General features: G+C 63.3%; 47 protein-coding genes and 1 pseudogene (2 of these 48 only partly in view). 17 read left to right on the forward strand and 31 right to left on the reverse strand.

The genetic code is table 11. From position 1 onward, the window contains the following. The 3 genes from P3T21_RS01225 to P3T21_RS01235 all read left to right on the forward strand — a co-directional run. Positions 1 to 375, forward strand: partial view of a CvpA family protein gene (locus tag P3T21_RS01225; protein ID WP_429254107.1) — the 3' portion only. Its footprint begins 120 nt before the window's first position; 375 of the gene's 495 nt are visible here — the last part of the coding sequence; its start codon lies beyond the left edge, outside the window; the stop codon is at positions 373 to 375. Between the two features lie 108 nt (positions 376 to 483). Then, positions 484 to 2031, forward strand: coding sequence for an amidophosphoribosyltransferase (gene purF, locus P3T21_RS01230; protein ID WP_429254108.1), 1548 nt, complete (start codon positions 484 to 486; stop codon positions 2029 to 2031). A gap of 281 nt (positions 2032 to 2312) precedes the next feature. Then, the gene (locus P3T21_RS01235) at positions 2313 to 3503 is read left to right on the forward strand and encodes an O-succinylhomoserine sulfhydrylase (RefSeq protein WP_429254109.1); all 1191 of its coding nucleotides are present in this window, start codon (positions 2313 to 2315) and stop codon (positions 3501 to 3503) included. A 134-nt stretch (positions 3504 to 3637) separates the two neighbouring features. On the opposite strand, the gene P3T21_RS01240 is transcribed toward P3T21_RS01235, so the two are convergent. Continuing rightward, a complete protein-coding gene (locus P3T21_RS01240; protein WP_429254110.1) occupies positions 3638 to 4429 on the reverse strand; it encodes a helix-turn-helix domain-containing protein in 792 nt (263 codons plus the stop codon). Positions 4430 to 4442: 13 nt separating this feature from the next. Continuing rightward, on the reverse strand, positions 4443 to 4784 hold the full coding sequence (locus P3T21_RS01245; protein WP_429254111.1) for an FKBP-type peptidyl-prolyl cis-trans isomerase: 342 nt from the start codon (positions 4782 to 4784) through the stop codon (positions 4443 to 4445). A 181-nt stretch (positions 4785 to 4965) separates the two neighbouring features. Here P3T21_RS01245 and P3T21_RS01250 point away from each other — a divergent pair, with 181 nt between their 5' ends. Together P3T21_RS01250 and P3T21_RS01255 are read left to right on the forward strand one after the other, a co-directional pair. Beyond that, positions 4966 to 5745, forward strand: coding sequence for a sensor histidine kinase (locus P3T21_RS01250; protein WP_429254112.1), 780 nt, complete (start codon positions 4966 to 4968; stop codon positions 5743 to 5745). Between the two features lie 88 nt (positions 5746 to 5833). Then, positions 5834 to 7180 (forward strand): hemolysin family protein, encoded by a 1347-nt coding sequence (locus P3T21_RS01255; protein ID WP_429254113.1) that lies wholly within the window; start codon positions 5834 to 5836, stop codon positions 7178 to 7180. A gap of 60 nt (positions 7181 to 7240) precedes the next feature. Here P3T21_RS01255 and P3T21_RS01260 read toward each other — a convergent pair whose 3' ends face one another. The 4 genes from P3T21_RS01260 to P3T21_RS01275 all read right to left on the reverse strand — a co-directional run bounded on the left by P3T21_RS01260 (position 7241) and on the right by P3T21_RS01275 (position 14483). Continuing rightward, positions 7241 to 8038: an ROK family protein gene (locus P3T21_RS01260; protein ID WP_429254114.1), complete on the reverse strand. Its 798-nt coding sequence runs from the start codon at positions 8036 to 8038 to the stop codon at positions 7241 to 7243. A gap of 39 nt (positions 8039 to 8077) precedes the next feature. Next, positions 8078 to 9664, reverse strand: coding sequence for a glucose-6-phosphate dehydrogenase (gene zwf, locus P3T21_RS01265; protein ID WP_429254506.1), 1587 nt, complete (start codon positions 9662 to 9664; stop codon positions 8078 to 8080). 72 nt (positions 9665 to 9736) lie between these two features. Next, positions 9737 to 12481, reverse strand: coding sequence for an MGH1-like glycoside hydrolase domain-containing protein (locus tag P3T21_RS01270; protein ID WP_429254115.1), 2745 nt, complete (start codon positions 12479 to 12481; stop codon positions 9737 to 9739). 67 nt (positions 12482 to 12548) lie between these two features. Beyond that, on the reverse strand, positions 12549 to 14483 hold the full coding sequence (locus tag P3T21_RS01275) for an amylo-alpha-1,6-glucosidase (protein ID WP_429254116.1): 1935 nt from the start codon (positions 14481 to 14483) through the stop codon (positions 12549 to 12551). Positions 14484 to 14782: 299 nt separating this feature from the next. Between P3T21_RS01275 and P3T21_RS01280 the strand changes: the two genes are divergently transcribed. Together P3T21_RS01280 and P3T21_RS01285 are read left to right on the forward strand one after the other, a co-directional pair. Then, positions 14783 to 15124, forward strand: coding sequence for a hypothetical protein (locus tag P3T21_RS01280; RefSeq protein ID WP_429254117.1), 342 nt, complete (start codon positions 14783 to 14785; stop codon positions 15122 to 15124). Between the two features lie 75 nt (positions 15125 to 15199). Further along, positions 15200 to 17347, forward strand: coding sequence for a phosphocholine-specific phospholipase C (locus P3T21_RS01285; RefSeq protein WP_429254118.1), 2148 nt, complete (start codon positions 15200 to 15202; stop codon positions 17345 to 17347). Positions 17348 to 17439: 92 nt separating this feature from the next. On the opposite strand, the gene P3T21_RS01290 is transcribed toward P3T21_RS01285, so the two are convergent. From P3T21_RS01290 to P3T21_RS01300, 3 genes are all read right to left on the reverse strand, one after another. Then, positions 17440 to 17970, reverse strand: a complete 531-nt coding sequence (locus P3T21_RS01290) for a DUF3455 domain-containing protein (RefSeq protein WP_429254119.1) — start codon at positions 17968 to 17970, stop codon at positions 17440 to 17442. A gap of 84 nt (positions 17971 to 18054) precedes the next feature. Further along, positions 18055 to 18534, reverse strand: coding sequence for a nuclear transport factor 2 family protein (locus P3T21_RS01295; RefSeq protein ID WP_429254120.1), 480 nt, complete (start codon positions 18532 to 18534; stop codon positions 18055 to 18057). 193 nt (positions 18535 to 18727) lie between these two features. Then, positions 18728 to 19234, reverse strand: coding sequence for a hypothetical protein (locus tag P3T21_RS01300; RefSeq protein ID WP_429254121.1), 507 nt, complete (start codon positions 19232 to 19234; stop codon positions 18728 to 18730). A gap of 192 nt (positions 19235 to 19426) precedes the next feature. Between P3T21_RS01300 and P3T21_RS01305 the strand changes: the two genes are divergently transcribed. After that, positions 19427 to 20767, forward strand: a complete 1341-nt coding sequence (locus P3T21_RS01305) for a DUF2325 domain-containing protein (RefSeq protein WP_429254122.1) — start codon at positions 19427 to 19429, stop codon at positions 20765 to 20767. Positions 20768 to 20796: 29 nt separating this feature from the next. Here P3T21_RS01305 and P3T21_RS01310 read toward each other — a convergent pair whose 3' ends face one another. The 12 genes from P3T21_RS01310 to P3T21_RS01365 form a co-directional block, all read right to left on the reverse strand. After that, a complete protein-coding gene (locus tag P3T21_RS01310) occupies positions 20797 to 21120 on the reverse strand; it encodes a winged helix-turn-helix domain-containing protein (protein WP_429254507.1) in 324 nt (107 codons plus the stop codon). A gap of 111 nt (positions 21121 to 21231) precedes the next feature. After that, positions 21232 to 21726: a nitrogen fixation protein NifQ gene (locus tag P3T21_RS01315; RefSeq protein WP_429254123.1), complete on the reverse strand. Its 495-nt coding sequence runs from the start codon at positions 21724 to 21726 to the stop codon at positions 21232 to 21234. Between the two features lie 156 nt (positions 21727 to 21882). After that, a complete protein-coding gene (locus P3T21_RS01320) occupies positions 21883 to 22374 on the reverse strand; it encodes a molybdopterin-dependent oxidoreductase (protein ID WP_429254124.1) in 492 nt (163 codons plus the stop codon). A 248-nt stretch (positions 22375 to 22622) separates the two neighbouring features. Next, complete coding sequence (locus P3T21_RS01325) at positions 22623 to 23051, reverse strand: TOBE domain-containing protein (RefSeq protein ID WP_429254125.1); 429 nt, start codon at positions 23049 to 23051, stop codon at positions 22623 to 22625. A gap of 86 nt (positions 23052 to 23137) precedes the next feature. After that, the gene (treY, locus tag P3T21_RS01330) at positions 23138 to 26002 is read right to left on the reverse strand and encodes a malto-oligosyltrehalose synthase (RefSeq protein ID WP_429254126.1); all 2865 of its coding nucleotides are present in this window, start codon (positions 26000 to 26002) and stop codon (positions 23138 to 23140) included. Beyond that, a complete protein-coding gene (gene malQ, locus P3T21_RS01335) occupies positions 25999 to 28194 on the reverse strand; it encodes a 4-alpha-glucanotransferase (RefSeq protein WP_429254127.1) in 2196 nt (731 codons plus the stop codon). Before malQ ends, treY begins: the two co-directional genes overlap by 4 nt. Beyond that, positions 28191 to 30089, reverse strand: a complete 1899-nt coding sequence (gene treZ, locus P3T21_RS01340; protein ID WP_429254128.1) for a malto-oligosyltrehalose trehalohydrolase — start codon at positions 30087 to 30089, stop codon at positions 28191 to 28193. Before treZ ends, malQ begins: the two co-directional genes overlap by 4 nt. A 101-nt stretch (positions 30090 to 30190) precedes the next feature. After that, positions 30191 to 32392, reverse strand: coding sequence for a glycogen debranching protein GlgX (glgX, locus tag P3T21_RS01345; protein WP_429254129.1), 2202 nt, complete (start codon positions 32390 to 32392; stop codon positions 30191 to 30193). 93 nt (positions 32393 to 32485) lie between these two features. After that, positions 32486 to 34696, reverse strand: coding sequence for a 1,4-alpha-glucan branching protein GlgB (gene glgB / locus P3T21_RS01350; protein WP_429254130.1), 2211 nt, complete (start codon positions 34694 to 34696; stop codon positions 32486 to 32488). Next, positions 34689 to 38147 carry a maltose alpha-D-glucosyltransferase gene (gene treS / locus P3T21_RS01355; RefSeq protein WP_429254131.1) on the reverse strand — a complete coding sequence of 1153 codons (3459 nt, stop codon included), beginning with the start codon at positions 38145 to 38147 and terminating at the stop codon, positions 34689 to 34691. Before treS ends, glgB begins: the two co-directional genes overlap by 8 nt. Beyond that, the gene (locus P3T21_RS01360) at positions 38144 to 41578 is read right to left on the reverse strand and encodes a maltotransferase domain-containing protein (protein ID WP_429254132.1); all 3435 of its coding nucleotides are present in this window, start codon (positions 41576 to 41578) and stop codon (positions 38144 to 38146) included. Before P3T21_RS01360 ends, treS begins: the two co-directional genes overlap by 4 nt. A 366-nt stretch (positions 41579 to 41944) precedes the next feature. Next, positions 41945 to 42607: a DUF1345 domain-containing protein gene (locus P3T21_RS01365; protein WP_429254133.1), complete on the reverse strand. Its 663-nt coding sequence runs from the start codon at positions 42605 to 42607 to the stop codon at positions 41945 to 41947. Between the two features lie 321 nt (positions 42608 to 42928). Here P3T21_RS01365 and P3T21_RS01370 point away from each other — a divergent pair, with 321 nt between their 5' ends. The 4 genes from P3T21_RS01370 (at position 42929) to P3T21_RS01385 (ending at position 47622) form a co-directional block, all read left to right on the forward strand. Further along, a complete protein-coding gene (locus tag P3T21_RS01370) occupies positions 42929 to 43513 on the forward strand; it encodes a sugar dehydrogenase complex small subunit (RefSeq protein WP_429254134.1) in 585 nt (194 codons plus the stop codon). Positions 43514 to 43707: 194 nt separating this feature from the next. After that, the gene (locus P3T21_RS01375) at positions 43708 to 45309 is read left to right on the forward strand and encodes a GMC family oxidoreductase (RefSeq protein ID WP_429254135.1); all 1602 of its coding nucleotides are present in this window, start codon (positions 43708 to 43710) and stop codon (positions 45307 to 45309) included. Between the two features lie 24 nt (positions 45310 to 45333). Beyond that, complete coding sequence (locus P3T21_RS01380; RefSeq protein WP_429254136.1) at positions 45334 to 46755, forward strand: c-type cytochrome; 1422 nt, start codon at positions 45334 to 45336, stop codon at positions 46753 to 46755. Positions 46756 to 46884: 129 nt separating this feature from the next. Further along, positions 46885 to 47622: a metallophosphoesterase gene (locus tag P3T21_RS01385; protein ID WP_429254137.1), complete on the forward strand. Its 738-nt coding sequence runs from the start codon at positions 46885 to 46887 to the stop codon at positions 47620 to 47622. Positions 47623 to 47713: 91 nt separating this feature from the next. On the opposite strand, the gene P3T21_RS01390 is transcribed toward P3T21_RS01385, so the two are convergent. Further along, positions 47714 to 48415 (reverse strand): RES family NAD+ phosphorylase, encoded by a 702-nt coding sequence (locus P3T21_RS01390; RefSeq protein ID WP_429254138.1) that lies wholly within the window; start codon positions 48413 to 48415, stop codon positions 47714 to 47716. Continuing rightward, on the reverse strand, positions 48412 to 48849 hold the full coding sequence (locus P3T21_RS01395; RefSeq protein WP_429254139.1) for an MbcA/ParS/Xre antitoxin family protein: 438 nt from the start codon (positions 48847 to 48849) through the stop codon (positions 48412 to 48414). The genes P3T21_RS01390 and P3T21_RS01395 overlap by 4 nt, the downstream gene beginning before the upstream one ends. A gap of 197 nt (positions 48850 to 49046) precedes the next feature. On the opposite strand from P3T21_RS01395, the gene P3T21_RS01400 reads away from it, so the two are divergent. After that, entirely contained in the window at positions 49047 to 49502 is a 456-nt protein-coding gene (locus P3T21_RS01400; protein WP_429254140.1) for a hypothetical protein, read from the forward strand. A gap of 211 nt (positions 49503 to 49713) precedes the next feature. Here the strand turns inward: P3T21_RS01400 and P3T21_RS01405 are convergent, their stop codons facing one another. Further along, complete coding sequence (locus P3T21_RS01405; protein WP_429254141.1) at positions 49714 to 50565, reverse strand: LysR family transcriptional regulator; 852 nt, start codon at positions 50563 to 50565, stop codon at positions 49714 to 49716. Positions 50566 to 50666: 101 nt separating this feature from the next. On the opposite strand from P3T21_RS01405, the gene P3T21_RS01410 reads away from it, so the two are divergent. Then, positions 50667 to 51050 (forward strand): tautomerase family protein, encoded by a 384-nt coding sequence (locus P3T21_RS01410; RefSeq protein ID WP_429254142.1) that lies wholly within the window; start codon positions 50667 to 50669, stop codon positions 51048 to 51050. A gap of 43 nt (positions 51051 to 51093) precedes the next feature. On the opposite strand, the gene P3T21_RS01415 is transcribed toward P3T21_RS01410, so the two are convergent. Beyond that, complete coding sequence (locus P3T21_RS01415; RefSeq protein ID WP_429254143.1) at positions 51094 to 51753, reverse strand: transglycosylase SLT domain-containing protein; 660 nt, start codon at positions 51751 to 51753, stop codon at positions 51094 to 51096. Positions 51754 to 51815: 62 nt separating this feature from the next. Continuing rightward, positions 51816 to 51944 (reverse strand): hypothetical protein, encoded by a 129-nt coding sequence (locus tag P3T21_RS01420; RefSeq protein WP_429254144.1) that lies wholly within the window; start codon positions 51942 to 51944, stop codon positions 51816 to 51818. Between the two features lie 25 nt (positions 51945 to 51969). Between P3T21_RS01420 and P3T21_RS01425 the strand changes: the two genes are divergently transcribed. Beyond that, positions 51970 to 52809, forward strand: coding sequence for a TOBE domain-containing protein (locus tag P3T21_RS01425; protein ID WP_429254145.1), 840 nt, complete (start codon positions 51970 to 51972; stop codon positions 52807 to 52809). A 12-nt stretch (positions 52810 to 52821) separates the two neighbouring features. Here P3T21_RS01425 and P3T21_RS01430 read toward each other — a convergent pair whose 3' ends face one another. The 4 genes from P3T21_RS01430 to P3T21_RS01445 all read right to left on the reverse strand — a co-directional run bounded on the left by P3T21_RS01430 (position 52822) and on the right by P3T21_RS01445 (position 55842). Next, entirely contained in the window at positions 52822 to 53523 is a 702-nt protein-coding gene (locus P3T21_RS01430) for an ATP-binding cassette domain-containing protein (RefSeq protein WP_429254146.1), read from the reverse strand. Between the two features lies 1 nt (position 53524). Then, complete coding sequence (modB, locus tag P3T21_RS01435) at positions 53525 to 54199, reverse strand: molybdate ABC transporter permease subunit (protein WP_429254147.1); 675 nt, start codon at positions 54197 to 54199, stop codon at positions 53525 to 53527. A 40-nt stretch (positions 54200 to 54239) separates the two neighbouring features. Further along, positions 54240 to 55016 (reverse strand): molybdate ABC transporter substrate-binding protein, encoded by a 777-nt coding sequence (gene modA, locus P3T21_RS01440; RefSeq protein ID WP_429254148.1) that lies wholly within the window; start codon positions 55014 to 55016, stop codon positions 54240 to 54242. Positions 55017 to 55143: 127 nt separating this feature from the next. Further along, on the reverse strand, positions 55144 to 55842 hold the full coding sequence (locus P3T21_RS01445) for a phosphatase PAP2 family protein (protein ID WP_429254149.1): 699 nt from the start codon (positions 55840 to 55842) through the stop codon (positions 55144 to 55146). A gap of 296 nt (positions 55843 to 56138) precedes the next feature. On the opposite strand from P3T21_RS01445, the gene P3T21_RS01450 reads away from it, so the two are divergent. Together P3T21_RS01450 and P3T21_RS01455 are read left to right on the forward strand one after the other, a co-directional pair. Further along, positions 56139 to 57305, forward strand: coding sequence for an extracellular catalytic domain type 1 short-chain-length polyhydroxyalkanoate depolymerase (locus P3T21_RS01450; RefSeq protein ID WP_429254150.1), 1167 nt, complete (start codon positions 56139 to 56141; stop codon positions 57303 to 57305). A 107-nt stretch (positions 57306 to 57412) separates the two neighbouring features. Continuing rightward, a complete protein-coding gene (locus P3T21_RS01455; RefSeq protein ID WP_429254151.1) occupies positions 57413 to 57589 on the forward strand; it encodes a DUF3563 family protein in 177 nt (58 codons plus the stop codon). A gap of 68 nt (positions 57590 to 57657) precedes the next feature. Here the strand turns inward: P3T21_RS01455 and P3T21_RS01460 are convergent. Further along, positions 57658 to 57671, reverse strand: a pseudogene (locus P3T21_RS01460) (FAD-binding domain-containing protein) (its annotated part continues 370 nt past the right edge of the window); the annotation flags it as partial.

Raw genomic sequence — 57671 nt, forward strand, 5'->3', positions numbered from 1 at the left:
ATTGCATGCCGCTTTGTCGGCTATGTCGTGCCGTATATCCCGGCCACGTGGCCGGGCGGCCCGCTGACCCAGTGGCTGATCGCCTTCGCGGTGATCGTGATCGGCGTCGTGCTGGTGGCGAGTGTGGCGAATGCGCTGCTCAGCCGGCTGGTGCAGGCGACGGGCCTCTCCGGCGTCGATCGCTCGCTGGGTTTGATGTTCGGCCTCGTGCGCGGGGTCATTCTGGTGCTGATTCTGGTCGCGCTCGCGGGACTGACCGAACTGCCCCAGCAACAATTCTGGCAACACGCCTTGCTGCGGCCCTACGCCGAGAAAGGTGTACAGGAACTGAAACCGCTGCTTCCTGAGACGCTCGCTGCCTACGTCCGTGTGTGACGCTCAAGGCGAATGTCGAAGAAAGCCTGCAGCACTCCGGTGTAGTCCGACTGCTTTCCCGGCGTCGGTCGCCGCCGTCACGAATTTTGTACCTTTGAAGGACATGCCATGTGCGGCATCGTAGGCGTAGTTTCTCAATCCCCGGTCAATCAGCTGATCTATGACAGCCTGCTGCTCCTGCAGCATCGCGGTCAGGACGCCGCCGGCATCGCGACGGCGAACGGCAGCAACTTCCACATGCACAAGGCCAACGGCATGGTCCGCGACGTGTTCCGCACGCGCAACATGCGCAGCCTGCCGGGCAACACCGGCATCGGCCAGGTGCGTTACCCGACGGCCGGTTCCGCGTCGAGCGAAGAGGAAGCCCAGCCGTTCTACGTGAACGCGCCGTTCGGCATCATCCTTGCCCACAACGGCAATCTGACCAACTGGCAGCAGCTGAAAGACGAGATGTTCCGCGTCGATCGCCGCCACATCAATACGAACTCCGACACCGAAGTCATGCTGAACGTGCTTGCGCACGAACTGCAACTGTCGAGTTCCGGTCTGCAACTTGATCCGGCAGCGCTCTTCAAGGCGGTGTCGGGCGTGCATCGCCGGGTGCGCGGCTCGTACGCGATCGTTTCGCTGATCGCCGGCTACGGGCTGCTGGCATTCCGCGACCCGTTCGGTATTCGTCCGCTGTGTCTCGGCAAGCAGGAAACGCCGGAAGGCGTCGAGTGGATCCTGGCGTCGGAATCGGTGGCCATTGAAGGTATCGGCTTCGAGTTCGTGCGTGACGTCGAGCCAGGCGAAGCGATTTTCATCGACCTCGAAGGCAATCTTCACGCACAGCAATGCGCGACGAACCCGAGCCTGAACCCGTGCATTTTCGAACTCGTGTATCTGGCCCGTCCGGACTCGGTGCTCGATGGCGTGCCGGTCTACAACGTGCGTCTGCGCATGGGCGACTATCTCGCGGAGAAGGTCAAACGCGAACTGCCTGACGTTCCGATCGACGTCGTGATGCCGATTCCCGATTCGTCGCGTCCGGCAGCGATGCAGGTCGCGAAGAAACTGGGCGTCGAGTATCGCGAAGGCTTCTTCAAGAACCGTTACGTTGGCCGCACGTTCATCATGCCGGGCCAGGCCGTGCGCAAGAAGTCGGTGCGCCAGAAGCTCAACGCGATGGGCATCGAGTTCAAGGGCAAGAACGTGCTGATCGTCGACGATTCGATCGTGCGCGGCACCACCTCGCATGAAATCGTGCAGATGGCGCGCGATGCGGGCGCGAACAAGGTGATCTTCGCTTCGGCGGCGCCGCCGGTGAAGTTCCCGAACGTGTACGGCATCGACATGCCGACGCGCGGCGAACTCGTCGCCCACGGCCGCACGGACGACGAAGTCGCGCGCATGATTGGCGCCGACCATCTCGTTTATCAGGACGTTGACGCGCTGAAGCAGGCGGTCCGCGATATCAACCCGGCGCTGAAGGAGTTCGAGGCTTCGTGCTTCGACGGCAACTACATCACCGGCGATATCACGACCGAGTACCTCGATCGCATCGAACGGGCCCGTCTCGCGCCGTCGGCGCAATCGGACCGCGATGCGGCAAGCGAAGCGATCGACGGCGGCACGGCGCGCTCGCAACTGCATCTGCAACTGTCGGTCGAGTAAGGGTTGCATGCGTGGCGCGATTGCCGGATTCACGGTGCGCGCCGCGCGTGTTAGCATGATGGCTTGCGTCGATTTGAACTCAGCTTGCGGACGCGGGGCAACCCAAAACAGCTAAAGCGAACGGTGGAAAGGTAGTCAATCGCCATCGCCGCTCCAGCTTTCCCCCGCACATGAAGCCCGCTTATGCCGACGCAAAGCGGGCTTTTTTGTCGCTGTCGTTGGTCGCTTCGACTTGTCTGGAGCGCTCAATCGCGGCCTGAAAAAACGGAAACAGAAAGAACATGGACGACTCCCTCAACTTCGACACCCTCGCCGTGCGCTCGGGCACGCTGCGCAGCGAATTCAACGAACATTCGGAAGCGATCTTCCTCACGTCGAGCTTCTGCTTCACGAGCGCCGCCGAAGCCGCCGACCGCTTCAAGAATTCCGAAGACTATTACACTTACTCGCGCTTCACGAACCCGACCGTGACGATGTTCCAGGACCGTCTGGCCGCGCTCGAAGGTGGTGAGGCGTGCATGGCGACGGCTTCGGGCATGGCCGCGATCATGTCGGTGGTGATGTCGGCGTTGCAGGCGGGCGATCACCTCGTCAGCTCGCAGAGCCTGTTCGGTTCGACGCTCGGCATGTTCTCGCAGATCTTCAGCAAGTTCGGCATCACGACGACCTTCGTCGATCCGACCGATCTCGACGCGTGGAAAAACGCTGTGCGTCCTGAGACGAAGATGTTCTTCCTCGAGACACCGTCGAACCCGCTCACCGAAATCGCCGACATCGAAGCGATCGGCAAGATTGCGAAGTCGGTGGGCGCGCTGTTTGTTGTCGATAACTGTTTCTGCAGCCCGGCGTTGCAGAAGCCGCTGAAGCTCGGCGCGGACGTCGTCATGCACTCGGCGACCAAGTTCCTCGACGGTCAAGGGCGTGTGCTTGGCGGCGCGCTGGTCGGCACGAAGCAGTTCATCATGGAAAAGGTGTTCCCGTTCGTGCGCAGCGCGGGGCCGACGCTGTCGGCGTTCAACGCGTGGGTGCTGCTGAAGGGCATGGAGACGCTGTCATTGCGTGTCGAGAAGCAGTCCGCGAATGCGCTTGAAATCGCGCGCTGGCTTGAGTCGCATCCGGCGGTGAATCGCGTCTTCTATCCGGGTCTCGAATCGCATCCGCAATATGAGATCGCGAAGCGTCAGCAGACAGCGGGCGGCGCGATCGTATCGTTCGAGTTGAAGGGCGATACACCGGAAGCGATGCGCGCGAACGCATGGCGCGTGATCGACAGCACGAAGATCTGCTCGATCACCGGCAATCTCGGCGATACGCGCACGACGATCACGCACCCGGCGACGACCACGCACGCTCGTGTCACGCCGGAAGCACGCGCGGCAGCGGGCATCACGGAAGGGCTGATCCGTCTCGCGGTGGGCCTCGAAAACCCGGCTGATATCCGTGGCGATCTGGCGCGCGGTCTGGCTGGGTGACCGTGTTGTGATCTGGCGTTAGCGCGTGGGGTTTGAACCACGCGCTGCGCTGCGTCTCGCTCAGGCGCTGCACTCATGCCAGGGCGTTGACCAGGTCGCGTGACGGCTGGCCTCAACGGCGCGCATGCGCCCGGTCAATGCCGAAGCGCGCGCCACTGCCCGGGCGCAAGCCCAAAACGCCGCGTGAAAGCGTGCGTGAACGCGCTCTGATCGCCGAAGCCGATGTCGAGCGCGATATCCGTCAGCGTGTGACGCGGATCGGCCAGCAGCGTGAGCGACGTGTCGAGCCGCAACCGTTGCAGATAACGATGTGGCGTCTCGCCAAACGCTTCGATAAAAAGCTGATGAAAGCGCCGCATGCCGAAACCGCAATGCGCGGCGAGATCGGCGATGCGCAGCGGTTCGGACAGATGTGCACGCAACCAGCGGTCGATACGCGCGAAATCGAGCCCGAGGGCGGGCAGTTGATCTACGCCGACGCCTGTCGCCCCAGCGTCCGACAGAATCGCCGCACAGAGCCGTGCGGCGGCATCCCAGTTGAACCGACGCATCCAGGCTTCATCGTCCACCTGTGTGCTGCCCGCTGCGCTGGCTGCGACGTTGCGTACGAGTTCGGTCAGCGATCCATCGATTTCCACGGCGCGTGCCCGGTCGAAGAGCCTTTCCGGCACGGCCAGCGAGGCAGCTGGCAGATCGAGTACAAGTTGCCGGTTCTCGCCGATGCCCGCGTAATCATGACGTGCACCGGCGGGAATCAGCCAGGCCGAACGGCGGTCGATCTCGCGACCAACGCCATCCACGGCCATCACCATCGTGCCATCGAGCCCGAGCACGACCTGATGAAAGTCGTGCACGTCCGAGGCTTCGACTGCGCCGTAGCGGCGCAACGAAACCGTCGGCGTGGTGACAGCAGCGTGGTGGTCCATCTTCAGAACGCGATCAGACGTCCAGCAGTTCGACTTCGAACACGAGCGTTGCATTCGGCGGAATGAGACCGCCCGCGCCGCGTACGCCGTAGCCGAGTTGCGGCGGAATGGTCAGGCGGCGCACACCGCCGACCTTCATGCCCTGCACGCCTTCGTCCCAGCCCTTGATGACCATGCCGCCGCCGAGCACGAAGGCGAACGGGTCGTTACGGTCCTTGCTCGAATCGAACTTCTGGCCGTCCGTGAGCCAGCCGGTGTAGTGGACGCTGACCGTCTTGCCGGCCTGCGCTTCGGCGCCCGTGCCTTCGGTCAGGTCTTCGTATTTCAGGCCGGATTCGGTCGTGACAATCGACATAAGGAACTCCTCGATACAGATTGTTCAAAACCGACATTGTAGGCGCGTTGACCGCATGCCCGCCAGCTAGCCACACGGTCTATGTCATCCGGCTGAGGGCCTTTCGTGGCGGACGTGGCGTTGCCCGTGCCTATAATGTGGCTTTGTTTCCGCACATGCATCGCACACCAGGATTTCGATTGTGACAACGTTTTCCAGCGGCAATCAGCAACCGGCTCCGGGCGTTCCAGCCTCCCCGGACAGGGAACGTACGGCGCGCCTGTGCGCCGAGACGGCGCTTTTCATGCGCGATCATGTGTTGTCCGTTGTGTCGCACGATCTGCGCAGTCCGCTGAATGCGATTCACAGCTGGGCCTATGTGCTGGAGCGCAAGCTCGACGCTACCGATGCCACCGCAGAGCGCGCCATCGTCGGCATCCGCAACGGCGTGGAGCAGCAGGTGAAGCTGCTGGAGACGATCGTCGACGCGACGCGCGCCGAAACAAAAGCGCTCACGCTTGCCCGCGTGCCGTTTGCGTTGCGTCCGCTGGTCGATGCGACGGTCGCTGAAGTACGTGCCGCGCTTGCGGATTCGCGCGGGGTGACCATTGCGGTCAATTCAACGCCCGCGGATCAGACGTTCAGCGGCGACGCAGAGCGTCTCGCGCAGGTACTGTGGCTGATGCTGACATTCGCCGTGGAGGCCAGCGCGCGCGAAGCCAGTGTCACGCTCGAAAGCTCCATCGACGGCACAACGTGGCACACAACAGTCACGTTCGCGCCGACACCCGCCGCGTTCGGCGACGCCACGCTTCCCCATCTGCTCGAAGCGTTCGCACGTCAGCAGGCGCAGGAGCCGCGCGAAGCCGGACGCATTGCGTGGGTGCTGGCGTTGTGCAAACGCATCGCCGAAGCGCACGGCGGGAAGTTCGAGCAGAACGATGTGTCGCTTGTGCTGCGCGTTCCGCTCGCCGCCGCATGATCGAATTCGCACGCATCCTGCGAGGGATCTGCTTTCATAAAGCTTGCAACCTCTATACTGGCGACTTTTGTTTCTGGAGCTTTCTGCCTTGATTCAGGTCGTCGCCATTATTGGTGCGCTGCTGCTGGTTGCACTCAACGGGTTTTTCGTCGCGGCCGAATTCGGGCTGGTGAAGCTGCGGCAGACGCGCGTGCAGACGCTCGCGCAAAAGCACGGCATGCGCGGCAAGCTGCTCGCCAAAGTGCACGGCCGCCTCGATGCCTATCTGTCCGCGTGTCAGCTCGGCATTACGCTGGCATCGCTCGGCCTTGGCTGGATCGGTGAGCCCGCTTTCGCGGAACTGCTCCATCCGCTCTTTGGGCTGCTCGGTGTTGAATCGCCGCAGCTGATTCACGGCATTTCGCTCTTCTTCGCGTTTTCGGTTATTTCGTTCCTGCATATCGTGGTCGGCGAACTGGCGCCGAAGTCGCTGGCCATCCGGCAGGCTGAGAAGATCGCGTTGTGGGTCGCCATGCCGCTGTACGGTTTCTACTGGGCGATGTATCCGGCGATCTGGGTGCTGAATACGAGCGCGAACGCTGTACTGCGCATCGCCGGTCTGACGGCCGATCACGGCGGCGACACGCATTATTCGAACGAGGAACTGAAGCTGATTCTGCGCGGTCGCCGCGAAGGCGCCGCAGGCGGTATTGCGGCAGCAGCGGCCGCGGCATATAGCCAGGACGAGTGGAACACGTTTGCCCATTCACTCGACTTTTCGCGACTGACCGTTTCCGACCTGATGCGTCCGGCGCACGAGATGGTCGGGCTGCGGCGCGATTTGCCGTTGCGCGACAACATGCAGGTCGTCGCGCGTCACCGGTTCAGCCGGTACCCGTTGTTCGAGGACGCGTCTGGCGAACGCGTCGCGGGCATGATCCACCTGAAGGACCTGCTGCTCGCACGTCAGGCCGGCAGCGTGCTGGAAGATCTGTCGCCCTACACCCGGCCCGTGCAGTACGTGCAGCCGAACATGCCGGCGCTGGAACTGTTTCGCCGGTTCCGCAAGGGCGCGCCCCATCTTGCGCTCGTCGGACACAAGGGCGAAAAGCCGATCGGCTTTCTCACGCTCGACAACCTGCTCGGCGCGCTGGTCGGACAGATTCACGACGAGTTTCGTCAGGGCGACGCCGACTGGACGCGAATGGACGACGGCACGCTGATGGGCAAGGGCAGCCTGCCAGTGGTATCGCTGGAACGGGCGCTCGGTATCGATATCGACGAAGGGCGAGCGGAATCCGTCGGCGGCCTTGTGATTCAGGCACTGAACGATCTGCCGGTCGAAGGCCAGCGGGTATCGTTCGACCGCTTCGATGTCGTCGTCAAGAAGATGCGAGGGCCGCGGATCGTGCTCGTGCGCGTCTATCCGAAAGACTTCGAGGATGAAGGCGGCTGACCTTCAACAAACGGCGAGGCAAACTGCTTTCTCGCTTGCCCACGAATAGAAGGGCATCGATCACCTGAACGGTCCCTTCCGCTCATTCGCCTCGGGCAGCTGGCGCGATTCCCGCACCGAACGCGGATGCCACAGCTTTGCTCCGCCTTCGATGCCTGCCGCGTTCGAAACAATCGCCACGTTCGCCGGCAACCCGATCGTCAAGCGCGCGGCGTTGCCGCCGCCAATCCACAGCTTGTCGTAGTTCACGAGCGAGGCAAGGATGCCGATGATCTTTGCCACGCGCCTGTTCCAGCGCTTGTTGCCCGCCTTCACGCGCGCGGCGTCACCGATGTATTCGTCGTATGCGCGGCCCTTGCTGACCGGATGGTGGGCCAGTTCGAGATGCGGCATCAATTCGCCATCGCGAAAGAGGGCGGTGCCCGCGCCCGTGCCGAGTGTCAGCACGAACTCGATGCCTTTGCCTTCGATCGCCGCGAAGCCCTGCATTTCGGCGTCGTTGATCATGCGCGCGGGCAGTCCGCCCAGCCGCGAAGCAAACGACTCAGCAAGCGGAATATCGTGCCAGCCGACCGCGCCGAAATGCGGCGCCGTCAGGATGCGGTTATTGCGCACGAAGCCAGGAAAGCCGATCGAGATCTGCGTCGGTGGATACTGCGCGACGATCGGCGCGACAAGTGCGACCAGCGCATCGACAAGCTGATCCGGCGTGCAAGGATGTGGCGTCGGCACGCGCACGCGCTCCGACTTCATATGCCCGTCTGCATCGATGATCGCCGCTTTCAGCCCCGTGCCACCGACGTCGACGGCCAGAATCTGCTCCACTGTGCTTTTGATTTTCGGCTTGCGTGTCGCCACGTTTTTCCCCTGATAGAACGTCGTGTTGTGTGAGCTGCGTTACTTCTTCTCACCGGTTGCCGTCGCCGCAATGCCCGAAGCAAGCGGCCGCCACGCGCGTCCGTCACGCGCGAGCAGGGCATCGCTTTCCGCTGGACCTTCGCTGCCGGCTGCATAACCGTGCACGGGCAGTTGTCCATCCTTCGGATGCAGGACGTCTTCCACCGCGGCCCAACTCGTCTCGATGCTATCCGCGCGCTGGAACAGCGTTGCGTCGCCGAGCATGCAGTCGTACAGCAGCGTCTCGTAGCCGACGTTCGCGCGCTCCGCAAAAAAACTGGAATAATCGAACGCCGACTGCACTGGGCCGATCTGCATCACGGGCCCCGGCACTTTCACATTGAAGTCGAAGCGTGTGCCATGCGCAGGATCGATGCGCAGCGTCAGCACGTTCGGCGTCAACGCATCGACGGGCGTGTCGCGAAAGAGGCGAAAGGGCACCGCTTTCAGTTGCACGGCAATCTCCGTACTACGCGCGGCCAGTCGCTTTCCTGTACGCAGATAAAACGGCACGCCAGCCCAGCGCCAGTTTTCTACGAATACACGCGCTGCTGCGTAGGTCTCCGTGTGACTATCCGCAGCAACGTCGGGTTCTTCGCGATATCCCGGTCCGGCGGACCCTTTTTCATACTGACCGAACACGACATCGCTCGCGTGTAGCGGCTGGATCGCATCGAAGATATCGGCCTTCTTGTCGCGCACGGCTTCGGCGTCGAACGAATTCGGCGGTTCCATCGCGACCATGCCGAGCAGCTGGAAGAGGTGATTCGGCAGCATGTCGCGAAACGCGCCGGTCTGCTCGTAGAACTTGCCGCGCCCTTCGACGCCGATGGTCTCTGCCGCTGTGATCTGCACGTGATCGATGTACTCGCGTCGCCAGACCGGCTCGAAGATCGCGTTTGCAAAGCGGACGGCGAGAATGCTCTGCACCGTGTCCTTGCCGAGAAAATGGTCGATGCGATAGATCTGCGATTCCTTTGCATAGTTCAGGATGTGCGCGTTGAGATCGCGCGCCGAGGCGAGGTCGGTGCCGAAGGGCTTCTCGATGACGAGGCGTCGAAAGCCGCCGCCTTCCTCTTCCTTCAGCAGGCCTGCGCGGCCAAGATGCCCGACGATCGGTTTGAAGAAGCGCGAGGTCACCGCGAGGTAGAAGATCGCGTTGCTGCCCGGCGCGGCATCGATTGATTGCTTGAGGTTCGCGAACGCATCGTCGGCTTCGAATTCGCCGGCCATGTATTGCAGCCGTTGCTCGACCCAGTTCCACGCTTTTTCATCGAGCTGTGCGGTGTGGAAGGTGCTGGCCTTGTCGGCGGCGAACTGTTGCAGGGATTGCTTCAGATCGTTGCGCCACGCTGAAGTCTCGCGCTCGCCGTGATTCACGCCGATGATCTTCATGCCCTGATCGAGCAGACCATCCACCGACAGGTTGTAAAGCGCCGGCATCAGCAGACGTTTCGTGAGGTCGCCGCCCGCGCCGAAAATCACAAGCGTGCACGGCGGCGCGGGATGCTTCCCCGCGGGCGAGGGCGCCGTCGCCGCCGGCCCGGAGCCCACCCTGGCGCTGACACGGGTATGTGCAGCGGACATCGCAGACGGCGTTGCATTCGTTTCGTTCGACATGAGGTTCATTCCGTTAAGCCGTGCATCGGACGTGGCGAACTACTTCGTGACGAGTTCTTCCTCGACTTCTCCCGCGACCGGAACGTTACCCGAAGGCCCCATCTCGCGCGGTTGCAGGAGCAACGCCACGAGCCCGCTCCAGCCTGTTTGATGCGATGCGCCGACGCCGCGCCCGTTGTCGCCGTGAAAATACTCATGGAACAGCACGAGGTCGCTTGAACGCGGATCGGCCTCCAGCAACGGATATGCCGCCATGACGGGACGCAGCCCATCGCGGTTCTTCAGAAACAGTGTAGTGATGCGCCGCGCAAGTTCATCCGCGACTTCGTTCAGCGAGAAGCACTGGCCGGAGCCCGTCGGATACTCGACGCGAAAATCGTCGCCGTAATAGCGATGGAATTCGTAAAGCGATTCGATCAGCAGATAGTTGACCGGCATCCAGACCGGTCCGCGCCAGTTCGAGTTGCCGCCGAACACGCGCGAATCCGATTCTGCCGGCAGATACTTGATGCAGAAGCTCTTGCCGTTGTGCTCGTACACGAACGGATGGTCGCAATGCACGCGCGACAAGGCGCGCACGCCGTGATCGGAGAGAAATTCGGTTTCGTCGAGCACGCGCCGCAGCAGCGCTTTCATCCGGTGTCCGCGCAACAGCGAAAGCAGCAGGCTGTTGCCCTTGCCTGGTTCGTTCCAGCGCGACACGAGCCGCGCCAGATCGGGCCGATGTTCGAGGAACCACACGAGCCGGTCGCGCAGGCCAGGCAGGTCGCCGTGCAGACGCTGTTCCAGCACATGCACGGCAAAGAGCGGAATCAGGCCGACGATCGAGCGGATGCGCATCGGCACCATCGTGCCGTCGGGCAGTCGCAGTTTGTCGTAGAAGAACTGGTCCTGCGAATCCCACAGGCCGGTGTCGCAACCATCTTCGCAACTGACGGCTTCGGCGATATACAGGAAGTGCTCGAAAAACTTCACGCCGATGTCGACGAATACGTGATTCGCGTAAGCGAGTTCGAGCGCGATGCGCATCAGGTCGAGCGCGTACGCGGCCATCCACGCGGTGCCATCGGCCTGATCGACACGGCCGCCGGTCGGCAGCGGCGACGAACGGTCAAAGATGCCGACGTTGTCGAGCCCGAGGAAGCCACCCTGGAAGATGTTGTGACCGTCGGCGTCCTTGCGGTTCACCCACCACGAGAAATTAAGCAGCAGCTTGTGGAAGACCAGTTCGAGGAAATCGCGATCGGCTTTACCGGTGATTGCACGGTCGATTTCGTAGACACGCCACGCCGCCCACGCATGCACAGGTGGATTCGCGTCGCTGAATGCCCATTCGTAGGCGGGCAACTGGCCGTTCGGGTGCTGATAGCGATCCTTCACGAGCAGCAGCAACTGCCGCTTCGCGAACGCGGGGTCGATCAGCGCGAAGGCCGCCGCATGAAACGCGAGATCCCACGATGCGTACCACGGATATTCCCACTTGTCGGGCATCGACACGATGTCTGCGTTGCACAGATGACGCCAGTCCGCGTTGCGTCCGTGTTTGCGGCGCGCGGCGGGCGCGGGCTGCGCCTGATCGCCGTCCATCCAGCGCTGGATGTCGAACTGGTAATACTGCTTTGACCACAGCATGCCGGCGAGCGCCTGGCGCTGCACAAGGCGAGCATCGGGGTCGTCCATTTCGTGCTGCAGGGCCGCATAAAATTCGTTGGCTTCGGCGATGCGTTTCGCAAAGAGTGCGTCGACATCGAGTGGCACGGCGTCCGGCCCCGACTCGTGACGCCAGCGCATGAACACGATCGCGCGTCCGTGGGCTTCGAGGTCGAGATGCACATGCGCGCCGGCCTTCGTGCCAGCGTCATGACGCACTGCATCGGCGTCGCCGTGCACGAGGCAATCGTTAAAGCCATCCTTGAACGGTCCCGTGCCATCGATGTTGAAGAGCCGCTTGACGTTCGTCTCGTTCTCGCAGAAGAGCCAGTTCACGTCGGGCGTAATCGTCGTACCTTTCGAGGGCTGAACCCACGCGGTGACGACGAGCGGGTCGTGTCCCTGCAGGCGGCCGACCAGATGCGGCGTGCTGTGCGAATCGGGGCTTCTGGCGAGCGACGGTTTGTCTTTCAGACCCTTCCACGACCACTTGTTGCGCGCCCAGATCTGCGGCAGCACGTCGAGCGATGCCGCTCTTTCCGCGCGGTTCTCGATGGTCACGCGCATGACGATGTCATCGGCGGCGTGCTTCGCGTATTCGACGTCGATGTCGAAGTAGTAGTTGTCGTCGAACACACCGGTATCGAGGATTTCGTATTCGGGCACGTCGGCGCCGCGTCGCGCGTTTTCCTGAATCAGGTCGTCGTAGGGATACGCGGCATGCGGATACTTGTAGAGCATGCGCATGTACGAATGCGTCGGCGTGCCGTCGACGTAGAAGTACAGTTCCTTCACGTCCTCGCCATGATTGCCCTGCTCATTCGTCAGGCCGAAGAGACGTTCCTTGAGGATCGCGTCGTGGCCATTCCAGAGCGCGAGCGAGACGCACCAGCTGAGCGTGTCGTCGCCGAACCCGGCAATGCCGTCTTCGCCCCAGCGGTAGGCCCGGCTGCGCGCATGGTCGTGCGGAAAATAGTCCCAGGCGGCGCCGTTCTCGCTGTAATCCTCGCGCACGGTGCCCCATTGCCGTTCGCTGAGATACGGGCCCCAGCGTTGCCAGTGGGCGCATTCGCCGGAGTGCAGGCGGCGGCCTTCGACGGTGTCGAGTACATTGACGGCGCGCAGCGGTGACATAGCGTTGTCCTTTAGCTTTGGCCCAGGCGGTCAGACGCACATCGTAGCGCGGTTTGGCTACGTCCGGTCACACGCGTGCAAGCAACTGCTCCAGCCGCAGCAGTTCGCCTAGCGACCACGCCTGGAACGGCGTGCCGCCGGGCGTGTGCGGCGCGTCGCCGTCGGCGACTTCGGAGACGTGATCGAGACCCGCGTGATCGAGATGGGCGTGGAGCGGCGCAAGGAAGCCCGCATGGGCTTCCGCACGGCTCACGCCATTCATGCCGTGCACGCGCAGCCATGCTTCGACAAACGGGCCGAGCAGCCACGGCCACACGGTACCCTGGTGATACGCGCCGTCGCGCTGAAGCGGACCGCCGGCATAGTGGCCGCGATATGCCTGATCAGAGGGCGCGAGTGTGCGCAGACCGATGGGCGTCAGCAGATGCGTTTGCACCTGCTCGACGATCGCACGCGCGGGCGCACCTTCGAGCAGCGCAAAAGGCAGGCCGCCGACCGCAAAAATCTGGTTCGGTCGTAGCGAGCGGTCGACAGTGCCCGCGATATGATCAACGTCGACGACATCGAACAGCGCGCCCGTCGACGCATCGATGAAGCGCGCGTTGAACGATTCCGACGCGCGCGATGCCAGGTCCTCCCATTGCGTATTCCATGTTGACGCAATGCGCAACGCGTTGATCCACAGCGCCTCGATTTCCACCGGTTTGCCGATACGCGGCGTCACGACCCAGTCGCCGGGTTTGGCGTCCATCCATGTTAGTTGCATGCCGGGTACGCCTGCGCGCAGCAGGCCGTCGGTATCCGCTGCGATGCCGAAGCGCGTGCCTTGCGAGTAGCCGGTGAGGATTGCATCGACCGTTTGCTGAAGACGGGTGCGCGTCGCAGCGCTCGCGTGACCGGTCGCGAGATAGTCGTGTACGGCAATGGCGAACCACAGCGACGCATCGACGGAGTTGTATTCCGGCGCGTTGCCGTAGTCGGGGAAGCGGTTGGGCAGCATGCCTTCGGAAAGTGTGCTGGTCCATTCAAGCAGGATCGATTCGGCTTCCGCGAGGCGGCCCGATGTGATGAGAAGACCGCGCATTGCGATGAACGTATCGCGTCCCCAGTCGGTGAACCACGGAAAGCCGGCGATGATCGTACGGCCTTCGTTGCGCGATACCACGTAGGCATCGGCTGAGCGTTGCAGACGTGAGCCGAACGCGGCGCGGCGTTGCTGTTCGAGGTCGGCGAGTTCGCTCGTGCGTTGTGAGAGGTTCGTTAAGGCTTCTGTGGTTTGTGTCCCGGCGCCAAGGACCATGAGCGCTTCGCCGCTGGCGAGATCGAAGGAGAACACGCCGGGCGTGGCGAGGTCTTCGGTGAAATCGAGCCCGCGTTCCCGCTCGCGCACGTAGCAGAAGTTGCGATACCAGTCGGGCGCGTGTGTATACGTGCCGTTCGTCGACGCGTGAATCGACGGCAAATCGCCATACGGCTGCCAGCTGACCCGCGATTGATCCTGCTGCGCGCTGAAGTTGAACGCGCCATTCTCGTGATGCAGCGCGTGATAGTCGCGGCCGGATATCAACGGCCGTACCTTCAGGATGAGATTGCCTGACGCCTGACTGCTTTGTTGCAACCGCCAGCGAAGCACGGTTTCGCTGGTTGCTTTTGCAACGAATATCTCGACGCTCAACACGGTGCCCACATCGATCTGGAAACGCCATGTGGGCCATGGCTCGGTGTCGAAGCCCAGGATGCTCGCGGTGATGTCGGGATAAACGAGGTCAGGCGCATAGCGCTGCATCGTCAACGGAAAGCGCTGGCCATTGCCTTCGAGCCACGCTTCGATGCCGTTGACGAGCACGACGCGCCCCCGCGCCGATGCACTCAACAGCAGCGCGTGATAACGGCGCGTACGCATTGTGCCGACCGTGCCCGATGCGAAACCACCGAGCGCGTCGGCTTCGAGCCATTCGTCTTCGAGGCTTGCGGTATCGATGGGTCTGTCGATGCGGGTCATCGGTTCACGAATCATCGTTGTTCATCGAAGTCATGTGTTGCAGCAGGCGCATCGATCCGGGCAGTGTCCGATTTTATCGGCTTGAGTGCGCGCGTGTATGCAGTGTGCCGCAAGCCGGATTCATCTGCTTTTCCTTTCTTTAATCTTTCGATGTGCAAACGCAGCACACATTCTTATGCGGCTCGCAAACGTTTCACAATTTTTTCTTCAACTAACTGGACACTTCATTCCCGATAGCGAATGACCTTCGATTGCCCGAAGTGGTCGTTGCCGAACCCGTTCGAGACAGGGATGTCCAGATGACTGCTCATACCGCCTTATCCACGCTGACGGCCTCGCTTCTAATGATCGCGGTTACCACGCTCAGCGCTTGTGGTGCGGGCGATGCGGGCTCTCCAGGCAATGCGCAAAGCGACACACAACGCGACGCGCAGGGCGCTGGGTCGCGCGATTCTTCGTCGGCATCGCCGCAGTTGAAGAACGCCGGCGGCGCCGTTGCAGAAGGCGCGTCCGCATCATTCGCCGCCTTACCCGACGCAGCGTCAGACGGCGCGGTCGCCGACGTGCAGGCGAGCCTCGCCGCCGACAACCGTCAGGTTGCGCCCGTGCTGCGCTACGCACCGGGCGACAGCAGCAACTAGCCGCGCCACGTTGTGGCTGAACGCGCGCGCCTTGAACACCGTCCCCCTTTACCCCCAAGACGAAGGTGATCAACAATGACTTCGAATAGCCGTCGCCGTTTCCTGCAAACCGTCGCGACGTCCGCTGGCGCGGCCGCCGCGATGACTGCGTTACCCGAATCGATCAGAAACGCGCTTGCCGTACCGGCGGCATCGCGCACCGGCACGATCCGCGATGTGGAACACATCGTCGTGTTCATGCAGGAGAACCGTTCGTTCGACCACTACTTCGGCCATATGCGCGGCGTGCGCGGCTATAACGACCGCTTCCCGATCCCGCTGCCGGGTGGCAAGCCGGTGTGGTATCAACCGTCGAAGGCCGATCCGGCAAAGCCCGTGCTGCCGTTTCACCTGAACACGCAGACGACGAGCGCTCAGTGTGTCGGTGACCTCGATCACTCGTGGTACAAGACCCACGCCGCGATCGACGGCGGCCGCTACGACCAGTGGCCGGCCACCAAGACCGACATGACGATGGGCTATCACCTGCGCAGCGATATACCGTTTCACTACGCACTCGCCGACGCATTCACCGTGTGCGACGCGTACTTCTGCTCGCTGCCCGGCCCGACGCACCCGAACCGGTCCTATCTGATGACGGGCACCGTTGACCCGACCGGCACGATGGGCGGGCCGCTTCTCGACAACAACGATTACGTCGATGGCGACGGGCCGCCGAACTATCAGCTGCTGTCGTGGACGACCTATCCGGAACGCCTGGAAGCCGCGGGCATTTCGTGGCAGATCTATCAGCAGGGCCTGACGGGCGCTGATCCGCTGAACGGCAACTATGGCACGAACGTCCTGCAGAACTTCGCGAACGTGATCAACGCGCCGCAGGGCTCGTCGTTGCAGCAGCGCGCGAATGCCGTGCGCACGCTCGACGATCTGAAGGCCGACGTGCTCGCGAACAAACTGCCGCAGGTGTCGTGGCTGTGCCCGCCGGCTGCGTTTTCCGAGCATCCGAAATACACGCCGGCTTACGGCGCTGAATACACGTCGCAGATTCTCGATGCACTGACGGCAAACCCCGAAGTCTGGAGCAAGACTGTTCTCTTCATCATGTACGACGAGAACGACGGTTTCTTCGATCACCTCGTGCCACCGCAGCCGGCGACTTCACGCGTGCAGGGGCTTTCGACGGTGACGACCGACGGCGAGATTCATAACGTTGTGAATCCGGGCCGCGGCGGCAGCTATACGGCCGACAACCTGCCGTACGGCCTCGGCCCACGCGTGCCGATGACAATCGTGTCGCCGTGGAGCAAGGGCGGTTTCGTGTGCTCGCAGGTATTCGATCACACGTCGGTGATCCGCTTCATCGAAGCGCGCTTTGACGTGCATGAGCCGAATATCACGCCGTGGCGTCGCGCGGTGTGTGGCGATCTGACGGCGGCGTTCGATTTCCGCACGCCCGATGCAAAGATGCCGCCGCTGCCTGACACAAGCAACTACAAAAGCATCGCCGACAACCAGTGTGCAACGCAGCCGCCGCCTTCGGTGCCGGCTACGCCGGGCCCGATCGATGCGCAGGAATCGGGGATCCGTTTTGCCCGCGCGCTGCCTTACGAGCTTCATGTGAACGGGCACGTCGAGGGGAAACAGAACAGTCTTGTGCTTGAGTTCGGCAACACCGGCGATCAGGGCGCGCACTTCTACGTGTATTCGACGAACCGCACCGATGGCCCGTGGCGTTATACCGTCGAAGCAGGCAAGTCGTTAGAGGAAACGTTCGATCTCACATCGACAGCTGGCGTGTACGCGTTCACGGTGTATGGGCCGAACGGTTTCGTACGCCAGTTTGCGGGCAACGCCGCGGCGCAGGCGCAGGATCAGACGCAGGGCAACAACCGGCATAACAGGTCCGCGCAGATCGAGGTCAAGACGCACTACGACGTCGCGAACGGTAACGTGTTCCTGCGCTTCACGAATCATGGTGACGGGTTTGCGCGGCTCTCGGTGGTCGATAACGCTTATGGCGCGCATCCGCGTCCCGTCATCGTTCCGCCGGGCGGCCAGATCGAGGAGCCGTGGATTCTCGCGGCGAGCCATCATTGGTACGACCTGACTGTCACAAGCAATGACGACGATGTCTTCATTCGACGTCTTGCGGGACACGTGGAAAACGGCCGGCCGAGCATCAGCGATCCGGCGGCTGTCGCACCGGTCATCGCGGCAAGCTGAATGTCGCGTTGCTGGTTTGATTGCAGGTGATGGCGTGCCCCGGGGCGATGTCTTGATGCTCCGGGGCTGTAGTGCCTTCTTCAGCGCTGCTGCTAGTCCAGAAAGACGTAGTCGGCGAGATAGGGGCTGCGACCTTCCTGACCTTCCTGCGTACAGGGATGAAGCGGCGCGACGCCGCCACGCGTGTTCCAGCGCTGGACATAGCGCACCGAGGCGAGCTGGCCTGGGCCGCCTGCATTGGTCGCCTGCAACAGCAGCAGCGGAATGCTGCCTGGCTGTTGCGTATTCGGCGCCTGCTGCAGCACCTTACCGGTGATCCTGCTGCCATCCGGTGCTTCCCAGCTCGGGCCCGCATAGTGCTTTACCACCAGCTTTCCGGATCCGTCGTACAGGTCAGCCTGCGGCGCCTTGAAAGTCCACGCCAGATGATTGTTCTGATCGGGCTTGCACACGTAGATCTGCACACCGGATGCGCTGAGCGACGCAACCACATGCTGCGCGTCGGCGGGTTGAAGCGCGGGTGGCTCGGCTGTCTGTGCTATCGCGATGCAACAGGCCGTGAGCGCTGTGCAGCCGATGGCAAGACGAACCAGCCGGTCCGGTTGATGAACGCTGCGTGGCATATGTCCTCCGTGGCGAAGGTCGGTTAAGTGGTTCGCGGGCAGCAGGGCGCCGGGCTGCCCTGGCCTGCAGCGCGATTCGAACGGTCAGCCGCGCGCGGAACGGGCGCGCCAGATTGCGAGTCCGCGTCGTGCCTGTTTGCGTATCGCGCCCTGGATAAGGGGCGTCCACCCCAGCAGCGTACCCTTGATTCCCAGCGCCTGCCGCGTCCATCCCCACAGATCGAACGTGTCGCGCTGCTCGACAATCTTCCCGTCGCGAAAGCGGAAGCGCGACCGGACGTGATTGACCACCGGCCGGCCGCTTTGCGTAAATACGTAACGCGCCACCCAGTTTGCGCTTCCGTCGAGGTCGGTGGCTTCGACCTCGCTGAAGGAAATGGCAAAGTCCTGCGCCCGTTCGGTGAGCATGCGCCACATGTCTCCGGCCTCGCTGCCGTGCAGCTCGCCAAATACAGGGTCGCTGAATGTGATGTCTTCGGCGTAGCAGGCGCTCATCGCTTCTGCGTCCCGTCGCTGGAACGCCTGATAGAAGCGCTCGATCAGTGCTACGTTGGCATGGTTCATTTTTATGATCTCCCCGTGTGTCCCTGGAAAATTCGGCACGCCGTGTCTGTCAGGCTGCAGAAAGTGCATCGTCGGGCCACAGGGTGCCTGCAACCACGATGCCTGTCCAGCGACAGCCAGCGTGCTGAGGGAATTTACCGTTATTCGTTATATCCGTTAGAATACAACGGTGTGCCTGTCGAACCGGATTTGCTCAGGGCGGCGAAAGGCGAACATCAAGTGGAGGTGGAGATTGGTCCGCAGCCGGCACGCGGTTTTTGAACGATCGATCCATCCCGGCCAGCCGTCGGGCGATATTTCGTCGACTATCACGGCGCAAAAGCCGGCATCGGACCTCGAACGTGCCGAGTTGATCCGGGACGTCGTGGATGCTTTCCGGCGGTTGCAGAACAGCGTGCTGCGTTTTGTCCGCATGTTCGCTGAAGAAGGCGATGCGCAACTTGCCGCCGGGGCCGATGCGCTCGCGTTGCTCGAACTGCTCTCGATCCTTTCGCGACAGGCCGAAGGGGCGGGATTCGATCGCCTTCGCGAACTGAGAACCGCGATCAGGGATGCGCGATTGGCAGGACAGCGTCGCGACGTCATTTTCTCGGCTTCGCTGAGCCTGAATGCCGAGGCGATGCACAAGGTCATCAACGAGTTCGAACGGCTCGACGCGACATTTGTTGGTCTCTGCGTCGACCATGTGCTGAAACAGCATTTTCCAGCGCGTCTTCCTGATCGCGTTTCGCAAACGTAAACCACCGCCGATGCACGCCTCTATTGCGCAAGGCAGACAATTTTGAGTCGTTATATTCGGTAGTATATTTCGATGCCATGAAGTCGCACGGTGGAGACGCGTTATCGATCGCGTGAAAACCGCCGTGGAACCCGAACAGGATTCGAGGTCATCATGCACGCTCCTCCGTTTCGCCTCGCTCGCGCACCGGGCATCAGCCAGCCCGGTGAAGACGCTGGAAGCTATCCGCGGCCGGGCGACGTCTGCTGTCAGCCAGGCAGATCGCAACTCACCCGCCCAGGGCGCCGCACGCGTCTTGCCGAACTTGATTCGCATCTGCATTGCTCGGTCATTGGCACCTGCCTGACGACGCACGAACTACGCAAGCTGGTGCCGAAATTTGTCGATCTCGACCGGCAGCGCGCAAGTGACCTCGAGATTCACCACGCGGCGGTCGAGCTGGCCATCGAAGGCGGTGCAGGCGGCAAGGCGCTGCACAAGGCGCTGGATGAGCGCTACGCTGGCGCGATACGTCGCTTCGACAAGGCGCGCGACGAGGAAGCCGTGCTTGCGATGTGGGGTGAAGCGCTTAGGAGCGGCGATATTCCGCCCGCGTACTGGGCACTGATGACGCATCCACAAGCCTCACTACACGTGCGGCAGGTGGCGTTCGGCGAGCTTCACATGCTCTCGCATCTGGTGGGCGCGGCGAACCGCGCGGATATCCGCCGGCTTGTCTCGCTGGAAGAGGAAAACGCGACGCTTCGTGACCGGGTCGAACGGCAGCAGAAGCGTTTGCATGAAATGAGCATCCAGCGGGACGCGTCGATTCGCGATCTCGCGTCGCAGATTGCCCAGCTGACCGCTCAGGTCGAGCGACGGAAAGAACCGGACCAGGCCGGTCTGCAAGCCGAAGTATCGACGCTGCGCGACGCGCTTGCTGCGCGCGACGCGCGTCTCGCGCTTCATACGAGCCGGCGTGAAGCGGCCGAGCAACGCGCGGCGAAGGAACAGGAGCACGCACAGGCGCTCCGTGGAAGTCTCGACGAGACGCTCGCACTGCTCGACGTCGTGCAGGCCGAAGCGAGCGCAATGGAGCGAACGATACAACTTTCCGCCGACGAACCCGACGCGCACCAGGCGCTGCTCGACGCGCTAAATGGAAAACGGATCGTGTACGTGGGTGGACGTCCGGGATCGAACGCGGCGCTCAGGCGTATCGTTGAGTCGGCTGGCGGAGAACTGACGTTGCACGACGGCGGCGTGGAAGACCGCAAAGGCCTGCTCGCGGCCGCGTTGCCGCGCGCTGACATGGTGGTATTCCCGGTCGACTGTGTGGACCACGATTCGATGAACACGCTCAAGCGCGTGTGCGAGCGGCATCAGGTGACGTATTACCCATTGCGCACCGCCAGCATAGCGAGCTTTGTCGAACTGGTGACGCGCATCCATGCGGCGTCTTCAGGAACTGCGGCTACACCGCGCGCGTCGCGATTCTGCCTGCGGCACGGCTGAATCGCTAACGAGTTTTGACGTGCAGCAGGTCAGCGCTTGACGAGCTTCGTCAGCGCGGCGATCTGTCCGGAACAGGCGGCGGCCGCCTGCGCTTCGATGTCGCGATACAGGCGGATGATTTCCTCGCCGACGGGTGTCAAAACGCTGCCGCCGCCGCTCTGGCCGCCGTGCTCTGAAACCGTCGCGGGTGATTTGAGCGAGCGGTTCAGTTCGTCCATCAGCAGCCACGCGCGCCGATACGACATGTTGAGGCTGCGCGCGGCCGCCGAAATCGAGCCGTGCTCCTGCACGGCTTCGAGCAGCGATACCTTGCCGGGGCCGAGCGCGATCGTGCCCGCCTGCTGGATGCGCATTCGAAAGCGCACCTCGGGCCGGGCTTTTGCCGGAGTCTTCATTTCATTTGCGGGTTTAGCCATGCGCGAAAGCATACACGATGGCAATGCGCGTTCGCGCATGACGGGGCGTCAAATGACGCGTGGAAAACAGTAGCCGAAATCTTCGCAGCCGGGGCAACCTGGTGCCGGGCCGGGTTCTGTTCCTGTCGCAAGCGCGAGTTCAAGTGCGAGAAACTTCTTCCATCGCAGGTTCGTCGTATTGCGAGTGACAAGCGTCGGGAAGAACCGCTCAAGCATCGATGTCACGTCGTCGCGACCGCCTAGCCCGAGGTCACGCCACAGATGATCCGGCCTCAGGCAGGCATGCGCGATGATGGCCGCGAGGCAACGCGCGTCGTCTTCATTCACCGACTGGCTAGCGTGCTTGAGCAGCAACGCGGTGAGCATGTCGACGAAATATTGGTGTGCGGGAGAGGGCAACGTAGCCGGCAACGCGGGAATCCGCGGCGGTGTAGCGCCGCTTGTGAAATGCCGCTTGAAGAGTCGATGTAGTTCGCGCTCTGCGATGCCAAGCAGCGCCATTTCGCCGCGTAAGTCACGCGCCGCAATCAATCGGGCAAACAATCGTCCGTCCGCAGTGCGTGATTCGTCTGATGCAGCCACCCATTCATTTACCCGTGCGGCACAAGCCTCGTCGAGGCTTGACGCGCCAGCCGCCGTGTTTGGCGATGGCAGGTCTTCCTGAGGCAAGTGGTCGGTCATGATAGCGACACAGCGCGCCTAAGGCCTGAGCACCCGCGTTTCGATACGCGCGAGCCGCTTCACGTGACGCGGCGCGGGCAGAATGTCCGCTCCTGAAAAAAGCACCGGCGCGCCATGATCCGCATCCAGCGGCTTGCCACCACATTCGTATGCCACCAGCACGTGTTCACCTACCGGCGTATTGAACAGTTCGTGCCACGAAAACGTGACCGCATATCCGTCGTGGGCGCTCGCGATGAATACCATCCGCTTGAAGTCGCCCGGCGAATCGCAGCGCAGGCCCGCCAGGTTGATCAGCTTTCTCAGCAGCACACCGCGATAACGATCGACCGTTCGAATAAAACGGTTCGTCGTGAAGCACCGCAGGTCGAATGGATCGGCGAGCACGCTCGCGCGTGCCTTCAGTTCTTCCACCGATAGCGACATTGGACGCAATACGTCGCCGGTCAGCGAAATCGTGCCTTCGGTTGTGTTCGCCGCAAATGCCGCCGCTGTATCTGCCGTGCCCATCCTCGTTTCCTCCGTCGGCCGATCCGGCTTGCCGTCGCTATATCTCTACGTATATTACGCTGCGATCGTGTACGGAGGCACGTGAGATTGCACGATATGCATCATATCCGCGGGCATATTCTGATCTTTGCGCGTATGTCGTCGATCGCGCGGCGTCGGGCGGGACGCGCTACGTGCGCACGTTTCCGCTCAGGTGAAACGCGACGTCGACCACCCCTGCGGCGGCCGACGTGAACGAAAAGAGGCGATTACTGATCCACGCCGACAATCACGCTCGACGCCTTGAATATCGCCGCCGCAGCCTTGCCGCTGGCGAGGCCGAGCCGGTCGACGCTATCGTTGGTGATGATCGCCGCAATCTGGGCGCCACCTGCCGCCGCAATGATGACCTCGGCGTTGACCGCGCCCTTGTTCACGGAAGACACCGTGCCGGCGACGAAGTTGCGCGCCGACACCTTGCTGCCGTCGACGTCGACCACCACGAGCACCGATGAAGCCTTCACCAGTGCAAAGGCCGGTTTGCCAGCCGCCAGACCCAGCGCTGCGGCGCTGCCATGCGTGATGACGGCGACGATATCGAGGCCATCCTGCGTGCGCAGCGAGATTTCGTCGTTGACGGCGCCGGCCTTGACGCTCGTGACCTGACCAGAAAAATGATTGCGGGCACTCGTGCGCATGTCTGTCTCCGTGTGAAAATCCCGTCGAAGCGATCACGGGAGGTCGGGTTTAGGAAGCTGTCCAAGTGTACCTGAGGAAACCAGGGTTACACCGATGGCACGCCTTCTTCCACAAGCATCGCAACTGGCATCGCCACCAGCGCATCGCGCAGGTAAAGCAGACCCGATTCATCGACCTTCGGCGCGCCTGGACTCAACCAGTCGAACAGCGCGCGCGAAGCCAGCGCCTCCGGCATCTCGACGGCCGTATCGCCCCATCGTTCGGGATCGACAAGCGGTGTACGGGCGCTCGCATCGAGCAACGTTGCGGCAAGACGCGTTGCGATGACGATGCCATACGCGTTCCCATAGCGGCGCGCGAACGCGATGACATGCGCGGCCCGGCTGCCACGAATCTGCAGCGGCATGTAGACGCCCTGATCCGGCAGCGCAGGCAGATGTGCGCGCAACGCGAGCATCCGCTGCACGACACCCAGCTTCACGCGACCGTCGCGCCAGTTGGCGAGTTGTTCGGACGGCGGCGTCGCGACGAGCCATTTTTGCCGCTGCGCGAAATCGACAGGCCGTCGATTGTCGGGGTCAACGAGACTGAAGTCCCACAATTCCGTGCCCTGATACAGATCGGGCACGCCGGGCGACGCGAGTCGAAGCACTGTCTGTTGCAGGCTGTTGATCGCACCCGCCGCACTGATCCGTTCGACAAACGCATGCAGTTCGCGCAGAAAGCCATCACGGCGTTGCGGCGCGAGAATGTCGAACAGAAACTCGCGGCAGGCGTTTTCGTATGCTTCGTCGGGCGCGAGCCAGTTTGTGCGCAGCTTCGCTTCGCGCAGCGCCTTCAGCTGCCATTGCGCGACGCGTTCGGCCAGCGCCTTCACGCCTGCTTCATCACCGGGCGCGAGTTCAGTCGGCCAGCAGCCAACCAGTGTCTGATACAGCATCGCTTCTGCGTCGGGGCCTGGCGCCCACGTATGCGCAGCCGGGGCGCCGGTAACGTCGCTGTTGCCTTTCAATTCACGACGATGCGGCGCGTTCAATGTCGACCAGCCACGCAACGTAGCGCCCCATTCCTGAGGAATTTCGCTCAGCACGGCAAGCCGCGCGCGCACATCTTCGCCACGTTTATGATCGTGCGTCGCGGTGGCCAGCATCGCGTGTGGAAAGCGCCGCGCGCGTTCGAGATTGCTCGCGTGAAACTGCTCGACGGTCAGCGCGAATTCGCCCGGATCTGCGCCGACTTCATTGCGCGACAACAGACGCCCGTAGCGATAGCACGCCGTGTCTTCGACGGCCTTTGCGGCCACCGGCGCGGTGAGCTGCGAAAAGACCGTCTGCGCAGTGCGTCGCGACGATCCCGAATGACTCGATGCGTTACCGCCGTTGCTCCCCTGCTGCACGGTTTGTGCACGTGCAGCGCCACCGCTGCCTTCATCTGAACTTGCACCGCCAAGCCATTCGCCGATGCGTTCCAGCACGACGTGATCGCCGCGCGCCAGCGCGCGCCTTGCAGCGTCGAATGCCTGATTGAAATATATCGTGTCGACTTCGCTGCGCACGCTGTTCTGCGGATAGATGCGATACACGGGGAAATGCACGACCAGTTCGGTCAACGCGCGCCGGATTGCGGTAAAGGTGAAATCGCGTGTCGAAAGCTGGTCGCGCGCGATGCGATGCAGCGCGCGCGCTGCACGATCCAGTTCGGCCGCAAGATTCTCCGCAAGCATCTTGCGACGCGCGATCAACGCCTCGTCCGCGAACGAGGCGCTACGGCCCGTCAGTTCGGCCCATGTCGCGGCCAGCGGCTCAGCGCCTTCCGGATCATGCAGTAACGCGCCGACATCGTTCATGAAGTCGTAACCGGTCGTGCCGTCGACGGGCCAGTCATCGCGCAATGGCTCGCCCCGGGCGAGGATTTTCTCCACGACGAAATACGGATTGCCTTCACGCAGTTCGTTGAGACGCTGACGCAGCCGCTGACAGTATTCGCGTGGCTCAGCCAGTCCATCGACATGATCGACCCGCACGCCGTCAATGACGCCTTCCGCGTACAGCCGGAAAATCAGCGCATGCACTGCGTCGAATACTTCGGGGCGTTCGACGCGCACACCCGCGAGCGTGCTGATGTCGAAAAAGCGCCGCCAGTTGACTTCGTCGGCGGCGGTGCGCCACCACGCGAGACGATAATGCTGTCGTTCGAGCAGGCGATGCAGCCGCTCTCGTGTCACCGGATCGGCCGGATTGAATGTTTCCAGCGCGAGTTCGATCGCCGGCAGACCGTTCTGCGCGACGAACTCACGTAGCGCATTGATGCCTTCGGCGGCGCGTGGCTGGTCGGCGGGCTGCGTGGTGAGTCCGTTGAAGCGGTCCGCGAGCGCGACCAGATCGGCGCGATCCACAGCCTTCAGGATGCTCGCGTATTCGATCGGGCAGACCGGGAACACGTGGTCGTGATACGCGATAAAAAAGCAGCCCGTATCCGCGGAAAAGCGCAACGCGATGTGACCAGACGCAAGCTCGTCGCCATACGATGCGCCGAGGCAAGGCAGCAGCACCTTGCCGCGCAACGCAGGGTCAGGCGAATGCCAGTCGACGTCGAAGTACCGCGCGTACGTGCTATGCCGCCCCCATTCGAGGATGTCCTGCCACCATGCGTTGCCCGGGCCGCCTACACCCATGTGATTCGCCACGATGTCGACGATGAGCCCCATGCCATGCGCGCGCAGCTTTTCGACAAGACGTTTCAGGCCCGCTTCGCCGCCGAGTTCGGCGTTGACCTCGGTGTAGTCGATCGTGTCGTAACCGTGCATCGAACCCGGCACGGCAGTCGTGACCGGTGAAGCGTACAGATGGCTGATGCCGAGCGCGGCGAAGTATTCGACGTGCGCGAGCGCATCGTCGAACGTAAAGTCGCGATGGAACTGCAGTCTGAGCGTGGAGCGTGGAACAGTCATGGCGTGTCAGACGGTGAAGAAGCGGGAGAAGAAGCGGGAGCGGATGCCGCGCGCGCGGCATCGACCGCGAGCAGACGGTCGCAGAATGTCGCGTCCCTGAAGAGCTCGTCGACCGGCAGCGCGAGGCGGCGACGCCAGTTCGGATGCTCGTCGATTGAGCCGGGCAGGTTGGGCTGGTCCGCGAGCGCGAGCAGGTCCTCAAGCGGAAATATCGCGAGTGGCGCCGGCGTCGCCGACACAAACGCCAGCGCCTCGTCGACGGGCGGGTTGTTGAGCGTCGGCGGGGGCACATCGCGCGCGGCGACGCCTGCCGCCTGAAACGCGCGCCACAATGCGTCGCGATCGTTAGCGCGTTCTTCGTGCGCAAGCGCGACCGGATCGCGGCCGTCGGCGCGGGCGGAAGTTTGCCCGATACGGTTGCGCCAGTCGATATCCGCGCCCAGCCACCAGCCGGCGACCGTCGGCAGATCGTGCGTGGTCGTGGTGGACACCGCGTCGCGGTCCCAATGTTGCGGCGCCTTGAAGCCCTGACCCCAGCCGGCATATTCGAACCACAGCACGCGGATACCGGCAAGGCCATGCTCCGTGAGCCGTTCACGAAAGCCCGGCGGCACGGTGCCGAGATCCTCGCCGATCACGATCGCGCGGTGACGCCACGATTCGAGCGCGATCAGACGCAGCATGTCTTCAAGCGGATAGCGCAGATACGCGCCGTTGGCCGCTTTTTCGCCGTCTGGCACGAGCCACAGACGCCGCAAGCCGAGAATGTGATCGATGCGCACGCCGCCTGCGTGCGCGAACGCGGCGCGCAGCATGTCGATGAACGCGGCGAAACCCTGCGTGCGCATCGCGCGCGGCGAAAACGTGGTGAGCCCCCACGCCTGGCCTGCCTGATTGAACAGATCGGGCGGCGCGCCGACCGATACGCCTGTCAGCATTTCGTCGCGATACGACCATGCGTGACTGCCGGCGCTGTCGCAGCCTACCGCGAGGTCGGCGATCAATCCGACGGCCATGCCGGCATCGCACGCCGCATGCTGCGCGTGCGAGAGCCCTTTCGCAGCGAGCCACTGCAGGAACAGATGAAACTCGACTTCGTGACGATGCGCCTGCGCGAACGCTTCGACTTCTTCGCTGCGCGGATCGCGCAGGGTTTCCGGCCAGTTGCGCCAGTGACCGTCGCCGTCCGGCGCTGCAAGTTGTGCGGCCTGCAACGCCTCGAAGCGTGCATGATCTTCGAGCGCGCGTCCGCCGCGCGTGCAGAAGCCGTGGAATTCGAGCGCACGTGGCGCGTCCTGCGCGCGCTCGTGAACGCAGAAATGTTCGAAAAGCGTCCGCAATACCTTGAGTTTCAGCACGGCCGCGGCCGGCCAGTCGATCAGCGGCAACGCTTCGAGTTGCGACCAGGTTTCGCCGGCCTCTACCTTGACGATTGCCGCACGCGCGGCTTCCGCGCCGAACACAGCGGCAGGATCGATATGCAGCACGTTCAACCACAACCGCGACGACGGCGAATACGGACTGAACCGTTCCGGCTCGGCGCTGAACATCGCATGCGTGGGGCTGACTGCGAGCGCGTGCGCGCCACGTTTCGCGCTTTCGATCGCAAGTGCGGTGAGCGCCGAATAATCGCCGATGCCGCCGTCGCCCGTGCGACGCAGTCCGTACAACTGCGCGGCTACGCCCCATAGCGGCGGCACGCTGGACGTGTCCTCATGCATGACACGCCACGCGTCAGCGACGGTGTAGCAGCGCCTGGGCGCAACGGCCAGCGTCATGCGCTGCTCGTTGATGACGAGCGAGTGATAGCCGACCTCGCTGATCGGCGAAAGCAGCGCGGCTTCCCCTTTTGGCGCTGTGAAGCGGCCATCGATAATCGAGCCGCTTTCGAGTTCGATGCGGTAACGGCTGCCGGATTTCACTGCGGCAGCCGGCAACGCAATGCCGCGTTCGCATTCGGCGGTCATCAGGGGCGGCAGGCGGCGTCCGGTCGCTTCGACGTCGAGCGCTGCCGCACTCTGTCGGAGTTGCGTGGCATTACTGCACGGCAATCCCATGCGTTCGAGCAGCGTAGCGAGCGTGCTGTCGGGTACGCGTTGCATCACACCATGCGCGTTTCCCCATTGGACTTCGAAACCCGCGCGCACAGCGAGGCTCTCAAGTGTTTCGCTGGAGTGTCGGTTAGCGTTCACGCGTGCGGCTCCGGTTCTGCAACCTTGCGTGCGTCGTGACCGGTGGCGTAGCCGCTGACGTCGCCCGTCAGCCACGCGACGAACGAGAACGGCGGCAGTTCTTTTGCCACGACACGATCCCGCGCGCGCGCGGGCGTTTCGAAAATCACCTTGCCGGCAGGCATTTCCATGAACGGCACGCTTTCGCGCGAAAGATTGAGTGCGATGGATAATCGCTCGCCATCGCCGAGTTTCCAGCTTGCGATGAGCGCATTCGCGTCGCCGCCGGTCTGCGCCGGCAGCACGCGTGCGCCCAGTGGCTTTGTGTGCCGGAGTCGCGGCGTGACCAGTTTCGCGCGAACGGCCAGGGCCGATTTATAGAAGTGCATCCATTCGAGCCGTTCGGCGCCCTCCGCTTCCCACGACGGTGACGACGAAGCAAACGTGCGTGCATCGTTCGGATCGGGAATCTGCGCGCGGCGCTTTTCGTCGCTGAAGGCCGAGAAGCGTGCGAATTCACGGCGGCGGCCTTCGCGCACTGTGTCCGCGAGATCGCCGGTGTAGTCGGTGAAGAAGAAAAACGGCTGTTCGGAGCCGGATTCTTCATCCATGAAGAGCAGCGGAATCTGCGGCGACAGCAGCAGGAGTCCGGTGGCCGCACGCAACGCTTCGGGCGAACATAGCGAGCGCAGTCTTTCACCCATCGCGCGGTTGCCGACCTGATCGTGGTTCTGCAGAAACATCACGAACGAGGTGGGCGGCAGATGGCCGCTCGGCTCGCCGCGCGGCCGGTTATCGTGGATCGGCGACGGGTCGCCCTGATAGCCGAAGCCTTCGCCGAGCACCCGCGCGAGGCGTTGCATCGGCTGGTCCGCGAACGCGTGGTAGTAGCCTTCGTGTTCGCCGGTCAGCAGCACGTGCAGCGTGTTGTGTGCATCGTCATTCCATTGCGCGTCGAAGTGCGTGTCGAGCAGTGCAGCCGTGTTGTGCTCGTTCTCCAGCACGAGATGCACGTGTCTGCCATGCTGAACGTGCGCGCGGACGTGATCGGAAAGCTCGCGCAGCCATTCATCGTTGTCGATCGCGTGGACCGCATCGAGACGCAGGCCGTCGAAGCGATATTCGTCGATCCAGTAGCGCGCGTTGTCGCAGAAGAATTCGTTCACTTCGATGCGATCGAAATCGATCGCCGGGCCCCACGGCGTATGCGTGTCTTCGCGAAAGAACGACTTCGCGTATTGATGCAGATAGTTGCCGTCCGGACCGAAATGGTTGTACACCACGTCAAGAAACACCTGCAGCCCGAGGCCATGCGCGTGGTCGACCAGCGCTTTCAGATCTTCTGGCCGGCCATAGCTGGAGTCGGGCGCGTAGGGCAACACGCCGTCGTAGCCCCAGTTGCGTGTGCCAGGGAAGTCGTTGACCGGCATCAGCTCGATCGCCGTCACACCGAGTTCGACGAGCGCAGGCAAACGCTGCGTCACGCCTTTGTAGCCGCCTAGCGCGCCGACGTGCAACTCGTACAGCACGGTTTCTTCCCACGGCCGGCCATGCCAGTTCGTGTGCTGCCACGTGTACGCGCGCGGATCGATCACTTCGCTCGGCCCATGCACATCCTGCGGCTGGAAACGGGACGCCGGATCGGGCACGGTCAGCCCGTCATCGAGGCGATATCGATAAAGCGTGCCCGCGCCGCACGCGACTTCCGCTTCGAACCAGCCGTTGCCGGTGGGCGTCATCGCGACAGATGCCGTCGGCGCGCCACCTTCGATCTCAACCGTCACCACCCTGCACGACGGCGCCCAGAAGCGAAAGCGCGTGCGCGGCTGCGGGCTGTCCGCGCCGCGCAGTTGCGCGCCGAACGGCAGGCAGTGCGCGTAATGGCGCTTGTGCGGATCAATCGGACTTTGAGACATGATTCATCACCATTCAGTTTGACGTCGCCCGGATTGGGTGCCGCATCGGGCGGGGCAGCGGATGCGGCATTCGATCCAGTGCGCAACGTCGGCGGCGCGACTCAATTGTGGTCCGGCGCGCCACCCGGATCGGGCGGCAGCGCGGTCAACAGGCGCGGTCCATATTGCGCGCCCGCACGCCAGCCAGCCTGCCAGTCCGCGTCGCCGACCGGCAGCGCGCCAACCACGACGAGCGCATGCGCGGCGACTTCGAGGCTGGGCGTTGCAAGCGGATGCGGCGGCGCTTCCGGACGGGCCGTATCGAGCAGCACATTCCATTCCAGATGCGGCGGAGGCGGCGTGAAATCCAGCGCCTCCGACGATGCGTTCAACATCATCAACAATACTTCCGTTTGACCATTGAGATCGGGCCCGGCGCGACGAAACGTCAGCGCGCGTCCTTCGGGGTCCTGCCACGCTTCGATCGTCAATGGCTCGCCGCGTTCATCGAACCAGCCAACATCGTAAAGTCCAGGCAGCACTTCTTGATCGCCGGACAGGAAGCGCGTCTCGCGAAAGAGCGGATGCGCCTTACGCAATGCGATCACGCGTGAGACGAATTCTGTCATCCGCGCACCGCTTGGAAGCGTCGCGCGCTCCCAGTCGAGCCACGAAATCTCGTTATCCTGACAGTATGCGTTGTTGTTGCCCTGCTGCGTGCGACCGAACTCGTCGCCGGCGAGAAAGAGGGGCGTACCGAGCGCGGTGAAGAGCGTCGCGATCATCGAGCGCGCGACGCGCGCACGCGTTTCGATGATGTCGGGATCGTCTGTCGGCCCTTCGATACCCCAGTTCCTGCTGCAGTTCTCATTGTGGCCGTCGTTGTTATCTTCGGTGTTGGCCTCGTTGTGCTTCTGTTCGTAGGCGGTCAGATCGGCGAGGGTGAAGCCGTCATGCGATGCAATGAAATTGACCGACGCCCATGGCTTTCTGCCGCGCCGGTTGAAGAGATCGGCGGATCCTGTCAGACGCGCGGCGAGGTCAGGGCGAAGACCGGCGTCGCCGCGCCAGAAACGGCGCACGGTGTCGCGGAAGCGATCGTTCCATTCGCAGAACCCCGGCGGATGATTGCCGAGCTGATAGCCGCCCGGGCCGATATCCCAGGGCTCCGAAATGAGCTTGCGCTGCGACAGCACCGGATCCTGACGGACCGCATCGAAAAAGCCGGAGCCGGGATCGAAGCCGGAATATTCACGACCGAGCGTCACACCCAGATCGAAACGGAAGCCGTCGATGTTGAACGCAGTCGACCAGTAGCGCAACGAATCCATCACCATCTGCAACACGCGCGGATGGGGCATGTTCAGCGTGTTGCCGCAGCCGGTATCGTTGATGTGGTGGCGCTCGTCGCCGGGAATCAGGCGGTAGTAGCTGGCGTTGTCGAGACCGCGCCATGAGACCGTCGGCCCCAGTTCGTTGCCTTCGCAGGTGTGGTTGTAGACCACGTCGAGAATGACTTCGATACCGGCTGCATGGAGTTGCCGCACGGCAATGCGCATTTCGTCGAGCCGATGCATCGACAGATAGGACGGCTCCGGCGCAAAGAACGCAGCCGTGTTGTAACCCCAGTAGTTGTGGAGCCCGCGGCTCACGAGAAAGCGGTCGTTCAGAAGCGCGTGCACCGGCAGTAGCTCCACTGCAGTCACGCCGAGCTTGAGCAGATGGTCGATGAACTCCGGCGACGTGAGCCCGGCAAACGTACCGCGTTCGTGGTGACGCAGATCGGGTCGCATCATCGACGCGCCGCGCAGATGCGTCTCGTACATCACCGTCTCGCCCCACGGCACGTTCGGCCTTGCATCGTGCGACCAGTCGAACGCTTCGTCGATGACGACGCACTTCGGCATCGCGGGTGCGGAATCGCGACGATCAATCGAAAGATCGAGCCGGTTCGAATGCACGCGGTAACCAAAGAGCGCGTCCGACCAGCGGAACTGGCCGACGAGCTTGCGCGCGTACGGATCGAGCAGCAGTTTGTGCGGATTGAATCGATGCCCGTGTTGCGGCTGATACGGGCCGTCAGCACGAAAACCGTAGACGGTGCCTGGATGCGCGCCCGGCAGATAGCCGTGCCAGACTTCGTCGGTGGATTCGGGCATGTCGAAGCGCGTCAGCTCCTTGCGCCCGGTCGGGTCGAAGAGGCACAGCTGCATCCGGTGCGCGTTCGCGGAGAACACGGCGAAGTTCACGCCGAGGCCATCCCAGCTGGCACCAAGCGGGTAGGAAGAACCCGGCAATAGCCGGTCGGGCAATGCATGCGACATGATTCCCGTTCCTTGTTCTGATTTGTGCGCTATCGGGAACTACAACCGGGCGCGCGTCGCCTTCGACACGCGCACCGCTTCCTGCTGACAGCCTCACTCCGCCCGCAGGACGATCGTCGCGAGCGGCGGCAGCACCAGTGATGCCGATTGCGGTTTGCCGTGACTCACCACCTCTTCCGTATGGATCAGCCCGCCGTTGCCGACATTCGAGCCGCCATACACGCCTGCATCCGTATTGAGCACCTCGCTCCACCGGCCGCTGCGCGGCATGCCGAGCCGATAGCCCAGTCGCGGCACCGGCGTGAAGTTGCAGACGGCGACGAGTTCGCGCCCCGCACCGTCCACGCGCCGGAACGCGAACACGCTGTTTTCGCGATCGTCGCCGATCAGCCACTCGAAGCCGCCCGGCTCGCTGTCGAGCACGTGCAGCGCGGGTTCGCTGTCGTAGAGGCGGTTCAGGTCGCGCACCAGCATCTGCGCGCCGTGATGCAGCGGATCGTCCAGCAGATGCCAGTGCGGCGACTGATCGTGATTGAACTCGGCCAGTTGCCCGAATTCGCCGCCCATGAAGAGCAGCTTCTTGCCGGGGTGGGTCCACATGAAAGCGAAATACGCGCGCAGATTCGCGAATTTTTGCCAGCGGTCGCCGGGCATCTTGCCGAGCAGCGAACCCTTGCCGTGCACGACCTCATCGTGGGAAAGCGGCAGCACGAAGCGTTCGGAATACGCGTACACCATCCCGAACGTCATCTGGTGATGATGGTAGCGGCGATGCACGGGGTCTTCCTGCATGTAGTGCAGCGTATCGTGCATCCAGCCCATGTTCCACTTGAAGTCGAAGCCGAGGCCGCCCTGATCGAGCGGTGCGGTGACGCCTGGCCACGCCGTCGATTCTTCGGCGATCGTCATGGCGCCGTGCACGTCGGGCATGTGTTTGACTTCGTGATTCAAACGCTTCAGGAACGCGATCGATTCGAGGTTTTCGCGGCCGCCATGGATGTTCGGCACCCATTCGCCGGCCGCGCGCGAATAGTCGCGATACAACATCGATGCCACCGCATCCACCCGCAGACCGTCAACGTGATAGCGCTTCAACCACGCCAGCCCGGAAGCCACCAGGAACGCGCTCACCTCGTTGCGACCGAGGTTGTAGATCATCGTGTTCCAGTCCTGGTGATAGCCTTCGCGCGGGTCAGCGTGCTCATACAGCGGCGTGCCGTCGAATTCGACCAGACCGTGCGCATCGTTCGGAAAGTGCGCGGGCACCCAGTCGAGAATGATGCCGAGCCCCGCCTTATGCGCGCTGTTCACGAACGCGGCGAATTCTTCCGGCTTGCCGAAACGCGCGGAGGGCGCGAACTGCGCGAGTGGCTGATAACCCCACGAACCGCCGAACGGATGCTCGGCAACCGGCATGAATTCGAGGTGTGTGAAGCCCATGCCTTTCGCGTATGGAATCAGACGATCGGCCATCTCCGTCCACGTCAGTCCGCGATGACCTTCTTCTGCGACGCGCAACCACGACTCGGCATGCACCTCGTAGACCGATATCGGCGATTTCGCGGTCTGCTTGCCGCCGCGCGACTGCATCCACGCGTGGTCGCTCCATGGATACTGCTCGACCTCGTCGACATTCGCAACCACCGAGCCAGTAGCCGGCGGCCGTTCAGTCTGCATCGCGCACGGGTCGGCCTTGAGCGGCAGCGGATGACCGTCGCGCGTCAGCATCTCGTACTTGTAGCGTGTGCCTGCGCCAATGCGCGGCACGAACAGTTCCCACACGCCGGCCTGATGACGCAGACGCATCGGATGACGACGCCCGTCCCACGAGTTGAAATCGCCGACGACGGACACACGTCGCGCATTCGGCGCCCACACTGCGAAGCGCACGCCCGGCACGCCGTCGAGGGTGACGGGCCTTGAGCCGAGACATTCGAGCACGGCATACGGATCGCCGTGCGAGAGCCGCGTCAGGGCTTCGTCGGATAGCACGTTGCCGAACGAGTAGGTGTCTTCGATCTCCTGCGGCGTGCCATGCCAGTCGATCCGCAGACGATAGGGCACCGCTTCCGGAACGTGTCCCGCGAACAGGCCGTGATGAATGTGCGTGAGCTGGCCGAGTGTGCGGCCGTTATCGCGCGCGATGATCGTAACGCCAGTTGCATTCGGCAGCAGCGCGCGCACGACCGGACCGGCATCCGTTTGATGCATGCCGAGTTGCGAGAACGGATCCGGGTGACGTGCCTCGACCAGCGCGTCGATATCGAGCGGATTCAGCCCGATTGTGAGGTCTCGGTCATTCATGATCGCCCCCGCCCTGCGGGTTGGGTGCAGCGTGATCCTGCGATGGCGTGCCCGTATCGCCGAGCATGCGGCTCGCGAGCGCCGCGAGACCCCGCACGGGAAGACCGAGCCATGTCGGCCGGTTCGCTGCTTCGTAACGGATTTCGTACGCGGCCTTTTCGATCAGGAACAGATTGAGCAAGCCTTCCTCGAACTCCGGCGCAACAAGGGGTTGCGGCGCAGCGTTGACGGCCGTGCGGTAATGATCGAGGAATGCCTGGGTCGCGTACCCGCGGAAGCGGTCGAACAGCGCGCGCTTGCGGTCGGCGGTCTGCTGCGGCGCGTGTTCCATCGTGGATTGCGCCGCTGCGCTCGCGTACGAAAGCGAACGCATCAGCCCCGCGACATCGCGCAGTGGGCTCGACTTCATGCGCCGCTCTTCGAGCGTGCGCGCTGGCTCGCCTTCGAAATCGATCAGGAACGCGTCGCCCTGTGCGATCAGCACCTGGCCCAGGTGGAAGTCGCCGTGAATGCGAATGCGCAGTGCGCCCGCGTCGGCCGGCACCAGGTTTGCCACGGCTTCCGTGAGCGCCTCACGCCGGTCGAGCAGGCTCTTCGCGAGATCGCGCGTATCGTCGACGAGTTGATCCATGCGTTCCGCCAGCATGTCGAGTGCGGCGGCCAGAAGCGATTGCGTTCCGTCGGTCCACGCCTTCACCTGATCGGGCGTCGCGGTTTCGGGCGCGAACGCCGGGTCGTCGGACGGCGACGCAAGCGCCACGTGCAGTTCGCCAAGACGCTTGCCGATGATGCCGGCGAGCGACCGGTAGCCTTCGATCGCTTCTTCTTCGTTCATGCGATCGGGCGACTGCTCGTTTCCGTCGGTCGCGAGCGCGAGCTCATCGACTACGCGGCGCAGGTAATCGAGTGCCCAGTTCCACGCGTCGCCCTGGTTGTCGACGAAGCCTTGCAGGATCGCGAGCGTGTGCGGCACGCCGGCGGGGTCCACACGCACGACTTCACCGAGCAACGGCGCGGTGTTCTGATAGCCGATCTGCGTCAGATAGCGGCTCATTTCCGCTTCTGGATGAACGCCGTCGACGAGTCGCCGCACGAGCTTCAGCACGATTGCGTCGGCGATCACGAGCGAGCTGTTGCTCTGCTCGGCTGCGAGCCAGCGGATTTCCGGCCGGTCGCCCAGATCGAGTTCGTCAAACCGGTCGGTCGGCACAAAGCAGATCTCGCTCTTCTGCACCGTCGGAATGACGGCGCGCTCGCGCAGTTTGCGCAACACGCCGTGCGCGAATTGCGGCAGCGAGAAGGCGTCCGTCAGATGCCCGATGTTGCGGGCGCGGCGCACGCGCGCGAGCGCGAGTTGCATGAAGAGCGGCGTAGTCGTGTCGCTGCCCCAGGTGATCGCGATCGGCACGACGTAGCGTTCCGTATGGTTGCGGACGTCCGCTTCGATTTCGGTGAACGCGAAACCGGCGTCGGGAATCGTCGTCAACGCGGCGAGGCGTACTGCCTGCAGCTTCTGGTCCTTCGACGCAAACCAGCGGCGCCGCGTCAGCCACGAAGGCAGCACCTCCGATTCCAGCAGGCGGACGTTTTCCGGCGTCGGACCCAACTGGCCTTCGCGGATCACGATCGTGACGAATTCGGGCAACGGCTCGGAATGCGCCTGGCTCCATGCTGGACGCTGGCTGCCGGGGCACAGCAGGAACCACAGGAAACCGTACGGCGGGAACGTCAACAGATACGTGAGCTGGCCGATCGCCGGGAACACGGAATCGGCCGTCATTTCGATCGGCACCGTGCCCGCGAACTCCGACAGATCCAGTTCGACGGCCTGCGGCGCACGCGAAAGATTCGCGACGCAGAGGATTGTCGGCTCATCCGGCACCTCTCGCAGATACGCGAGAATCTTGCGGTTTTCAGGCTTCAGGAAGCGGATCGTGCCGCGTCCGAACGCACGCTTCGCGCGGCGCGTGGCGAGCATCCGGCGCGTCCAGTTCAGCAGCGAATGAGGGTCGCGGCTTTGCGATTCGACATTGACCGCGTCGTATCCGTACAGCGAACCCATCACCGGCGGCAACACAAGCTGCTCAGGATCGGCGCGCGAGAAACCGCCATTGCGGTCCGACGACCATTGCATTGGCGTACGCACGCCGTCGCGGTCGCCCAGGTGAATGTTGTCGCCCATGCCGAGCTCGTCGCCGTAATAGATGACCGGCGTGCCGGGCATCGAAAGCAGCAGCGAATTGATCAGTTCGATGCGCCGGCGGTCGCGTTCCATCAGCGGCGCAAGACGGCGACGGATGCCAAGATTCAGCCGTGCGCGACGATCGCTTGCATACGTGTTCCACAGATAGTCGCGCTCGGAGTCGGTGACCATTTCCAGCGTCAGCTCATCGTGATTGCGCAGGAAAATGGCCCACTGGTTGGACTCGCCGAGATCCGGTGTCTGCCGCATGATGTCGGTGATCGGAAAGCGGTCCTCGCTTGCAATCGACATGTAGATGCGCGGCATCAGCGGGAAGTGGAATGCCATGTGGCATTCGTCTTCGTCGCCGAAATATTCCTTCACGTCTTCCGGCCACTGATTTGCTTCGGCGAGCAGCATCCGGTTCGGATACTCGGCATCGATCGTTGCGCGGATCCTCTTCAGGATCGCGTGCGTTTCAGGCAGGTTTTCGTTGTTCGTGCCTTCACGTTCGACGAGATACGGCACGGCATCGAGCCGCAGCCCGTCGATGCCCATGTCGAGCCAGAACCGCATCACCTGCAACACTTCCTTTAGCACAGCCGGATTGTCGAAGTTCAGATCGGGCTGATGCGAATAGAAACGATGCCAGTAGTACGCACCCGCAACGGGATCGTGCGTCCAGTTCGAAGGCTCGGAATCGATAAAGATGATCCGCGTCTCGGTGTATTTCTGGTCGGTATCGGACCACACGTAGTAGTTGCGATGATTCGAGCCCGGCTTCGCGCGACGCGCGCGTTGAAACCACGGGTGCTGGTCCGACGTGTGGTTGATGACCAGTTCGGTAATCACGCGGATACCGCGCGCGTGCGCTTCCTGGATGAAGTGTTTGACGTCGGAGAGATTGCCGTAATCCGGATGCACGTTGCGGTAATCGGCGATGTCGTAACCATCGTCGCGACGCGGCGACGGATAGAACGGCAGCAGCCAGATCGCGTCGACACCGAGTTCGGCGATGTAATCGAGCTTCGCAATCAGCCCCGGAAAATCGCCGACGCCGTCGTTGTTCGCATCGAAGAATGATTTGATGTGCACCTGATAGATGATCGCGTCCTTGTACCAGAGCGGATCGTCGCTCAATGTGGATGGCTTGCCGCGCCGGGCGCCGGCCCTGTGCGGTGTCGGATGGCCAACCGGTGCTGCTACGCTGGCCGTCGCGCTGGTCGTGCGTGCATGCGAGGAGCTTTCGGACGTGTCGTCGCGTTTCATATCGCACCTTCATTCGGAGAGTCGACTTCGACGTCTGTCTCGCCGTGGTTGTCAGGGATGTCGCGCGGTAGTCCGCCGGCGGGCGCAATGCGCCAGATTGCAAACGGCCGCGTGCCGGGGTCGAGCCGCACGTGTTGCCACCTTCCGTACCATTCGAAGCGTTGGCCGGTCATCTGGTCGACGACTTCGATCGCGGCCTGATCGTTCAGATGCCAGTGCGCGAACGTCGCCCAAGAAAGCTCGATATCCGCGCCCTGTTCGTTGAGCGGATCGAGATTGATCGCGACGATGATCACGTTGTCGCGCGCTTCGGTTGCCTTCTCGAAGAACAGGATGTGATCGTTGTGCGCGGGCAGAAACGTGAGGTTCAGATGCGTGTGCAACGCAGGATTCGCGCGGCGAATGCGGTTAAGTGCCGTGATTTCGCCGACGATGTTGCCCGGCCGGTTCCAGTCCCACGCGCGCAGCTGGTATTTCTCTGAGTCGAGATATTCCTCGCTGTTCGGCAGTGCGGCCCCTTCACAGAGTTCGAAGCCGCAATACACGCCCCACAGGCCAGACAGCGTCGCAGCCAGCGCCGCGCGAATCACAAAAGCCGCGCGGCTCTGCGATTGCAGATGACGCGGATTGATGTCGGGCGTGTTGACGAAGAAATTCGGCCGGTAGACTTCGCGCGCGCTGGTTTGCGTGAGTTCGGTCAGGTACTCCGTGAAATCACGCTTCGATTCACGCCACGTGAAATACGTGTACGACTGCGAGTAGCCGACCTTCGCGAGCCGGTTCATCATGCGTGGCCGCGTAAACGCTTCGGAGAGGAAGATCGTATCGGGGTGACGCGCACGCACGTCGGCGATCATCCATTCCCAGAACGGAAGTGGTTTCGTATGCGGATTGTCGACGCGGAAAATGAGCACGCCCGCGTCGATCCAGAACAGGATCACGTCGCGCAATGCGATCCATAGATCGGGCCTCGCGTCGTGCGCGTAGAAATCCGGGTTCACGATGTCCTGATACTTCTTCGGCGGATTTTCTGCGTAACGCAGCGAGCCGTCGGGACGCCAGGCGAACCACGTCGGATGCTCCTTCAGCCATGGGTGATCGGGCGAACACTGAATCGCGAAATCGAGCGCGATTTCGAGGCCCTGTTCGTGAGCGGCGGCGAGCATTTTCCTGAAGTCGCCGAGCGTGCCCAGTTCGGGATGCACGCCCGTGTGGCCGCCTTCCGTGCCGCCGATCGCATACGGGCTGCCGACGTCGCCCGGTAGCGCGTTCAGCGTGTTGTTGCGACCCTTGCGGTTCGCGACGCCGATCGGATGGATCGGCGGGAAGTACAGCACGTCGAAACCCATCTCGCGGATGCGTGGCAGCTTCGTGATGACATCGGCGAACGTGCCGTGCCGGTTCTCGTCGTCGCTCATCGAACGCGGGAAGATCTCGTACCAGCTCGCAAAGCGCGCGGCGGCACGTTCGGCCTCGATCCGGTAGATGACCGGATCGCGCGTGAGAAACGGGCGGTGGCGCGCAGCGGCGATGGCTTTTGCCGTCGCGGGCGCGAGCAGCAGTTCGAGGCGCCCTGCGGTGTCGGCTTTGGCGAATTCCGTCACGATCTGCATGAGTGGCCCGGTCACTGCGCCTTCCGCCGTTTCCACTTCGGCAAGCACAAGTGCAAAGAGATGGCTCGCTTCGTCGATTTCAAGCTCGACGGTCTGGCCGGCCTTCAGCTTCTTCTGCACGTGCTCGGTGAGCGACGCGAAGTCGTCGCGCCATGCCGTTACCGTGAATTCATGGCGGCCGACCCGTTCGAGCGGAATGCGCGCGGACCAGAGGTCATTGCCGGGCGGCTGCGCTGGAAACATCGGTGCTTCGTGCCAGACGGTTTCGTCGGCGGCGCGCCAGATGACGGCCGCTGCGATCCTGTCGTGACCTTCGGCGAACACCGCGGCCTTCACTTCGACACGCTCGCCCACGATGCGCTTGACCGGGAAACGTCCGGCATCGATCGACGGCGTCACGCTTTCGATCGCGACACGCGGTGCGGCGATGGCGTCCATGACGGTTTTGTGGCCGCTGCGGTTGCTGTTCGCCTTGTCGATGGGCGGCGCGAGTACGACGGGCTTGTCTGGCGCCGCACTGAACAACCGGCACGCGCCGGGTTTGAGCGTGAACGGCGGCAGCGAGCGCTTCGGCGCGTCCGTTTCGCGGTTGAGCGGCGCGAAGCGCGTGAAGTTGCCCGGCACGCCGTCGAGGAAGCGCGCCGGATCGACGGGCACCGGCACATCGCGGTCGGGATTGATGACGATGAGCACCGCTTCTTCCGAGTCTCGCAGGTCAGTATGGTCACCGCGCAGCAGCACGGTTGCCGGCGCACCCGGACCGCTGAGCGCGCGCAGTTCGCCGGCCGCGCCGAGCGTTTTCAGGCCGCGCTGCAAGGCGTTCGCGTGAACGATGTCTTTCGTCAGGTCAAAGCGGGCGGCCTCGCGTGCGGCGGCGTAATCGGCTTCGTTGCCGCGCGTGTACGACATGGGCAGCGCCATGCCGTATTCGAAGCCCATCGGCACGAGCCAGCCCGAGCCGACCCCCGCCGCGAGATTGAGTGCGCGCCGGTAGACGCGCTCGACGACGCCAGCGTCGTGCACGTCGGGCAGATCGGCGACGAGTCGCGTGCCGTACGGTGCTTCCGGGAAGGCGATGGGCGGCGCGACGCGCATGAGCGTCGCGTGTTCCTCGGTCAGCCACGCCGCACGGAAGTCCCACCAGCGCGCCGACGAGAAGACGCTGTCGAAACCGGCGCCGGCGAGCTTCGCGATGTCGTCACGCGCGAGGCCAGGCGTGGCCGCGAGAAACCGCACATCCGGATGCCGGGCGTGTACGGCCTCGCCAAGCCTACGCCACGCGCCGACCGGCACATGCTGTGGCGAATCGAAACGAAAGCCACCTATGCCCGCTGTGGCCAGCGCCGAGAGCTGCTGCGTCCACCAGTCGAGCAGATGGCCTGACGTCTCGGGGCTCGCGAAATTCGCGTAAGCCACGTTGTCCTCGCGATGCCCGTGGCGCGGATCGAGCCGCGCTTCTTCCGGCTCGAACGGATGAAACCAGTCGGCATGATCGCGGAACAGCGTGCCGTCGACGGCAACGCGGTCGGGCACGATGTCGAGGAGCACGGTCAGCCCGTGCTCGCGGGCCGATCCGGAGAGTTCGTGCAGGGCGTCGGTAGCCGGCTGCCGGGCGTCGAATACGGGATGAAGCCGGTCATGATCGGCGACGATCTGTCCGTGGCTGGCCATGCCGGGCTGAAACGGCGCGCCGATCAACACATGATCGAAGCCGAGCGATGCCGCATGTTCAAACTGGGCGGCCCAGGCCTCGATCGGTCCGACGAGGAGGGGATGAAGGAAATAGATCCGCGGCGCGTAAGCGTGGGGAGATTCCATCGGTCGTGTCCAGATTGGTCCTGCCGCGGTGTGGATGCACGTACGGTGCGATCACATCGCTCGTTGGGCTTCCAGAGCCGGATGCCGCGCAATGCCAGACGGATGCATGAGGCACGTGCGCGTACTGGTCAATGTAGTGCAAAGATCGACATGTCGCCGCATGGAATCGCGAAGCCGGTCCGCAAAGGCGCGCGCAACGGTTCCAGGCCGGATCGACTGGGGTCATGCAGCAAACGCTGTGCCAGACGCATGGCAGGGACGGCGCGCAGCCACGCGCGACCCGCACAGGCAGGCAGCATGCGGGGCGCGTGTAAAACGGGCGGTTCAACCGTGGCTTTTACACGGCTACGGCGGTACGTCTGACGATCAGGGGCCGAGCAGGCCGGCGGCGATGTTCACGCACAGCCCGAGCACCGCAACGTTGAAATAGAACGACAGCACTGATTGCGCGAGCACGGCGCGCCGCATCGAGCGTGAACTCAGCGCGATGTCGGCCGTCTGCGAGGCGACGGCGATCGTGAATGAGAAGTACAGGAAGTCCCAGTAATCGGGCTTGAGGCCATGATCGGGAAACCGCAGCGGGGTTTCCTTCTGGTCGGCGCTGTAGTAGAGACGCGTGTAGTGCAGCGTGAAGATCGTCGGAATCAGGAACCACGCGCCCATCAGCGTTGCGCCCGTTATCGCGTAGTGCACTGCGCCCGTGCCGCCCTTAATGCCTTTCACGGTCGCCAGTTCGAGCACGATTGCTGCGATGCTTGCGACCGTCGCCACGCAGATCATGAAGAGCACCACGCCCGCATTCTCATCTTCGCGTACTGCGAACTCGCGCACCTGAGCCTGCTTCGTGGTCGCCATGTGGGACCAGAGGAGCGCGAGATAGGCCCATACCGCGACGTCCCACGCGCACAGCACACGCACCATCGGGCGCAAGGTGCCGGGCAGCAGCACTGCGACGGCCACACCGATGACGAACCCGATAACCATGCGTGGCCGGTTGCGGAGCGCTTGCGGATATAGGTTCATGAGCATGTGGTAGAAGAGTGCAAGTGTTGGCTAGTCGTGGCGCGCGAAGGGGGCGGGCGACGTGATTGATTCTACCGTGATGTCCGGCCCTCAATTGTCGAATGCGCGCGCTTTGGCTATAGTCTTTCGCAACGGACGCAGGTCTTCTCGCGCCGGCCTCGCAAATGAAAGGCCGATGTCAGGCCGGCGTCACCACAGGCATCACATCAAGAGACCGCAAAAGCGGCGATGACCAGGTTTGGGGCAGACGGCCCGCATGCGACACCATTGGCGACACGCGTCGCCGCAGGCATGCAGGCTGATCCAATTACATCATCTGGAGCCCCCATGACAGATGTTCGCGAGAACGATGCACCCGCCGCGCTCCTTGCGGCGCCGCAGTCTGCTCGCCGCCGGGCACTGGTCCTCGGCGCGTTCGCCGGCGCGGCCGTACTGGCGTTCACTACAGCAGGCCGCCTCGGCCTGCCGTACGGCCTCTCCGCTATTTCCCCCGCATTCGCCGACGCCCCTCAAGGCGGCGGCCTCGACGCGTTTCTCGCGCTGTCGCAGCATCTCACCGGCCGGACGAGCTTCGATCCGGTGCTGGGCAGGCGGGTCTACGACACCCTGTCTAAATCGGACAGCCAGTTCCCGCAGAACGTCGCTCTGCTCAATACGTGGCTGCAGGGCCACGGTGGCGTGCCCTCCGACACCATCACGCAGGCGCTTCAGGTGGATCAGCCGCCGCTCGCGAAGACTGTCGGCGCAATCATGCGCGCGTGGTATCTCGGCCTCGTGGGCGATGCGCCGCATGTGCAGGTCGTCGCCTGGGAGCGTGCGCTGATGTTCGATCCGGTGAAAGACGTCCTGACGATTCCATCGTATTGCCGCGACGTGCCGTTTTACTGGACCCAAAAGCCTGGGCATGCCTGAACGGTATGCGAGCGGTATGCGAGCGGCACCGGGCGGCACATTGGCTGCCGGTCGTGCTGAATCATTCAGCGACGTCGTCACCGCACAGTTCGCGAATGGGTCGGCGTGATCGCAGCGCCGCGTGATGCGCGCCAGCCGGCACCGGCAAGCGTCCCCATCGACAGACAACAACAAGCCAGCAGGAGAGGGCAACAATGGCAAATTCACATTCGGCCGACGTGGTCGTGGTCGGCTCGGGCGTCGCGGGTGGTCTGGTCGCGCATCAGCTGGCACTGGCTGGCGCATCCGTGATCCTGCTCGAAGCCGGGCCACGCGTTCCGCGCTGGCAGATCGTCGAGAATTTCCGCAACTCGGCGGCAAAATCCGATTTTGCGACGCCGTATCCATCCGCGCCTTACGCACCGCATCCCGAGTATTCCCCAGAGAACAACTATCTGATCCAGAAGGGCGAGTATCCGTACAACTCGCAGTATCTGCGGCTGGTCGGCGGCACGACGTGGCACTGGGCGGCGGCTGCCTGGCGTCTGTTGCCATCGGACTTCAAGCTGAAGACGATGTACGGCGTCGGGCGCGACTGGCCGATTCCCTATGAAGCGCTGGAGCCGTGGTACTTCGCAGCCGAAGTGCAACTGGGCGTGTCGGGTCCGGATTCATCGGTCGATCTGGGTTCGCCGCGCTCGAAGCCCTATCCGATGAGCCCGTTGCCGCTCTCGTACATGGATCAACGTTTTTCCGACGTGTTGAATCGGCAGGGCTTCAAGGTCGTACCCGAACCGGTCGCGCGCAACAGCCGTCCGTACGACGCGCGCCCAACCTGTTGCGGCAACAACAATTGCATGCCGATCTGTCCGATCGCGGCGATGTACAACGGCGTCGTACACGCGGAAAAGGCGGAGCAAGCCGGCGCGACACTGATTCCACAGGCGACTGTCTACAAGGTCGAGTCCGACGAGAAAGGTCTTGTCACCGCGGTTCACTACAAGGATCCGAACGGCAACAGCACGCGCGTGACCGGCAAGCTCTTCGTGCTTGCGGCGAATGGCATCGAAACACCCAAACTGATGCTGATGTCCACTTCCGACAAATTCCCGAAAGGCGTGGGCAACAGTTCCGATCAGGTAGGCCGCAACCTGATGGATCATCCGGGCACCGGCGTCACGTTCCTCGCGAACGAGCCGCTATGGCCGGGACGCGGGCCGATGGAAATGACTTCGATTGTCAACTTCCGCGACGGCGCGTTCCGCTCTGATTACGCGGCGAAAAAGCTGCATCTTTCGAATGGCGTGGCGACGATGAGCGTCACCGCCGACCTGCTGAAAAAAGGCCTGACCGGCGCCGAACTCGACCGCCAGATTCGCGACCGTGCGGCGCGCACGCTGAACATCAACAGCTTCCACGAGCATCTCGCCGAACCGCAAAACCGCATCATTCCGTCGCCGGACCACAAGGATTCGCTCGGTATCCCGCAGCCCGAAATCTACTACTCGATCAACGATTACGTGAAGAAAAGCGCCGCGAATACACATGAGTTGTACTCGCAGATAGCAAGCCTTTTCGGCGGCACGGAAGTGTCTTTCGACGATACCTTCGCGCCGAACAATCACATCATGGGAACGACGATCATGGGCAGCGACGCGTCGGATTCGGTTGTCGATCCCGACTGCCGCTCGCACGATCATCCGAATCTCTTTATCGCCGGGAGCGGCGTGATGCCGACGGCGGCTTCGGTGAACTGCACGCTGACAATCGCGGCGCTTTCGCTTCGGATCGCCGACAAGCTCAAGCGCGAACTCTGACCCACACCCTGACGGAGAGCCACCATGACGAAAGAAACGTCGCGCGTGCAGCCGGCCGGGCCGGGCGCACAGTCGCATCTTTACATCGAGCGTCGGCGTCGGCGTCTTATGGCGACGCTGGCGGCTTCCTTCTGCGTGTTCGCGCTGTATCTCGCGTGGCACGCATCGCATGCGTGGGACGTGAGTCACGAAGACGAATCGCCGATCGCGGCGGCGCTCGCGCAGGATGCGTCGGGCAACACATCGGGCAGCGCGACGCCCGATCTCGTCAAACGCGGCGAGTACCTCGCGCGCGCGGGCGACTGCGTGGCCTGCCATACCGCCGACAAGAGCCGTCCATTCGCGGGCGGCCTGCCGATCGCCACGCCGTTCGGGACGTTCTATACGCCGAACATCACGCCTGATCCCGACACGGGCATCGGCAACTGGTCCGACGCCGATTTCCTGCAGGCACTGCACGAAGGCATCGGCAAGGGCGGCGAGCGGCTGTATCCGACGTTTCCGTATGCCGAGTACACGAAGGTCACCGATCGCGACGTGCTCGCGATCCGCGCGTATCTGAACACGCTTACGCCGATCCACTACACGCCGCCGCGCAACGGTGTGAAGTTTCCGTTCAACCTGCGCTGGCTGATGGTGTTCTGGAACATATTCAACTTCACTGAAGGGCGCTTCGTTCCCGATCCGAAGCAGAGCGCCGAGTGGAATCGCGGCGCGTATCTCGTCGAAGGGCTTGCGCACTGCGAGGAATGCCACACGCCGCGCAATTTCACGCAGGGGTTGAAGACGAGCGAGCGTTTTGCAGGCGCGACGCAGGCCGGCTGGCACGCGTTCAACATCACGCCGCACAGGAACAGCGGCATCGGCAACTGGAGCGATGACGACGTGGCAAGCTATCTCTCGACCGGTGTCGTGCATGGTCGCGCAAACGCTGCCGGGCCGATGGCGGAAGTGGTGGCGGACAGCACGCAGTATCTGACGTCCGAAGACCTGCGTTCGATCGCGGTGTATCTGCGTTCGGTGCCGCCGGTGAATGGCGGCGACACGCGTCCGCGAGAAGCGTGGGGCGAGCCTGCCAACGATGTCGCCGCACTGCGCGGCATGAAGATCAGCGGCGTGAACGGCGCGCAGCTTTTTATCGCCAACTGCGCGACGTGTCACAACTGGACCGGACAGGGCATCGGCGCGAGTGCGCCGGGTGCGTATCCTTCGCTGATCCACAACAGTGCGGTTGGCGCGAGCCCGGCGAACAATCTGGCGATGGTGATCCTGCACGGCGTCGAACGTAAGACGAAAGACGCCGATGTATTGATGCCGTCGTTCGCCACGCAACTGTCCGACGATCAGGTCGCGGCGATCACGAACTACGTAACGAAACAGTTCGGTAATCCACAATCGATGGTCTCGGTCGAACAGGTCGTGAAGCTGCGTGCGACGCAACAATGACCGCTCCCGCGCGTGACGGCCGGTAGGGCTTGCCGATCACGCGCGGGACAGCGATCGCAACAAACGATACCCGCCGGAAACGATAGACACCCCGCATACGCTATTTTTGCGTGGCACTATCATGGGGCTATGGACCCCGTACTCTTCAACGACGTCTGGCATCACTCCGTCAACCGGAAAGGCCGCGACTTTATCGTCGGCGACCTGCACGGTTGCGTCGATGCGCTACGTTATCTGCTCCGTGAAATCGCGTTCGATCCGGCGCGTGACCGGCTGTTTTCGGTCGGCGATCTGGTGGACCGTGGTACGCAGTCGGAAGAGGCGCTGGCGTTGCTCGACAAACCCTGGTTCTACGCCGTGCTCGGCAATCACGAAGACACGTTGTGCGCCGTCGCAGAAGGACGGTTGCGCCGGCACTGGTGGTACGGCATCGGCGGATCGTGGGCGGCGAAGCTCTCCGACGAGAAGCTGCGCTACTACGCGGAGCGGCTTCGTACGTTGCCGCTTGTACGCGTGGTAGGCAGCGGCGCCGAGCGCTTCAATATCCTGCACGCGGAGTTCTTCGGCACCGACGCCGATCTCGACGCCGGCGACTTCTCCGACGAAACGCGCCAGAAACTGCTGTGGGGCCGCGAACTTGCGATGGGGACGGGCGATCCGCTGCGTCAGCGCGGGCTGTCGCTCACGTATTGCGGACACACGCCGATGCGCGAGTTGCAGCAGATCGGTTCGCAGGTGTTCGTCGACACGGGTGCGTTCGGACCTGGCGGCAAACTGTCGATCGTCGAAGCGCGCCGGTCTCAACGATGGTCGGTGACGGTGGATGTGGCCCGCGCGCAAGGCGCGGCCGCGATGGCGTTGCCTTAAGCGGCCTCAGGTTGCGTCGGTTGCGTTTGGTTGGCTCAGGTTGCCTTAAGGTGCGCTGTGCGAACCGTCCCGATGACGGTCGCGGCTGAAATCAGCCGACCTGGTTCAGTTCGAACACCATATCGACGGCGCTGCCGTTCCAGTTGTATTCCAGATACGCCGCGTGGTGGCAGTCGCGTAGCAGCGTCGTTCTGAACGCGGCGAGACATTCGCCCTCCGCATCCCGCACTGACGGATAGACGATGCCCGACGCGCCCGCGGCCCGCGCCGCGCGTCCGAGCGACTGGCCCGGGACGTAATCGTCCGGCGACAGCACGCCTTTATCGAGCGCTGGATCGTCGCGCAGATCGACCACGTCCCCGTGCGCCATCACCGTGTAGAGACGCATCTGTTGTCGCAACGGCGGTTCGTTCGTCGCCGCGAGAAAATTGCCGGTGTGATAGCGCGTTTCCGCAATCGCCGTGACGCGTGACCGTGCGCAATAGAACACGCCGTAGGTGCCGTCGGAAAAGCGGCTGCCAAGCGGATTCAGATGCGTGAACGCGGCCATGATGGGCCCCCAGCCTGGCCCGAAGCGCCGCTCTTCGCGCGGCACGAGATCGAGTTCGCCGACCTCGGTGCGCAGACGGTCGTTGGTCATCGCTTCGAGGGCATAAAGCGCGTCGAAGTCTTCCGGCGATGCGACGCGATCGAACAGGTTCACAGCCGGAAAACGCGTGGGAATCACCCGATACGCGGGCGACCAGTCAAGCGGCGTCGCACGCCAGCGGTCCTGCCAGTGCGGTGAAGTCACGCCCATCCGCCTCGCATCGCATCGAGATATTGCCGCACCGCGACGAGATCGCTGATATTGCCGGCCAGCATGCGATCGAGCGCGCGACGGCCGCCGAACGGCGGCGCGCTGTTCGGACGGCGGATCCACGTGTCGGCAGCAGACGGCTGCGGCAGCAGGATCTGCAGACCCTTGTATATGCCGAGCAGCAGCGACAGCCGTTCGAGCGTGTCGCGGCCGAGCCTTGCCGTTTGCGGCGCCTGCTTCCATTTGAAGTATGTCGAACGGCCGGGCGAGCCGAGCAGGACGATCTGCTCGTCGGGGCTCAGATCCCAGTCGCGCGCGATATTGAAGAAGGCACGCAGGCCAGCCGCCGACATTTCGGTGAGCGACGGCTCGCCGGCAGGCCGCGGAATGGGCCGTTCGGCAGATGACGCATGGGCGGCGCTGGACATGGCTATTTAGTCCTCAATTAAACTATAAATTAATATTAGTCTATTTATGGATTAAAGCAAGCGGGTGTGGCGGATTGAAACGTTGCTGCAGCGGGCATTTATTTGCGGGAAATATTGATCCGTCCCGGTTGGTCATCTCGAATTTTCCCGTGGGTATAATCGCGCCCCCACAGTCAGTCGAAGATCAGGAGTCAGGTGTGCGAGCAGTCGTAGTAGCGGTGGTCATCGGTCTCTTTTCCGTCGCAGCGATGGCGGCGGATCATTACGTTGAAGTGTGGAATCCGCCCGAGGCGTCGACGCAAAAGCACTCCGCACCGCCGAAGCGTGCGGCTTCGAAGCCAGCGCAAGGCGCGAAGAGCGCGAGTCAGAAAGCCGCGAAGAGCGCCACGAAGGCCACGAAGGCCACGAAGGCCGCATCGAAGAGCAACGGGAAAAATGCGCCGAAAGTAGCATCGGGCAAAACGAAGCCTGCGCAGGTTGCAGCGAAGCCCGCACAAGAAAGCGCTGCGCCGCCGGGCAAAGCGAAAGGTCAGCGCGTAGCCGCGACGCCCGCATCCAGCCATATCAGCACGGCGACGAAATCCGCTCGCACTGCCAGCGTCAAGCCGAAGTCCGCCGCGCCCGGCCGCGAGTTGCCGCCGATTTTGGGCTGACTCCGGAAAGCGCCGCGCGCCCCAGATCCACGATGCGTGCAGACAGATTTTCGAGCCGCGGCGACTGCACCTTCCACGCGTGCCAGAACAGTTCGATGTCGGTCGGCTGCCTTGGCGCGAGATCGACGAGTTCGCCTCGCGAAGGAATTTCAAGCAACGGCGGGCAATGCCATATCCGACTTATCTTATCGGCGGAGCGCAGGATGACCCATCACCCACTCTCCAACCCACCCGCCAGCAACCGCAACGTCTCCAGCGTTCGCCGGTCGCGTACGCGCGAATGCATGGTCACGCGCGATTCGGGCAACGCCGGCAGGCCGAGGCGCGAGCCGACGTCCACCAGACCGCGCGGTGCGACGCGCCGCGCCAGCGGCGACACCGCGATGCCCGCCGTCGCCGCCGCGCCCACCGCAGCCACGCCGCCGCCGATAAACGCTTCGTGCCACGCAATGCCCGCATCGTCGAGTGCGCGCAGCGCCGCTCTGCGCACGCTGCACGGCGCCGCCAGCAGTGCGAGCGGCAGCGGCTCGTTCAGACGCGGCATCCAGTCGGGCGTAGCGAGCCAGGCGATGGGCTCCGTGAAAAGCGGCTGCGCGTCGTCGCGTGGCGCTTCGTCGGGCTCGTAGCGGACGATGACCGCGTCGAGCCGCCGCTCGTCGAACTGATCCAGCAACGCCGCCGACATGCCGAGATGCAGCTCGATCACAAGCCCCGGATCATGCGCTTTCAGCCTGCCGAGCAACTCGGGCAGATTCGCGCCCGCGACATGCTCACTCAAGCCGAGCGCGAGCTTGCGATGTTCGACCGAGAGCGACCCCAACGCCCGTTCATGCGCCTGCAGCAGGTCGCGCGCCGCTTCGAGAAACGCGTTTCCTTCAGCGGACAGCCGCACGAGCCTTGGCGTACGATCCAGCAACTGCCTGCCGAGATGCGCTTCCAGCCGTTTCAGCTTGAGGCTGACGGCGGATTGAGTAGTGCTGAGCGCATCGGCGGCGCGCGTGAAACTGGCGAGATCGGCGACCAGTACGAATGCCCGGACCGCGTCGAGATCGAGAACTTTCATTTCGTTTGAAAATGACTGATATCTTCAATGATATCTATTCATTATGGTCTGCGCAGCGCAAGATGGCTACGTGATTTTTCATTAACTGATGGAGGTCAATCATGCCGCTTACCCGAATTTCACTTCGCGCCGGCAAGCCCGCCGAATATCGCAAGGCGCTGACGGATGGCATCCAGCGCGCGCTGATCGAACACTGCAAGGTGCCGGCGGACGATATCTTCATGCTGATCAACGAACATGACGAAAGCAACTTCGTGTTCGACCGTCACTATCTTGGCGTCGAGCGGAGCGACGATCTCGTCGTCATCCAGATCACGTTCAACAACACGCGGACGCTCGAGCAGAAGAAGGCGTTTTACAAACAGGTCGCCGATAACCTCGCGGAGTCGCCCGGCGTGCGACGAGAGGATGTGTTCATCAACCTCGTCGAGGTGTTGAAGGAAAACTGGTCGTTCGGGAACGGGATCGCGCAGTACGCGCTTTGATGGTGCATCGCATCGCGCCGGGGAAGCCGGATAGAAGCTCGCGTCAAGGCGAGGGCAACAAGCCGTTCAGCAGGCTTGTCCTCGCCGGCGCGACGGGGACGGTGCAACTGCCGGCCGAAGCAAAAAAGGCGTTTGAACCGGCGACAGGCGCGGGCCCGTCGCTCGTCCAGCGTACGTTGCACGTGCTGATGCCGGTGTCATCGGCTGCCATTTCGCCGGGCCGCGCGACAACCTGCGCAAACGAGTTCGCGCGCAGGCTCACTTTTGCCGCGTAAGCCTTCGAGCCGCCATAGCTCTTCAGCGCGGTATTCAGGTCGCCACCGGCCGACTGCATGTAGCCATACAGGATTGCTGAGCCGACTTCGATATTGGCGGTCGGCTCCGTCAGATCATCCACATTCTTCAGCAGCCGTTTGTGGGCGCTCGGCACGACCTGCATCAGGCCGGTTGCGCCGTTTGCGCCTTTGGCCTTTTCCTTGAAGCGGGATTCGATCGAAATGATCGCGAGCAGCAGCGCCGGCGGCAGCGAGTATTTCGATGCCGCGGAGGTCACGGCAGTCGATATCTGCTCGGCTTTTTCCTTTGCCACGCCAAACTTCTGCGTGAGGTACGCAGAAATCTGGGCGACCTGCTCGTTCTCATCGGCCATCGCGCAGGGCGTCAGGCCGAATGAAAGCAGGATCAGGAAAAGGAGACGTCGCATGCTTCGATGGAAGACGGGGAAAGGTTGAATTATAGCGGCGGTAACAGGAAGTACCATATTGATCAGATGAAAGCCTTCGGCGAGCTTGCGGCAGCGCCCGACGCGACGTTGCAAGCCAGACCCGGCCGTGTACCATCGAGCGTCAGCGTTTCAACGCGGCCGGCGACCTGACGCGCGTCCGGCTGAGCCACGCTTCATCCTTTTCCTGCACGCAAAATGACCGGTAAACGCGCATCCCGCACGCCCCACGAACCACTCGAACTCGGCGGTTCCGTGTGGTTTCAGGCGGGTGAACAGACGCTTGGTGGCGCATCGCGGATCGCGCTCCTCGCGGCCATCCGCCAGACGGGATCGATTACCGGCGCGGCGCGTGCAGTTGGCATGAGCTACAAGGCCGCCTGGGACGCCATCGACACGATGAACAACCTGGCCGGCGAGCCGCTTGTCGTGCGCGCGACGGGCGGCAAGGGCGGCGGCGGCACGACGCTCACGCCGCGCGCCGTGCGTCTGATCGAGACGTTTCGTGCGGTTGAGCATGAGCACCAGCGATTTCTCGAACGGGCCGGCGCGGCGATCGAGCACTTCGCCAGCGACTGGCCATTGATCGGCAGGATCGGCATGAAAACAAGCGCACGCAACCAGCTGTTTGGCACGGTGTCCGCGATCACGCGCGGCGCCGTCAACGACGAAGTGTCGCTCGCGCTGCCAGGCGGGCAGACGATCGTCGCGGTCCTTACGCACGAAAGCACTGAGACACTCGGGCTTGCCGTCGGTGCGGCGGCTTTTGCGCTTGTGAAAGCGTCGTGGGTGATGCTGATGGTCGACGAAAGCGGCGGAGCGCCGGTGCGGCTCTCCGCACGCAATCAGTTGCGCGGCACGGTCGCAGCCGTGAAACGCGGGGCGGTCAATGCGGAAGTGTCGCTGGCGCTGGAGGGTGGCGTCGTCGTGACGGCGGTGGTCACGAACGGGAGCGTCGACACGCTCGGTCTCGTGGAAGGCACACCGGCGATCGCGGCGTTCAAGGCTTCGAGCGTGATTCTCGGCGTCAGCGACTGACCGAAGTCAGCATCAATACACGCTGCGCGCGTAGCCCGCGAACGCGGCGTGCGGCTGCACGCGGCCGTCGACGATGTGTACCACCTGGTCGCCAAACGCGGCGACATCGTCGGGGTCGTGCGTGATCAGCAGCATCGGAATGTCGAGCCGCGTCTGCAGGTCCGATAGCTCGCTTCGCATGCGTTGCCGCAGCGCGTAATCGAGCGCGGAGAACGGCTCGTCGAGCAGCAGCAGCTGCGGATGCGCAACCAGCGCGCGCGCCAGCGCAACACGCTGCTTCTGTCCGCCGGAAAGCTGCGCCGGATGATTGCCCGCGACGCCGCCAAGATCGAGCGCTTTCAGCCAGTAATCGACGTCCGGGTGGTGGACGCGCGCACGCGGATTGAGCCAGCCCGGGTGCAGCCCGAACGCGATGTTCTGCCGGACATTCAGATGCGGAAACAGCGCGTAGTCCTGAAACAGATAGGCGACCTTTCGTGACTGCGGCCTCAGATCGATGCCGCGCGCGCTGTCGAAGAGCGGCGCGCCATCAAGCATGATCGCGCCTTCGTCGGGATGCTGAAGGCCCGCGATCGCCTGCAGCGTGAGACTCTTGCCTGCGCCCGACGGACCGAACAGCACGACGCGCTGGTTCGTCGTCTCGAACTTGACGTCGAGGGTGAACCGGCGCTCGGCGGTCACGAAAGTCTGGCGGATGTCGACGGAGAGCGTCATGTCAGCGGGAGGTCAAAAGCGTGTGTTGCGGCACGAGCCGGCCCGCGAGCAGCAGGATCACGACGCACGTCACCGACGTCACCAGCACGAGGAAGTTGGCGGTGCTGTCGTCGCCGGCCTGCACGGCGGCGTACACGGCCACCGAAAGCGTCTGCGTGCGGCCGGGCAGATTCCCGGCGATCATCAGCGTCGCACCGAATTCGCCGAGCGCGCGTGCGAACGCGAGCAGCGTGCCCGCAAGAATGCCACGCGTAGCCAGCGGCAACGTCACGCGAAAGAAGATCGCGGCTTCGCTGACGCCGAGCGTGCGCGCGGCACGTTCGAGCTGTGGATCGACGGATTCGAACGCGGCGCGCGCCGACTTCAGCACGAGCGGAAACGCGACGATCATCGACGCGATCACCGCGCCCTGCCACGTGAACACGAGCTGGATGCCGATGCTGTCGAGCCAGCCGCCGATCGTGCCGCGCCGGCCCAGCACGACGAGCAGGTAATAGCCGAGCACAGTCGGTGGCAACACGAGCGGCAGCGTCAGCAGCGAATCGACGACATCGCGCGCGGCCGAGCGCCAGCGCGACAGCCCGAAGCCGGTCGCGACGCCGAACACGAGGTTGAGCGCGGTCGCCCAGCCTGCGACTTTCAGCGAGAGCAGAAGCGGAATCCAGGCTTGTTGCATGTTGAGCGGTTTCCGTTGCGAGCGGTTGCGGGCGCCAGTGTCAGTGCGCCGGCTTGAAACCGTACTTCGCGAGCACGGCCTGGCCGTCCGGCGACAGTACGTAGGCGATGAACGCCTGCGCCTCGGCCGCGTGATGGCTGCCTTCGACAAGCGCGATCGGATAGGTAACCGGCGTCTGCGTCGGCACGGTCAGCGCGACTTTCACGCGGTCGGGCATGACCGCCGCGTCGGTGCCGAACACGAAGCCGGCGTCGACTTCGCCGCGCGCCACGTAATCCAGGCTTTGACGCACGTTCGACGCGAGCACGCTCTTCGCGCTGACGGCGTCCCACACGCCGGCGCTTTTCAGCGCGCCTTCCGTGTAGCGGCCGACCGGCACCGAAGCTGGATCGCCGTAGGCGATGCGCTTGACGTCGGCGGTCGTCAGGTCACGCAGGTTCGCGGGCGTGAACCTGCTGTCCGACGGCACGATCAGCACGAGCGAGTTCGCCGCGAAATCCTGGCGCGTCGCCGGCACGACGACCTTCTGCTCCGTGGCCTTGTCCATCGCTTTCTGGTCCGCTGAGGCGAACACATCGGCGGGCGCGCCCTTCACGATCTGTTGCATCAACACATCCGATGCGCCGAAGTTCATCAGCACTTTCGTGCCCGGATGCTGCTTCTCGAACGCCTCGCCGACAGCCTTGAACGCGTTGGTCAAACTTGCCGCCGCCGATACCACAAGCTCGTCGGCACGGGCGTCGGCGCAGATCGCAATGGAAACGGCGCTCGCGGTGACAAGCGCGTGCTTCAGCAGACGGCGAAGGGAGATCGACATGAGTTCAGTAATCCGGTGAGAGCCGGACGAGCGTTGAAAAGCGCTATCGTAATATAGCTGCGGTTATAACGGTGGGGATGCTGGACATATTGAGGGCAGCATGAGCCTCATGCGTTGTTACCCGGTGTTACGCGTCGGTTGCGGCAGGAGGAGGGAGAAGGGTGTCGCGCGTACGTGACACGGGCGCGGGCGGCCGGTCGTGGCTGGCCTTCCAGCGCGCGCGAACGAATGGCCGGTCGTGGCCCGACACCTTGAGCGCGATGTGGGTAACCCAGCGCTGCGTCGGCACGCGCACGTCGTGCAACGTAACTGTCAGCGCGACGAGGCTGAGCGCCACCGCCGCCGCCGACAGCTGGCCGGGGCGCGCATGCCAGGCGGCGCGCACGAACAGTAACGCGGCACCCGCGCCGACGAGACAGCCCGTGACGGCTTCAGACGGCGAATGCGCCTCGAGCACCACCCGCGACAGCCCGACCGCGATGCCCGCGACGAGTCCGAGCAGTACGCCGGCAATGCGGATCGACCTGCGCGAAGGCAGCAGCATCAGGAACAGGGCGACGGGATAAACGGCCGTCGACAGCATCGCGTGGCCGCTTACGCCAGTGAAATCCAGTACGCGCACCCCGACGCCCCAGCCCAGAAACGCGAGCTTGGTAATCGTGACGACGCAAATCGCCGCGCCGAGCAGCCCCAACCACAGTGCCGCCATCCGCCAGGTGTAGCCGATCGCCAGCCACAGCGCGATGGCGATTGCGAGCGGCAGCGTGAGGCCGGCACCGCCGAGGCTGGTAATCGCGTACCACAGGTGAAGAGGCAGATCAGGCATGGCAGCAGCCGCGGCAGCGGCCACGGAGAATCCGGCAAAAATGAGGGTGATTAAACGCGAGCGTGTGCCGCCTGACAGACAAATGCAACAAGCGGGCTTAGCGCGCGGGCCGACAGCCGCCAGTATAAAGTGAGTACGGGCGATGCGGTCGCGGCATACCGATGCTCGCGATCGGCAGAGGACCAGACGCGGGTTTGGCAAGCGGTCAGCATCTTATGGGAATTGGTGTTATTGTGCATTGCACAACAATCCACCCATTCTGGCCCGGAACGGTCCCTTTTTGCGAGGTTTATCCGATGGCAAAAAGTCTGTCGAAACTCTGGCTGGGCGGTCTTAAGCGCCTGCTGGCCGCCCAAACGCAGCAAACCCGGGAATCCCTCAAGCGCACTGCAGTACGGCCGGTGCGTCCGGTAGCGAAACCGCCCGCCAAATTACGCACGGTCAAAACCCGCGACTTGCCGCACGCTGGAGCCCGCGAGTCGCGAGTGCGGCCGCGCGCCGCCGCATGGGCGAGCGGCGACTGGACGCGCTCATTCCATTCCGCGCCGGTCGCGCCTGGGCGCCTCGTCAATCACCTGTCGTATGGTTTGTATGTCCCGCCCGGGCGCGCGCTCAAAGGGCTGCCGCTCGTGGTGATGCTGCACGGCTGCACGCAGTCGGTCGACGAATTCGCCGAAGGGACGCGCATGAACCTGCTCGCCGACCGCTTCGGTTTTGCAGTCGTCTACCCTGAACAGTCGAAGCACGTTCACGCGCATCGCTGCTGGCACTGGTACGACGCGAGCGAGCATGCGGGCGGCGCGGAGGCGCGCGCGGTGGTGTCGCTGGTCGATTCGCTGGTGGAAACCTACCGTTTTGATGGCGAGCGGGTGTACGTCGCGGGGTTGTCCGCGGGCGCTGGGCTCGCTTCGCTGCTGGCTGTCGAATATCCAGAAAAGTTTGCGGCGGTGGCGCTCCACTCTGGTCCGGCGATGGGCGAAGCCCATTCAGGCATTACCGCGATGGACGTGATGCGGCGCGGAACGCGCCAGGATCCGGTCACACTGATCGACGCCGCCGTCGACGTCGATGCCTATCCCGGCATGCCGGCGATCATCATGCACGGCGATTCGGACAACGTCGTCGCGCCGGAAAACGCCGAGCAGCTGGCGGTCCAGTTCGCGCGCCTGAATGGCGTACTCGACGCGAATGGCGAGCAGCGCAGCGGCGAGGTGCGCGAAGAGCGCAAGGCCGGCGTCGTGACGCGCGACTACATCAAGAGCGGCCGACGCGTGGTGCGTCTGTGTCGCGTGCACGGGCTGGGCCACGCCTGGAGCGGCGGCGATGATGCCGTGCCATTCCATTCATCCAAAGGGCCGGATGCATGTGCGCTGATGTGGGAATTTTTCCGCTATCAGCGTCGCGCGGCCGAGGCTGTGCCGTCCCGCGCCGCTATTAGTGCGGCGGCTGCGCGGCAGGCGTAGCGCGCGTCCAACGGTCGCAGCAGGTAAACATGGCGCTCGATCAGGGTTTTCCCTATAATAAGGGTTATCCACTAGGAATAAACCCTTGTTCATCTTCGGAGTTGACCATGTATCTGCTGACCCGCCTGTTCCTGTTCCTCACGAAATCGCCCGACCAGATCGCCAAGGAATATAGCGACGCGTACCTGTCGGAAGCCACCGATCTGCATGATCTCGAATTCCGTATGCGCAAGCTGGATCGCGAAGCGAATCGCCGTCAGCCGTCGTGGATGAGCCAGCACTAAGCTTCCGCTTCAGTGCCGTCGTACCGAAGTAAAGCATCACGGTAGCACCGCAACACCGTAGTAGCAGGTCACTTTCCGAAGC

The organism is Paraburkholderia sp. GAS334 (assembly GCF_050436625.1).
Taxonomy (GTDB): domain Bacteria; phylum Pseudomonadota; class Gammaproteobacteria; order Burkholderiales; family Burkholderiaceae; genus Paraburkholderia.

Excerpts from the sequence above, each read along its gene's own strand:
- purF (WP_429254108.1), top strand. The coding sequence starts at position 484 with ATGTGCGGCATCGTAGGCGTAGTTTCTCAATCCCCGGTCAATCAGCTG.
- P3T21_RS01235 (WP_429254109.1), top strand. The coding sequence starts at position 2,313 with ATGGACGACTCCCTCAACTTCGACACCCTCGCCGTGCGCTCGGGCACG.
- P3T21_RS01240 (WP_429254110.1), bottom strand. The coding sequence starts at position 4,429 with ATGGACCACCACGCTGCTGTCACCACGCCGACGGTTTCGTTGCGCCGC.
- P3T21_RS01245 (WP_429254111.1), bottom strand. The coding sequence starts at position 4,784 with ATGTCGATTGTCACGACCGAATCCGGCCTGAAATACGAAGACCTGACC.
- zwf (WP_429254506.1), bottom strand. The coding sequence starts at position 9,664 with ATGTCCGCTGCACATACCCGTGTCAGCGCCAGGGTGGGCTCCGGGCCG.
- P3T21_RS01270 (WP_429254115.1), bottom strand. The coding sequence starts at position 12,481 with ATGTCACCGCTGCGCGCCGTCAATGTACTCGACACCGTCGAAGGCCGC.
- P3T21_RS01275 (WP_429254116.1), bottom strand. The coding sequence starts at position 14,483 with ATGACCCGCATCGACAGACCCATCGATACCGCAAGCCTCGAAGACGAA.
- P3T21_RS01280 (WP_429254117.1), top strand. The coding sequence starts at position 14,783 with ATGACTGCTCATACCGCCTTATCCACGCTGACGGCCTCGCTTCTAATG.
- P3T21_RS01285 (WP_429254118.1), top strand. The coding sequence starts at position 15,200 with ATGACTTCGAATAGCCGTCGCCGTTTCCTGCAAACCGTCGCGACGTCC.
- P3T21_RS01290 (WP_429254119.1), bottom strand. The coding sequence starts at position 17,970 with ATGCCACGCAGCGTTCATCAACCGGACCGGCTGGTTCGTCTTGCCATC.
- P3T21_RS01295 (WP_429254120.1), bottom strand. The coding sequence starts at position 18,534 with ATGAACCATGCCAACGTAGCACTGATCGAGCGCTTCTATCAGGCGTTC.
- P3T21_RS01300 (WP_429254121.1), bottom strand. The coding sequence starts at position 19,234 with ATGCTGTTTCAGCACATGGTCGACGCAGAGACCAACAAATGTCGCGTC.
- P3T21_RS01305 (WP_429254122.1), top strand. The coding sequence starts at position 19,427 with ATGCACGCTCCTCCGTTTCGCCTCGCTCGCGCACCGGGCATCAGCCAG.
- P3T21_RS01310 (WP_429254507.1), bottom strand. The coding sequence starts at position 21,120 with ATGCGCATCCAGCAGGCGGGCACGATCGCGCTCGGCCCCGGCAAGGTA.
- P3T21_RS01320 (WP_429254124.1), bottom strand. The coding sequence starts at position 22,374 with ATGGGCACGGCAGATACAGCGGCGGCATTTGCGGCGAACACAACCGAA.
- P3T21_RS01325 (WP_429254125.1), bottom strand. The coding sequence starts at position 23,051 with ATGCGCACGAGTGCCCGCAATCATTTTTCTGGTCAGGTCACGAGCGTC.
- treY (WP_429254126.1), bottom strand. The coding sequence starts at position 26,002 with ATGACTGTTCCACGCTCCACGCTCAGACTGCAGTTCCATCGCGACTTT.
- treZ (WP_429254128.1), bottom strand. The coding sequence starts at position 30,089 with ATGTCTCAAAGTCCGATTGATCCGCACAAGCGCCATTACGCGCACTGC.
- glgX (WP_429254129.1), bottom strand. The coding sequence starts at position 32,392 with ATGTCGCATGCATTGCCCGACCGGCTATTGCCGGGTTCTTCCTACCCG.
- glgB (WP_429254130.1), bottom strand. The coding sequence starts at position 34,696 with ATGAATGACCGAGACCTCACAATCGGGCTGAATCCGCTCGATATCGAC.
- treS (WP_429254131.1), bottom strand. The coding sequence starts at position 38,147 with ATGAAACGCGACGACACGTCCGAAAGCTCCTCGCATGCACGCACGACC.
- P3T21_RS01360 (WP_429254132.1), bottom strand. The coding sequence starts at position 41,578 with ATGGAATCTCCCCACGCTTACGCGCCGCGGATCTATTTCCTTCATCCC.
- P3T21_RS01365 (WP_429254133.1), bottom strand. The coding sequence starts at position 42,607 with ATGCTCATGAACCTATATCCGCAAGCGCTCCGCAACCGGCCACGCATG.
- P3T21_RS01370 (WP_429254134.1), top strand. The coding sequence starts at position 42,929 with ATGACAGATGTTCGCGAGAACGATGCACCCGCCGCGCTCCTTGCGGCG.
- P3T21_RS01375 (WP_429254135.1), top strand. The coding sequence starts at position 43,708 with ATGGCAAATTCACATTCGGCCGACGTGGTCGTGGTCGGCTCGGGCGTC.
- P3T21_RS01380 (WP_429254136.1), top strand. The coding sequence starts at position 45,334 with ATGACGAAAGAAACGTCGCGCGTGCAGCCGGCCGGGCCGGGCGCACAG.
- P3T21_RS01385 (WP_429254137.1), top strand. The coding sequence starts at position 46,885 with ATGGACCCCGTACTCTTCAACGACGTCTGGCATCACTCCGTCAACCGG.
- P3T21_RS01395 (WP_429254139.1), bottom strand. The coding sequence starts at position 48,849 with ATGTCCAGCGCCGCCCATGCGTCATCTGCCGAACGGCCCATTCCGCGG.
- P3T21_RS01405 (WP_429254141.1), bottom strand. The coding sequence starts at position 50,565 with ATGAAAGTTCTCGATCTCGACGCGGTCCGGGCATTCGTACTGGTCGCC.
- P3T21_RS01410 (WP_429254142.1), top strand. The coding sequence starts at position 50,667 with ATGCCGCTTACCCGAATTTCACTTCGCGCCGGCAAGCCCGCCGAATAT.
- P3T21_RS01415 (WP_429254143.1), bottom strand. The coding sequence starts at position 51,753 with ATGCGACGTCTCCTTTTCCTGATCCTGCTTTCATTCGGCCTGACGCCC.
- P3T21_RS01425 (WP_429254145.1), top strand. The coding sequence starts at position 51,970 with ATGACCGGTAAACGCGCATCCCGCACGCCCCACGAACCACTCGAACTC.
- P3T21_RS01430 (WP_429254146.1), bottom strand. The coding sequence starts at position 53,523 with ATGACGCTCTCCGTCGACATCCGCCAGACTTTCGTGACCGCCGAGCGC.
- modB (WP_429254147.1), bottom strand. The coding sequence starts at position 54,199 with ATGCAACAAGCCTGGATTCCGCTTCTGCTCTCGCTGAAAGTCGCAGGC.
- modA (WP_429254148.1), bottom strand. The coding sequence starts at position 55,016 with ATGTCGATCTCCCTTCGCCGTCTGCTGAAGCACGCGCTTGTCACCGCG.
- P3T21_RS01445 (WP_429254149.1), bottom strand. The coding sequence starts at position 55,842 with ATGCCTGATCTGCCTCTTCACCTGTGGTACGCGATTACCAGCCTCGGC.
- P3T21_RS01450 (WP_429254150.1), top strand. The coding sequence starts at position 56,139 with ATGGCAAAAAGTCTGTCGAAACTCTGGCTGGGCGGTCTTAAGCGCCTG.
- P3T21_RS01455 (WP_429254151.1), top strand. The coding sequence starts at position 57,413 with ATGTATCTGCTGACCCGCCTGTTCCTGTTCCTCACGAAATCGCCCGAC.